Source organism: Hydrogenophaga sp. L76 (assembly GCF_057654755.1).
The window spans coordinates 3,918,508-3,973,239 of the sequence record NZ_CM172807.1 but is presented as its reverse complement, the minus strand read 5'-3'; the positions used below and the strand labels follow the sequence as shown (position 1 = coordinate 3,973,239).

Genomic DNA, 54,732 nt, shown 5'->3' with positions numbered 1-54,732 from the left:
GCAAGCGGCAGGTTTTTGGCTCCCGCCACATGACCGGCGGCGAACTCGTCCGAGCCACACACATCCACCACAGCGGCTTTTTGGCGGTTGATCAGCTGCACCGCTTCGGTGACATTGACCGACCCGGCCCCTGCGCCGCCCGACAAGGCAGGCCACATCAGCAGGGCCCCCGAGGTCAGCGCCACGGCGATCAACATCCAGTTTTCGAGAAAGAAACTCACAGGTACGACCTTTCAGTTAAGCCTGAGATTTTAGAATGTATGGCTGGCCTGCGCTGGCAGACCCTTTTGGCCCGGGGTGTCCCGGGCCGCTATTTGTCCTTTACGCACCCGCCCTCCATGCACAAACTCGTCCTGATTCGCCACGGCGAATCCACCTGGAACCTCGAAAACCGATTCACCGGCTGGACCGACGTCGAGCTCACGCCCACCGGCGTCTCGCAGGCCATGTCGGCCGGCAAGCTGCTCAAGGCCGAAGGTTACGAATTCGACATCGCCTACACCTCGGTGCTCAAGCGCGCGATCCACACCCTGAACTACTGCCTGGACGAGATGGACCGCACCTGGCTACCGGTGGTGAAAGACTGGCGCCTCAATGAGCGCCACTATGGCGGCCTGCAGGGGCTGAACAAGGCCGACATGGCCAAGCAGTTTGGCGACGAGCAGGTCCTCATCTGGCGCCGCAGCTACGACACGCCGCCGCCCGCGCTCGAAGCCAGCGACCCGCGCAGCGAACGCAGCGACCGCCGCTACGCCCACCTCCAGCCGGAGCAGGTACCCCTGACCGAATGCCTCAAGGACACCGTGGCGCGTGTCATGCCGTTCTGGCAACAGGTGCTGGCCCCCACCATCCAGAGCGGAAAACGGGTGGTGATCGCCGCCCACGGCAACAGCATCCGCGCCATGGTCAAGTACCTGGACGGTGTTTCCGACACCGACATCGTCAACCTGAACATCCCCAACGGCATTCCGCTGGTCTATGAGCTGGACGCTGACCTCAAGCCGATCAAGAGCTATTACCTGGGCGACGCCGAAGCCGCCGCGCGGGCTGCCGCGGCCGTTGCGGCACAGGGGAAAGTGTGATCCGGGCCGGTTGCCCGGCGCGCTGAAACCGGTTCGCGCAACACGCACGGAACCGAATCCCGGCATGGCGCTCCAAGGTGTATATTGACCCGCCGGTGGAGTCGGGTGTTCCTGACGCGCTGGCGTCTTTTTTAAGGTGTTTCCATGGGCAAGCAAGTGAGTCACAGGTTGAAGATTGCGGGATGGGTGGCCGTGGGCGCCGTCGCCGGAGCCCTCACGACGGTGCAGTTGCAGGCCGTCGCGCGCAACACGCTGGCCCCGCTGCCTCTGGAAGAGCTGCAGCAGCTCGCCGCGGTGTTCGGCATGGTCAAGACCGACTATGTCGAACCGGTTGACGAAAAGCAGCTGATCTCCGACGCCATCACGGGCATGGTCGCCAGCCTGGACCCGCATTCCCAGTATTTCGACAAGAAGTCGTTCAAGGAATTCCGCGAGGGCACCAGTGGCCGCTTTGTCGGCGTGGGCATCGAGATCACCATGGAAGACGGCCTGGTCAAGGTGGTCACGCCCATTGAAGACTCGCCCGCGTTCCGCGCCGGCCTCAAGTCGGGCGACCTCATCACCAAGATCGACGACACCGCGGTCAAGGGACTGAGCATCAACGATGCCGTCAAGCTCATGCGCGGCGAGCCGCGCACCAAGGTCTTGCTCACGATCTTCCGCAAGGACGAAAACCGCAGCTTCCCCGTGACGATCACGCGCGAGGAAATCAAGACCCAGAGCGTGAAGACCAAGCTCGTCGAGCCGGGTTACGCCTGGGTGCGCGTTTCGCAGTTCCAGGACCGCACGATCGAGGATTTCTCCCGCAAGGTCGAGGCGCTGTACAAGGAAGATCCGAAACTCAAGGGCGTGGTGCTGGACCTGCGCAACGACCCGGGTGGCCTGCTGGATGCGGCGGTGGCACTGTCGGCTGCGTTTTTGCCGGAAAACGTGACCGTGGTGTCCACCAACGGCCAGCTCGCCGACAGCAAATCGATCTACACGGCCGCTCCGCAACATTACCTGCGCCGCGGCGGCACCGACCCGATCAAGCGCCTGACCGAAAACACCAAGGGCGTCCTGAAGACCGTGCCGCTGGTGGTGCTGGTCAACGAAGGCTCTGCCTCGGCCAGCGAGATCGTCGCTGGCGCCCTGCAGGATCACAAGCGGGCCACCATCCTCGGCAGTCAGACCTTTGGCAAAGGCTCGGTGCAGACCGTGCGTCCCCTCGGCCCCGATACCGGCCTGAAGCTCACCACGGCCCGTTACTACACGCCGTCGGGCAAATCGATCCAGGCCACGGGCATCGTGCCGGATGTGATGGTCGACGAAACGCTGGAAGGCAACGTGTTCGCTGCCCTGCGCACGCGCGAAGCCGACTTGCAGAAACACCTCGGCAACGGCAATGGGGCCAAAGCCACCGAACAGCCCATGACCGACGCCGAACGTGCTGCCGAACAGCTGCGCGAGCAGGAGCGCGAGCAGGCCCGCAAGCGGCTGGAAGAAGAGTCCAGGAAGAACCCGGGTCAGCGCCTGGTGCCCGAATTCGGCAGCGAAAAGGACTTTCAGCTCCAGCAGGCGCTCAACCAGCTCAAGGGACGCCCGGTGATGGTGAGCAAGACGCTGACCGAGCGGCCTCCCGAGAAGAAAGAAAACTGAAGCCTGCCTGAACGGCATCCGTCAGCACCGGGAAACCACGCCTTTGGACGACCAGCAGCTCCTGCGCTACTCGCGCCACATCCTGCTCAACGAACTCGGGGTCGAAGGCCAGGAGCAGTTGCTGGCTTCGCACGCACTCGTGATCGGCGCAGGTGGCCTGGGTTCACCCGTGGCGCTGTACCTGGGTAGCGCGGGCGTGGGCCGCATCACCGTGGTGGACCACGATGTGGTGGACGAGACCAACCTGCAGCGCCAGATCGCCCACAACCTGGCCCGCGTGGGGCACCCCAAGGCCGAATCGGTGCGCGCAGCCATCGGCGCCATCAACCCCGACCCCGAAGTGATCACGGTGGTGCAACATGCCGACGCCACCCTGCTCGACGCGCTCGTGCCCACGGCCGACGTGGTGATCGACTGCACCGACAACTTTGTCACCCGCCATGCCATCAACCGCGCCTGCGTGACGCACCGCAAGCCGCTGGTTTCGGGCGCGGCCATCCGCATGGACGGTCAGCTCAGCGTGTACGACGCCAGGAACGATGACTCCCCCTGCTACGCCTGCGTTTTTCCGGAGAGCAGCGATGTGGAAGAAACCCGCTGCGCCACCATGGGTGTGTTCGCACCGCTGGTGGGCATCGTCGGCACCCTGCAGGCCGCCGAGGCGCTCAAGCTGCTCACGGGCCTGGGTTCGCGCCTGACCGGGCGGCTGCTGATGATCGACGGGCGCGACATGGCGTTCACCGAAATCGCCCTGCCCCGCCATGCGCAGTGCGCGGTGTGCGGCACCACGGCAACGACCGCCTGATCACGGCAGCGGGCAAGGCCCGTGACGCCGCCGGAAGTCGCGCGGCACTTCAGCATCCCGTTCGGCGAAAACACCTTTGCGCTGCGCACGGGCCTTGCCTTCCTGACCGGCATAGATCCCTTCGCTGTAGCGCCAGTGGTAAGCCCAGGCATGTCCTCTCAAGACCAGCCAGGCACCCACGTCCTCCCGCCGATGGGTCAGGTGCACCAGCGCACGCCCGTAGTGGTCGTGCTGGCGTTCGTTCACCGTCACCACCTGCCGGAGCACGCGTGCGGCCAGGGCATCGCGCGAGGCTGTTCCACCGGTCTGGCAGATTTCGGGGGCATCCAGACCGTCCAGCCGCAACTTGCGGTATTTGCCGCCTTCCAGGGGTTTGACCCACAGCGTGTCGCCGTCGAACACCCGCGTGACACGTGCCTCATAGACATGGGGCGCCTGCGGACGAACAGTGCCCGGCGGTTCCTTCGAACGCGGTTGTGCAACGGCCGGGGTCTGGAGGAGCAGTCCGAAACAAGACCACAGGACAGGAACAGGCGACAGGCGAAACAAGGAACGCTGGGGGAACGACATGGCCCGAGTCTGCCAGCATCGCGCACGGTTGCCACGCGCCAGACGCGCTGGCGCGTCATACCGCCATGTAACGACCGGGACGGTGGTTGATGGCCAGCGTCATGTTGAGCACGATGGCCCCCACAACCGACCAGATGATCTGCTGCCAGTCCACCACGGCGAACGCGGCCAGCACGATGGCGCAGTCAAACGCCATCTGCACGTGGCCGGCGCGCCACCCAAAGCGCTCCTGCAGGTACAGCACCAGCACGTTGAACCCGCCGAGGCTGGCCCGGTGGCGAAACAGCATCAGCATGCCCGCGCCCATGAGCAGCCCGCCGGCGACAGCGGCAAAGCCGGTGGAAAGTTTGCCGAAGGTGATCCACTCTGGCACCCACTGCGCCAGCAGGGCCAGCAGGGCCACCGCGGCAAAGGTCTTGGCCGTGAACACCCAGCCCATGCGCTTGAAGGCCAGGCCGTAAAACGGCAGATTGATCAGGAAAAAAACCAGGCTGAAGTTCCAGCCGGTGGCGTAGTGCAGCAAGAAGGCCAGGCCGGCCGTGCCGCCGGTCAGCAGGCCGGTGTGGCGGAACATGATCACGCCCAGAGCCACAAACAGCGTGCCCGTGAGCAGGGCCTGCGCGTCTTCGTGCAACTGGTGCTGGGCCGGTGATGCGGCGCCCGATGCACCAGGACCTTCAACCGACTTGACGGCCATGGGTGAGGGGCTGCGGCGCAGCCTGGTCAGGGAAGGGAACACGGCAGGTCTCACAAAGCTGGGGAAACAGCCGCGAAGTATCGGCGCTGGGCAGCACAGCACGCTTGACCCAGGTCAGTGAAAGCCCTGCTCGCGCCGCCGGCCGGGACGAACGGTCTGCCGGCGCACCCGCTCAGGCCGTGACGATCCAGCCTTCCAGGGGATCGAACGCGGGCAAGCCGTAGCGCGGGTGGCCGTTCTCGTGTTGCTGCTGCGCCCAGGCCGCCTGCAACAGGCAGAGCACCGCATCCAGCGCATCGCCGCTGGCGTCGTCGGCCAGTCCGTCGCGCTGGGCATGCGAGAGTTTCAGGCGCAGGCCGGTGGCCTGCAGCAGCGGCGCCTGGCCGCCCTCCAGCGCGTGGATGAGGGTCTTGCGTGCGATCAGGCGCTCGGGCGTCTGCTTCGCCTTCTCGTCGCTCTTGTAACTGGTGGTGCCGAGCACGCTGCGCGCCAGCAGGCCGGGATAAGCCTCCAGGGCCACACGCGCCGGGTCACCGGCCTGCAGACCCGGCAAGGTGACACCGGCAGCGATCAGACGGGGCACACCGGCGTGCAGCATGAACGCCACCGGCGGATTGACCCATTTCATGCTCGGGCTCGATCCGGCCGGCCCGTCTGTGACGCGGTGCGCGAACTTGCCACCCACCGGGCGCGCGGAGCAAAAGTCGGCAAAAATTTCGCGGATGTCGTCGCGGCTGAGGCTGGCGTAGTGGGCCATGCACGCGGCCCAATCGGTCGGCCAGCCCAGCGCCACCACCAGTTCGCGCGGCAGGCCAAAAGGCAGGTCGAAGCCGCCCACCCAGGCGCCAGCGCCCTTCAGGCGATCGCCCCAGGCATCGAGCGTCTCAAAGTGCTCGACGCGGTCGAGCAGCACCCGACCGCGGTCTGTGTGACCAACCGCCAGGGTGATGGGCTTGCGCCGGGACGGCGCACTGGTGAAGTCGCAACCGAGCAGCGTCGGCCGCTGCGGATCAGGCACGACCAATGATGCTGGCCGTGGCCATCAGCTCTTCGAGCAGGGCCAGCGAGACCTTGCCCGAGACGCCGTAGGGATCGAACTCCGGGCGCTCGGAGTACTTGAGCACGATGGAGGTGTTGAGCTTGGACAGGTTGACCTGCCCCATGGTCCAGCCGCCAAAGCGGCGCTCGGAGATTTCTTCGTAGTGCAGCAGCACCACGTCGGTGTGTCGCGCGTCTTCGACAATGTGGTTGTAGAGCTTGTTGACCGCTTCACGACCACCTTCGATCGCCTGCAGGAACACGCCGCCACCGTAGCAGAGCACGCCGGTGATGCCGTTGCCCATGTTGTGCGAGCGCGAGGTTTCAAGCACCGATTCGATGGTCTTGGCGCAATCCTTGTCGATTGCCCGGCTGACATAAAGCAGACGTACCAGCATGGTGTGTTCTTCTGAATCAACGGGGAATGAGGGAGAGGAATTCGCGGCGCAGGTTCGGGTCTTTCAGGAACACCCCGCGCATGACCGAGTTGATCATCTTGCTGTCCATGTCTTTCACACCGCGCCAGGCCATGCAGTAGTGGCTGGCTTCCATGACGATGGCCAGACCGTCGGGCTGGGTCTTTTCCTGGATCAGGTCGGCCAGCTGTACGACCGCCTCCTCCTGGATCTGCGGACGGCCCATGATCCATTCGGCCAGGCGAGCGTACTTGGACAGGCCGATGACGTTGGTGTGTTCGTTGGGCATGACGCCGATCCAGATCTTGCCGATGACCGGGCAGAAGTGGTGGCTGCAGGCGCTGCGCACGGTGATCGGGCCGACGATCATCAGCTCGTTGAGGTGCTCGGCGTTGGGGAATTCGGTGACGCTGGGCCCGTGCACATAACGGCCGTTGAACACCTCCTTGAGGTACATCTTGGCCACCCGGCGCGCGGTGTCGCCGGTGTTGTGATCGCTCTCGGTGTCGATCACCATGCTGTCGAGCACGCCCTGCATCTTGACCGTCACCTCTTCAAGCAACTGCTCCAGTTCGCCGGGTTCGATGAAGCCGGCGATGTTGTCGTTGGAGTGAAAGCGGTGGCGCGCGGCCTGGATGCGTTCGCGGATTTTGACGGACACGGGCACGCCCTGGTCATCGTCGTTGGGGTCGGCGGTGGTCATGTCGGGTTCTGTTTTCATGAGCATGGGTCATGCTAACACCCGCCCCCAAAGCGCCGAATAACAGGCTGAAGTCTGGGGTTTTGCGAGACGGGTCATCAACACGGATGTCGGCGACGCGCCCACCCCGGAACGCGGCGAAACCGGTTTGCCGGGCCGCATCGCGCTGCCCCCTCGAGGGGGTCGCGCGCAGCGCGGCGGGGGTGACCCACTTCAGTACCGGTGGCCCGTGAGGAACAGCGTGGCCCGCATGACGCCAAAGGCCAGCCTGTCCAGCAGGCGCTGGTGCCAGGGGCGCTGCCCGAGCACCTGTACATCGAGTTGCTGGCCCTCCCGCTCGACGACGTCGGCCAGCCAGCGGTGCAGCAGGGCGGAGAAGCGACGGTCCGTGGTCATGACATTGGCCTCACGCGCGAGCAGCAAGGACAGGGGGTCGAGGTTGGTCGACCCCACGGTGGCCCAGCGCTGGTCGATCACCGCCACCTTGGCATGCAGGGCGCTGGTCGCGTACTCGTGGATCTCGATGCCGCCGCCGAGCAGCGTCTGGTAGACCGGGCGGGCGGCGCGGTACTGCATGAAATGTTCGTATTTGCCGTGCAGCAACAGGCGCACCCGCACCCCGCGCTGCGCCGCCATCAGGAGCGCACGCCGCAGCTTGCGGCCTGGAACGAAATAGGCATTGGCGATCATGATGTCCTGCCGGGACTCGCCGATGGCCTTGAGGTACGCACGCTCGATATCGTGCCGGTGACTGATGTTGTCGCGCAGCAGCAGCGCGGCACGTGCGTTGTCCACCCCGAGCGGGCCATCGGACAGGGATGCCGGTTCGCTGTTTTCTGCATCGGCCTTGCTGCGGTCCGACCCATGGCCCCGACCGGCGTCCGTTTCCAGCCGAGCGAGCAGGCGCGAAAAGTCTCCCACCGGCATGGTTTCGCGCAAGGCCTCCCAGGCGGCCCTGAACTCACGCTGTCGTGCCTTGCGCGCAGCCTGCAGCCGCCACCAGAGCTGCTCCATGGTTTCCACCATGTCGGCCACCACCGGGCCGGCCACCCGCAGCGAAAAGTCCAGTCGCGGCGCCATCAGCCGCCCCAAAGCCACGTCATCCTGATCGTCGATGATGTTGATGCCGCCGCAAAAGCCCACCTTGCCGTCCACCACGCAAAGCTTTCGGTGCAGGCGTCGCCAGCGACTCGGGATCAGCAAACCCAGGCGACCCAGCGGCGCGTAGACACACCAGCGAACACCCGCCTGCGCAAAGCGCCTTTTCCACTCGTCGGGGATCCTTGGCGTGCCCACCCCATCGACCACCAGTCGCACCAGCACACCCCGCTGTGCCGCACGCTCCAGCGCCTGCGCCACGCCCAGCGCAGAGCCAGCGAACTCGAAGATATAAGTTTCCAGATGCACCGCCCGGCGCGCGGCGTCCATGGCCTCCACAAGGGCCGGGAACAGCTCGGCGCCACCCGACAGCAACAGCAACTGGTTCCCGCTGTGCACAACCGCCTTGCCCTGCCTTGCCGGGCGCCCCTGGGACTCGGGACGGTCGTCGTTCACAACTCGAACTCGGCAATCAGCGGCAAGTGGTCGGACATGCGTGCCCAGGCCCGCCCATGCGGCACATGGGCCGAGACCGGCAGCAGGCCGCGCACGTACACACGGTCCATGTGCAGCAGCGGCAGGCGGGACGGGTAGGTGGGCAGGCGGATGCCGTCAAAGGTGCGCAGGTTCAGATCGGCCATGGGCCGGTGCAACTGGGATCCCCAGTCGTTGAAGTCCCCCGCCACGATCAGCGGCGCGCTGGCGGGCACCTCGCGCGCCACATACTGGCCCAGGCGCTGGACCTGGCGTTCCCGGCTGGCATGGATCAGCCCGAAATGCACCACCACCACATGCACGTCCTTGCCATCCACCAGCAACTGCACATGCAACAGGCCACGTTGTTCGAAACGGTGGTCGGACACATCGGAGTGCCAGCTTTCCAACACCGGCCAGCGCGACAGCAGCGCATTGCCATGCTCCCCGTGACGGGTGATCGCATTGGTCCGGTAGACCGACTCGTAGCCCTCGGGCGACAGATAACCCGCCTGGTCCAGCTCGGGCCAGCGGGTGAAATGTTTTTCGAGCTTGCGGTTGTGGCGCCGCACCTCCTGCAGGCAGACGATGTCGGCATCGAACTGTTCGACCGCGTGCGCCAGGTTGTGGATTTCCAGCCGGCGCGCCGGCCCGAGGCCCTGCACGCCTTTGTGGATGTTGTAGGTGGCTACCCGCAAGATGCTCATGGGCAAATCATGCCACCAAGCGCATCAGCAGGTCACGGCACAGCGGCCCAGCCGTGGCAGCCAGGAAATGGCCTCGGCATTGGACGGCGAAAAACAGCGGTCCATGGCTTCGGGCCACGGCGACCAGACCTGCGCCCGGTGCTCGCGCGGACTCAGTGTCACGGGCACCGCCGCCGGGATACACAGGCCGAAGACATGCTCGGTGTTGTGGATCACGCCCGGCGCATACCGGTGACGCCACTGCGGGTAGATTTCATAGACGTTTTCCAGCGCCCAGTCCGTCAGCACATGACCGGGAGCACTCGCGTCGAGTCCGGTCTCCTCCCAGACCTCGCGCACCGCCGTGACCTCGAACGGTTCGTCTTCGGCATCCCTCGAACCCGTGACCGACTGCCAGAATCCCGGCGCATCGGCTCGCTCGATCAGCAGCACCTCCAGCGCGGGTGTGTGGATCACCACCAGCACCGATTGGGGAATCTTCGGGCGCATCAGCGCGCGGATCAGAGCAGGCGGGATGCCGCGCTGCCGAGCGAGCGCGCCCGCTGCAACATCCGCCACGCCGACCACGCCTTCAGGGCCAGCCCCAGCGATCGGCGCGGCCGCCACACCGCAACCGTCAGCGCAGCGCCCGCCACCGCCAGCGGATTCGCGCGCAACCAGCGCCAGGCGTCCTGCAGGCGGTCGGCCCACATCCACACGGGCTCCACCACCTGCAATTGTTCAACCACCTGCCCGCGCAATTGCCCGGACCGCTGCACGAGCAACGCGCGCCTGCGGGCCAGCTGTTCGGCTCGACCGGGTTCGTTGGCGCTCATGTGAGCACCTTCGTTCTGCGAGCTGCGGCGCGAGCTTGCTTGGGGCGACCCGGCGCCGTGCTCATGAGCGCAATCCCTCGCGGTCTTTCTTGAGTTCTCCGACGGTGGCCGAAAACAGCTTGGTGCCGCTGCGCACCCGCTCGCGCGCCAGCCAGGCCGCAACGCCGCCGAAGCCGAGAAACAACCCCGCGAAAACCGCCAGTGGCAGCAGGCGATGGGTGTCCCACAGCGCCACCGTGATCAGCATGGCCAGAAAGCCCAGCCCCAGGCTGATGAAGGCCACGGCCACGGCGCCATAGACCATCAAGCCACCGACACGCAGCACTTCCTCCTGCGCTTCCACACTGAGCAATTCCAGCCGCAGCTGGAGCAGTTCCAGCACGGTAGCAGTCAAGCCCTTCAGCGAGGCCGCCAGGCGGGTCGGTGGCGCAGACATGCCACGCCCGTTCAACGCCGGCTGATCAGCAGGCCGATCACCAGGCCGATGCCGGCGGCCGTGCCCACGGCGCGCCAGGGGTGTTCGTGCACGTAGTCGTCGGTGGCGCGCGCCATTTCGCGGGTTTTTTCCTTGATCGCCTCTTCAGCGTCCAGCAGCTTGTGGCGGGCCTGGCGCAGGTTTTCGTTGATGCGCTCGCGCAGCTCCACCACCTTGCCTTCGGTCTGGTGGGCGGTGGCCGCCATCAGTTCTTCTGCGTCGGTAATGACGCGCTGCAGGTCGGCGACCAGCTTCTCTTTGTTGGCCAGGGTGTCTTGGGCGTTCTTGCTCATGGATAGGCTCCTTTCAAAAAGCCATCCTAACAAACCCTTGACCACACGGAACGCAGCGGTACGTTTCGTTGCCACCTGCAACGTGCGGCACCACCGGCAACCCAAATAAAAAGGGCGGTCCGTGCCGCCCTTCTTTCCTGCCGACGCGCCCAGGGATCAGGCGGTTTTGGCCAGATCCACGTTGCGCAGGCGGATGTGCAGCTCGCGCAGTTGCTTCTCGTCCACCAGACTCGGCGCCTGTGTCAGCAGACACTGGGCGCGCTGGGTCTTGGGGAAAGCGATCACGTCGCGGATCGAGTCGGCGCCGGTCATCAGCGTGACGATGCGGTCCAGACCGAAAGCCAGGCCACCGTGCGGCGGCGCGCCGTACTGCAGCGCGTCGAGCAGGAAGCCGAACTTGAGCTGCGCCTCTTCGGGCGTGATCTTCAGCGCATCGAACACCTTCTGCTGCACCGCGGCGGTGTGGATACGCACCGAGCCGCCACCGATTTCCCAGCCGTTCAAAACCATGTCGTAGCCCTTGGCGATGCACTTCTCAGGCGCGGTGACCATCCAGTCTTCGTGGCCGTCTTTCGGCGCGGTGAAGGGGTGGTGGACGGCGGTCCAGCGGTCGGCTTCCTCGTCGTGTTCGAACATCGGGAAGTCCACCACCCACATCGGTGCCCAGCGGGCTTCGAACAGGCCGTTCTTCTTGCCCAGCTCGCTGTGGCCGATCTTCAGGCGCAACGCGCCGATGGCGTCGTTCACCACCTTGGCCTTGTCGGCCCCGAAGAAGATGATGTCGCCGTCCTGCGCGCCGGTGCGCTTGAGGATCTCGGCCACGGCCGCGTCGTGCAGGTTCTTCACGATCGGGCTCTGCAGGCCGTCGCGGCCCTTGGCCACTTCGTTGACCTTGATCCAGGCCAGCCCCTTGGCGCCGTAGATCTTGACGAACTCGGTGTAGGCGTCGATCTCGCTGCGGCTGATCTCGGCACCGCCGCGCACGCACAGGGCGACCACGCGGCCGTTCTTCATGGTGGCGGGCGCGCTGAAGACCTTGAAGTCCACGTCGGCCATCACGTCAGTGAGTTCGGTGAATTCGAGCTTGACGCGCAGGTCGGGCTTGTCGGAGCCGAAGCGGTGCATGGCTTCGCTGTAGGCCATGACCGGGAACTCGCCCAGGTCCACGCCCAGCGTGTTCTGGAACACCGTCTTGATCATGCCCTGGAACATGTCGCGGATGTCTTCTTCGGTCAGGAACGAGGTTTCGATATCGATCTGTGTGAACTCGGGCTGGCGGTCGGCGCGCAGGTCTTCGTCGCGGAAGCACTTGGTGATCTGGTAGTAGCGGTCGAAGCCCGCCACCATGAGCAGCTGCTTGAACAGCTGGGGCGACTGCGGCAGCGCGAAGAAGTGGCCGTCGTGCACGCGGCTGGGCACGAGGTAGTCGCGAGCGCCTTCGGGCGTGCTCTTGGTGAGCATCGGGGTTTCGATGTCGATGAAGCCGTTGGCGTCCAGAAACTTGCGCACTTCCATGGCCACGCGGTAGCGCAGCATCAGGTTGTTCTGCATGTAGGGGCGGCGCAGGTCGAGCACGCGGTGCGTCAGGCGAGTCGTCTCGCTCAGGTTGTCGTCATCGAGCTGGAACGGGGGGGTGACCGAGGCGTTGAGCACCTTGAGTTCGTGGCAGAGGATTTCGATCTTGCCGCTCTTCAGGTTGTCGTTGGTGGTGCCCTCGGGACGTGCGCGCACCAGGCCGGTGACCTGCACGCAGAACTCGTTGCGCACGTCTTCGGCGGTCTTGAACATCTCGGCGCGGTCGGGATCGCAGACCACCTGCACATACCCTTCGCGGTCGCGCAGGTCGATGAAGATCACGCCACCGTGGTCGCGGCGGCGGTTGACCCAGCCGCAGAGTTGCACAGTCTGGCCCAGCAGGGCTTCGGTCACCAGACCGCAATAGTGGGAGCGCATGGCCATTTCGGTTCTTCTTTCAGCAGGTTCGCCGTGATTCACGGCGGGGAGTCATCAGGTCGGGTGGGTGGTCGCGCCGGGCGCTGCCACTTTGGGGAAGGGGTTCTTGGGGGCACCGGGCGCGATCACGCCCATGGAAACGATGTAGGTCAGCGCTTCGTCCACGCTCATCTGCAGCTCCAGGCAATCGCTGCGGCGCACCATCACGAAATAGCCGCCCGTGGGGTTGGGCGTTGTGGGCACAAACACACTCAGGAATTCGTCGTGATCGCCGGTACGGCCCGGCTGGGACTGCAAGTGTGCAAGGACCTCGCCATTGGGCGAACCGGTCTGGAAACCGATGGTCCACATGCCGGCGTGCGGCCACTGAACCAGCACCGCTTTGCGAAATGCATTGCCCTTCTCGGAAAACAGCGTGTCGGAAACCTGCTTCACCCCGGAGTAGATGGAGCGCACCACCGGGATGCGGTGCAGCAGCGCGTGCCACCAGTCCACCAGCTTGTTGCCGATGATGTTGGACGCCAGCGCCCCGATCGACAGCACCACCGCCAGCGCAAAGATCACGCCCAGGCCGGGAATGTGAAAGCCGAACAGCTGGTCGGGCTGCCAGCTCTGCGGCAGGATGTGCAGCGTCTGGTCGAGCGTGCCCACCACCCAGTCCAGCACCCACAGGGTGATGATCAGGGGCACCAGGACCAGCAGGCCAGCGAGCAGCCATTTGCGCAGGGAAGGCATCGGGCGCGAACTCAGGTCGAAGCGGTGGGGGTCGAGCTGGCTGCCGGAGCCGCAGCGGGTGTCGTTGTGGCCGCGGTGCTGGTGGCGGGTGCCGGACTGGCGGCGGCCTCACCCGCCGGTTTGGCAGCCGCGTCCGGTGCGCTGGCACCACTGTCGGCCCCGGCCACGGCAGGGGCGGCCTTGCCGCCGTTGCCACCGCGGAAGTCGGTCACGTACCAGCCCGAGCCCTTGAGCTGAAAACCGGCGGCGGTGACCTGCTTCTGGAAACTGGCCTGGCCACAGGCCGGGCAGACGCTCAACGGGTCGTCGGACATCTTTTGCAACACGTCCTTGGCATGGCCGCAGGACGCGCACTTGTAGGCATAAATCGGCATGGCGGAACCTGTAGGTGACCGGCTGCATGAGAGCCGGGATCGCTTCGGAGGACAAACGGGCAGCGGGTGGGCATCACACCCGGCCCGTCGAGCCCGATCCGAAGGGTAGAAGAACAAAACCCGTCATTATAAATTGGGGGTGGTTCCCGGATGCGCAAGGTCCTGCATAACCGGGTCCGCCACCGGCAGCGTCTACCAGAGTCGCACCCGCGTGAGCACCTGCATCAGCAGCAGGCCGATCAGGAAGCCCACCCCGCCCCAGACGATCCCCTGCAGCAAGCGGTTGGTGCGGCGCTGTTCGGCCAGCAGCTCATCGAGTTCGCGCCGCAGTTCGTGCGGCTTGTGCTGCAGGAAGTCGTGCACCAGGCGCGGCAGCGCAGGCAGCAGCTTGGCGTAGTGCGGCGCCTCGGCCTTGAGCTGCTGCCACAGTTTCTGCGGTCCGATCTGCTCAACCATCCACTTTTCCAGGAACGGCTTGGCGGTGTTCCAGAGATCCAGTTCCGGGTCCAGATCGCGGCCCAGCCCCTCGATATTCAGCAGCGTCTTCTGCAGCAGCACCAGTTGCGGCTGGATTTCCACCTGGAAACGTCGCGAGGTCTGGAAAAGCCGCATCAGCACCATGCCGAGCGATATTTCCTTCAGCGGGCGGTCGAAATACGGTTCACACACCGCGCGGATCGCCGACTCCAGCTCGTCCACCCGGGTGTCGGACGGCACCCAGCCGCTTTCGATGTGCAGCTCGGCGACACGCTTGTAGTCGCGCCGGAAAAAAGCGGTGAAGTTCTGCGCCAGGTATTCCTTGTCGAACTCGGTCAACGTGCCAACGATGCCGAAGTCCAGCGAGATGTAGCGTCCGAACGTGGCCGGATCAACGCTGACCTGGATGTTGCCCGGGTGCATGTCGGCGTGAAAGAAGCCGTCGCGGAACACCTGGGTGAAAAAAATGGTGACGCCGTCGCGCGCCAGCTTCGGGATGTCCACACCCCGGCGGCGCAATTCGTCCACCTTGTTGATCGGCAGGCCATGCATGCGCTCCATCACCATCACTTCGGTGTGGCAATAGTCCCAGAGCATCTCCGGGATCAGCACAAGGTCGAGCCCCTGCATGTTGCGCCGCAGCTGGGCGGCGTTGGCGGCCTCGCGCAGCAGGTCGAGTTCGTCGTGCAGGTACTTGTCGAACTCGGCCACCACCTCGCGCGGCTTGAGTCGTTTGCCGTCGGCCGACAACTTTTCGACCCAGCCCGCCATCGTGCGCATGAGGCTCAGGTCTTTTTCAATCACCGGCCGCATGTTGGGCCGCAGCACCTTCACCGCCACCTCGCGCCCACCATGGCGGCCATCGCGCAAGGTCGCGAAATGCACCTGCGCGATGGAAGCACTGGCCACCGGCACCTGGTCGAAGTGCGTGAACACAGCGTCCAGCGGCTTGCCGAACGCGCGCTCGATCGTGGCCACCGCCACGGCGCTGGGGAACGGCGGCACGCGGTCCTGCAGGCGGGCCAGTTCGTCGGCAATGTCCGGAGGCAACAGGTCGCGCCGGGTCGAGAGCACCTGGCCAAACTTGACGAAGATCGGACCCAGCCGCTCCAGCGCCTCGCGCAACCGCTCGCCGCGAGGGCTGTCCAGATTGCGGCCGATGGAAACGAGACGGGTCAGCAGGCGCAGCGTGGGGTGCCGGAAGCTGGACAGCACGAGCTCATCGAGCCCGTAGCGCAGCACCACCCAGACGATGAAAGCGCCGCGAAAGAGACGCGTCATGCGGCACCACCGCCACCGCCCGGGGTATCCGCGTTCGCTGTCGGCGCGGCCGCTTCGGGCGCGGAGCCGGCAGGCGATGCGAAGGGCGGACGTGGCGGGAAGCCTTCGGGCAGGCGCGCGGCAAACGCCTTCACAGCCTGGGCGCCTGCGCGCGCAAACCGGCTCAGCGTGTGCGCGGTGGCGTCGCCCACCACGCGGGACAGGTCTTCTTCCACGTCCCAGCGCACGTTGTCCACCAGCCAGGCGACTTCGGCGGCGAGCTGCACGTCACCCTGGATGTCCACGCCCGGCTTGTCGCCGGCGATGACACGCTGGGCCAGCGCAAACGGCGAGGTCTGGGTCAGTGAAACGGTGAGCTCGGGCTGGGCACCCGCGACCGGGCGCTCCAGCAGACCGGCGGGCGTGGCTGCGAGCGTGAGGTGGAAGTCGCCCCACTGCACCCGCACCGGTTTGCCCTTCTGACGCTTGAGACGTTCCTGTGCCTGCGGCTCCTGCATCAGCACGTGGTTGAGGAACAGCACCAGGCGGTTCTGTAGCTCGTCCACCACCCAGTCGGGCGGACGGATGCTGCCCAACAGGGACTGCAAAAAGCCCAGGGGCGATCGGCTGCCGCTGTCGGCGCCGGACGAAAAATCGGGGGGTACATTTTTCATGACCCCCCGATTTTGACGGATAACGCGGGACTGTCCCGCCGACCTGATCAGTTGGGGTCAGAGCTGAAGGTCTGACCCGCAAACATTATTGAAGGGCCTGAACCCCGGCCACCAGCCAGCCGCCGGAACCACTCTTGGGCCGGGTGATGTTCCAGACTTCGCGGAACGGATTGGGACCGGCCGAAGCGTCTTCCCGGATCATCCCGGAAAACTCCACGCTCGCCATGTACCCGTCGTCCAGTTCCTCGATGCCCAGCAGTTGGGCTTCGAGCATCACGACGTCGGTCTTGTTGATGCTGCTGCCACTGGTCTGCTCGCGCTCGGCCAGCTGGCTCTTGATCTGCTCCAGCATGCCGTCGGTCATCATGGCCCGCAGGCTGGGAATGTCGGACCGGTCCCAGGCATCCTGCAGGTTCACGAAGTTGGTCTTGGATGCCTTGAGAAAACCCTCGACATCGAAGTCGCTGGGCACGCCCCAGGAGGGTGAGCCCGCCAGCGCCGAACCGATCATGGAGCCACCGGCGCCGGCCGAGGCACCACGTTCCCAGGGACGGGCCGACGCGTCGTTGCCCACGTTCTGCGGGCTGTAACCCCGCGGCGTCGCCGCCTGGTCCGAGGCGCCTGCACCCTGGTAGACCAATCCGGAAGGTTTGGCAGCCGGTGCACCGCGGCGCATCACCACGCGGATCACCGCCACCACCACCACCGCCAGCAAAGCCAGCAGAAGGAACTGGGCAAAGCCCTCACCCAGACCCAGCGAGGAAGCCAGCCAGGCCAGGCCGAGACCAGCGGCCAGGCCACCCAGCATGGCACCCCAGGGACGCTTGGGGGCGGCAGCTGCGGCTGCAGCAGGCGACGGCGCGGCAGGTCGGGCTGCTGCGTTTTGAGCGGGCACCTGCTGCGGGGTGCTTGTGGGTGCGGCGCTGCGCTGCGTCACACTGCCCGACTGCTTGCCAACCGACAAGCCGCCGCCGATGCGTTTGGCCGAGACGTCCTGCGCCCCGATCGCCATCGCGCAGACCAGAAGTACCGACCACAACCTGCTCATTGCCCTGTCCCTCAGTTGATGAAAAAACGTTGAATCAACACTTGATGCCGACGTGCAAGGCCACCACTCCGGCGCTGAGGTTGTGCACGTCCACGTGTCCGAACCCCGCTGCCTTCATCATCTGCCGCAATTCCTCCTGTCCCGGATGCATGCGGATGGACTCGGCGAGGTAGCGGTAGCTGTGCTCGTCGTTGGCCACCAGCTTGCCCAGCTTCGGCAGGATGTTGAACGAGTACCAGTCATAAGCTTTCTCCAGCGGCTTGGCCACCCGGGAAAACTCCAGCACCAGCAATTTGCCACCCGGTTTCAGGGTGCGATGCATCTCGGCCAGCGCAAGTTCCTTGTGGGTCATGTTGCGCAGGCCAAAGGCCACCGACACAAAATCGAACGATTCGTTCGCGAATGGCAGCTTCTCGGCATCGCACACCATGGTGGGTAGCACGACCCCTTTGTCGAGCAGCCGGTTGCGGCCTTCGCGCAACATGGCCTCATTGATATCGGTATGCACCACCCGACCTGTCGGGCCAACCTTGGCCGCAAAAGCCAGCGACAGGTCACCCGTCCCGCCAGCGATGTCCAGCACCTGCTGGCCTGGCTGCGGGTTGGCCACGGTGAGGGTGTAGCGTTTCCAGACGCGGTGCAGACCGGCCGACATGAGATCGTTCATCACGTCGTACTTGGGCGCGACAGAGTCGAACACGCTGCGCACGTGCTGTGCTTTCTCGCGCTCGTCGACGTTCTTGAAGCCGAAATGGGTGGTTGCCATGGCGCGATCCGATCCTAGTGTGAGTGGCTTCCGCAGGCTGAGCCTGCTTTTTCCGGCATGGCGGCATCGCGGTCAACCCCCGCCTGGAGGAGGCGTTGCTGGTAGTCGGCCCACAGCGCGTCTTGCTGGCTGCCCAGGAAATACAGGTAGTCCCAGGAAAAAATGCCGCTGTCGTGACCATCGCTGAACGTGGGCTGCACCGCGTAGTTACCCACAGCCTCCAGCGCCAGAATGCCGACCTCGCGCTTGCCGGTCTGCAGGACTTCCTGGCCCGGGCCGTGGCCCTGGACTTCGGCCGATGGCGAAAACACCCGCATCAGTTCGAACGGGATGCGGAAGTCGCTGCCATCTGAAAAGCTCACCTGCAGCACGCGCGACTGGCTGTGCACTGTGATGTCCTGCGGTGTCGGGGTGTTTTTGTCGAGTCCTGCCATGGCTGTCTCCTGTTGGTTGACTGTGATCAGACCAGCACGCGTTCGATGCCGCCCTGGTTGGCTTGCGCCACGTACTCGGGCAGCCAGTCCTTGCCCAGAATCTGGTTGGCCATCTCGACCACGATGTAGTCGGCTTCGAGCAGACCGTTGTTCAGGTCGTCGCCGTAACGCGTCAGGCCCTGCAGGCAGCTCGGGCACGAGGTCAGCATCTTGATGTTGGCCTGGGCGCCCACGGTGCCGGCGGCGCGCAGCTGCGCCTCGCCCTTCTTGATCTCTTCCTCCTTGCGGAAGCGGATCTGGGTCGAGATGTCAGGCCGCGTCACGCCGAGCGTGCCGCTCTCGCCGCAGCAGCGCTTGCTCTCGACCACGTTGTCGCCCACCAGCGCTTTGACCGTCTTCATCGGGTCCTGCAGCTTCATGGGCGTGTGGCAGGGGTCGTGGTACAGGTAACCGCCCTGCCCGGCCGGCAGCGTGATGCCTTTTTCCAGCAGGTATTCGTGGATGTCGATGATGCGGCAGCCGGGGAAGATCTGGTCGAACTCGTAGCCCTGCAGCTGGTCGTAGCAGGTGCCGCAACTCACCACCACGGTCTTGATGTCCAGGTAGTTCAGCGTGTTGGCCACGCGGTGGAACAGCACCCGGTTGTCGGTGATGATTTTTTCGGCCTTGTCGAACTGGCCCGAGCCGCGCTGCGGGTAACCACAGCACAGATAGCCCGGCGGCAGCACGGTCTGCACGCCCGCGTGCCAGAGCATGGCCTGCGTGGCCAGCCCCACCTGGCTGAACAGGCGCTCCGAGCCGCAGCCAGGGAAATAGAACACCGCCTCGGTCTCAGCCGTCGTGCCCACCGGGTTGCGGATGATCGGCACGTAGTCCTTGTCCTCGATGTCCAGCAGCGCGCGCGCTGTCTTCTTGGGCAGACCGCCAGGCATCTTCTTGTTGATGAAGTGGATCACCTGCTCCTTGATCGGCGCCGGGCCCAGCGTGGCCGGCGGCGCGCTGGTCTGCCTGCGCGCGGCGAGCTTCAGCACCTTGTTGGCCAGACGCTGGGCCTTGAAGCCCACGTCCACCATGGCCGAGCGCATGAACTTGATGGTCTCGGGGTTGGTGGCGTTCAGGAAGAACATGGCCGCGGCGTTGCCCGGGCGGAAGCTCTTCTGCCCCATCTTGCGCAACAGGTTGCGCATGTTCATCGTCACGTCGCCGAAGTCGATCTTGACCGGGCACGGGCTCAGGCACTTGTGGCAGACCGTGCAGTGGTCGGCCACGTCTTCAAATTCTTCCCAGTGTTTGATGCTGATGCCGCGGCGCGTCTGTTCTTCGTACAGGAAAGCCTCGACCAGCAGCGAGGTCGCGAGGATCTTGTTGCGCGGCGAATAGAGCAGGTTGGCGCGCGGCACGTGCGTGGCGCAGACCGGTTTGCACTTGCCGCAGCGCAGGCAGTCCTTGACCGAATCGGCGATGGCGCCGATGTCGCTCTGCTGCATGATCAGCGACTCGTGGCCCATCAGTCCGAAGCTGGGTGTGTAGGCGTTGGAGAGATCGGCGCTGCGCAGGCTGCTGTCAGAGGCGAGGCCTTGTACGCCCGACAGGTCGCGCAGCAGCTTGCCCTTGTTGAAGCGACCCTCCGGGTCCACCTTGGCCTTGTACTCGGCGAAAGGGCGCAGTTCGTCGTCGGTCAGGAATTCCAGCTTGGTGATGCCGATGCCGTGTTCGCCCGAGATCACGCCGTCCAGGCTGCGCGCCAGCACCATGATGCGGCCCACCGCTTCGTGCGCGGTCTGCAACATCTCGTAGTCGTCGCTGTTGACGGGGATGTTGGTGTGCACATTGCCGTCGCCGGCGTGCATGTGCAGCGCCACCCACACGCGGCCTTTCAGCACGCGCTGGTGGATGGCGTTGATTTCGCTCAGGATGGCGCCGAACGCCGCGCCATTGAAGATGCCTTGCAGCGGCGCGCGGATCTGCGCCTTCCAGCTCGCGCGCAGCGAATGGTCCTGCAGCTGCGGGAACAGCGTGTCCACGTCACGCAGCCAGCCGGCCCAGAGCGAGCGCACCTCGCGCACCAGCGCCAGCGCCTGCTGCACGCGGTCTTCCAGCAGCTCGGCGCTGGGGATGTCGTTGGCGTCGTCGGTCTTGCCCAGCGGCAGCTGGCCGCGGGTGAAGAAAGCTTCCAGCGCTTCGCAGAGCTTGAGCTTGTTGCGCAGCGAAAGCTCGATGTTGATGCGCTCGATGCCTTCGGTGTACTCACCCATGCGCGGCAGCGGGATCACCACGTCTTCGTTCACCTTGAAGGCGTTGGTGTGCTTGCTGATGGCCGCGGTGCGCTTGCGATCGAGCCAGAATTTCTTGCGCGCCTCGGCGCTGATGGCCACGAAGCCTTCGCCGCTGCGGCCGTTGGCCAGGCGGATCACCTCGCTGGTGGCGCGGGCCACGGCGTCGGCGTCATCGCCCACGATGTCGCCCACCAGCACCATCTTGGGCAAGGTGCCGCGCTTGCTCTTGGTCGCGTAGCCCACGGCCTTGAGGTAACGGTCGTCCAGGTGCTCCAGGCCCGCGAGGATGGCACCGCCCGGGCGCTTCATCTCGGCGAACATGAAGTCCTTGATGTCCACGATGGACGGCACGCAGTCCTTGGGATTGCCGAAGAACTCCAGGCAAACGGTGCGCACGTGCTCGGGCATGCGGTGCACCAGCCAGCGCGCGCTGGTGATCAGGCCGTCGCAACCTTCTTTCTGGATGCCCGGCAGGCCGGCGAGGAACTTGTCGGTCACGTCCTTGCCCAGGCCTTCCTTGCGGAAGGTCGAGCCCGGGATCACCAGCTGTTCGCTGCGGACGTGCGTCTTGCCATTGGCCTCGAAGTACTTCAATTCGAAGGTTGCCACTTCGGCGTCGTGGATCTTGCCGCGGTTGTGGTCCAGGCGCGTGACTTCCAGCCACTGCGCCTGCGGCGTCACCATGCGCCAGCTCACCAGGTTGTCCAGCGCCGTGCCCCAGAGCACGGCCTTCTTGCCGCCCGCGTTCATGGCGATGTTGCCACCTACGCACGAGGCTTCTGCGGAAGTCGGGTCCACCGCGAACACATGGCCGGCGCGCTCGGCCGCATCGGCCACGCGCTGCGTCACCACGCCGGCCTCGGTCCAGATCGTGGGCAGCGGCTCGGCGTGGCCGGGCACGGCCACGAACTCCACCTCGGTCATGGCTTCGAGCTTCTCGGTGTTGATCACCGCGCTCTTCCAGGTCAGCGGAATCGCGCCGCCGGTGTAGCCGGTGCCGCCGCCGCGCGGCACGATAGTGAGGCCCAGTTCGAAACAGCCACGCACCAGCTCGGCCATCTCGGCCTCGGTGTCGGGCGTGAGCACCACGAACGGGTATTCCACGCGCCAGTCAGTCGCGTCGGTCACGTGGGACACACGCGAGAGGCCGTCGAACTTGATGTTGTCCTTGGCCGTCAGGCGGCGCAGCGCCTTGGTGGCGCGCTGGCGCAGCGCGGCCATCTCTTCAAACGAACGGGCAAATGCATCGACCGCACCCCGGGCCGCGGCCAGCAATTCGGCCACCAGGGCATCGCGCGCGGCATCGTCCTGCGGTGTGCGACGCTTCTGCACCTCGCCCAGACGGTGGTGCAAGGCCTCAACCAGCGCAGCGCGGCGCTTGGGGTTGTCGAGCAGGTCGTCCTGCAGATACGGGTTGCGCTGCACGACCCAGATATCGCCCAGCACCTCGTACAACATGCGGGCCGAACGACCGGTGCGGCGCTCGCCGCGCAGCCCGTCCAGCAGGCTCCAGGCCCGGGCACCGAGCAGGCGCAACACAATTTCACGATCTGAAAAAGATGTGTAGTTGTAGGGGATTTCGCGCAGACGCGGCGCGTCCTCGGTGGCAGTTTCGAGCAGCGAAAGCGGGATGGGAGCGTTCATGGGTATGGAGGCGATCAGCGGGAACCGCCGAACGTGCGATGGTACCGCAGCGCAACATACACACACCTCGGCGGCGGGTACTGGCACACTCGCGCCAACCCTGCTTTTCAACGCGTTGAACACCATGCCAGACACCCCCGAAGCCGGACCCAAGCCCTGGCCCTACCCACGCTGGATTGCCCACCGCGGCGCCGGCACGCTGGCACCGGAAAACACCCTGGCGGCGTTCCGGCTCGGCGCATCACACGGCTACTGCATGTTTGAGTGCGATGCCAAGTTCAGCGCCGACGGCGTGGTGTTTCTGCTGCACGACGACACGCTGGAGCGCACCACCAATGGTCAGGGCCTGGGCGGCGCCCAGCCCTGGGCGGCGCTGAGCCGTCTTGACGCCGGCGGTTGGCACTCGCCAGCCTATGCGGGAGAACCGCTGCCCACGCTGGAAGCCGTGGCGCGTTTCTGCCTCGCCAACGGTTGGCTGCTCAACATCGAGATCAAGCCCACGACAGGTCTGGCGCGAGAGACCGGCCGGGAGGTGGCGCAAGAGGCCGCCCGCCTGTGGGCGCAGCGCCCTGAGGCAAAGCCACCCTTGCTGACCTCGTTTGAACCCGAAGCATTGCAGGGTGCGCGCGAAACCCAGCCCGGGCTGCCGCGCGGCCTGCTGCTGGAAACTTTGTGGAGTGGCTGGCTGGAAACCGCCATCGAGCTCGGTTGCCAGGCGGTGATCTGCGATCAGGACCAGTGGGAGGCCGGCAACGTGGCCCAGGTGCACCAGGCAGGTTTGCGCACCCTCGCCTACACGGTCAACGAAGAAACCTCGGTGCAGCGGCTGCTGGCGCTGGGCATAGACGGCTTGATCACCGACCGGGTGGATGGTTTCCCGCCCGACTGATCAACGACTGCGCATCCACCAGGCCAGCGTGCCCTGGGCCAGCACCAGCGCGGCGTAGGTGAACATCTTGCCGTCGCGGCCGAACAGGATCAGCCCCCCCAGCAGCACGAGCACACCTGCCCCCGCCAGCACACCCACCTCGACCGCCGGCCGCCAGCGCACCGCGCGTTTGCCGCGACCGATGCGCGGCCCGAGCCACAGCAGGGCGGCCATCACCAGGGCCGGCGCGACGAAGTTGGCAAGGTGGCCCAACAGGGCGAAAAATGTCATTCGGGGCGAGCCTGAGTTTCAGAGAGCCGGCAATTTTATAATCGGGCCATGTCTGTCTGGGCCCTCGGCATCAACCACCACACGGCTCCGCTCGATTTGCGGGGCCGGTTTGCCTTCGCGCTCGACCAGATCCAGCCCACGCTGAACGGCTACCGCCAGAGTCTGGCACGCCAGCCCGAGGCCACGCTGCTCTCCACCTGCAACCGCACCGAGCTCTATGGCGCGGGCGATCAGGCCGCCGTGGAGCCCACGCTGGAGTGGCTCGCCCACACCGGCGGCGTGAGCACCCACGTGCTGCGTGACCACGCCTATGTGCTGCGCGAAGACCAGGCCGCGCGCCACGCCTTCCGCGTCGCCAGCGGGCTCGACAGCATGGTGCTGGGCGAGGCCCAGATCCTGGGGCAGATGAAGGACGCGGTGCGCGCCGCCGACGAGGCTGGCGCCCTGGGCACCACGCTGCACCAGCTGTTCCAGCGCTCGTTCGCGGTGGCCAAGCAGGTGCGCACTTCGACCGAGATCGGCGCCCACTCCATCAGCATGACCGCCGCCGCCGTGCGGCTGGCGTCCCAGCTGTTCGAAGACCTGAAAGACATCAAGGTGCTGTTTGTCGGCGCCGGCGAGATGATCGAACTCGCCGCCACGCACTTCGCGGCCAAGACACCCAAGGCCATGGCGATCGCCAACCGCTCGCTGGAGCGCGGTGAAAAGCTCGCCGGCCGTTTCGGTGCCGAGGTGATGCGCCTGGCCGACATTCCGGACCGCCTGCACGAGTTCGACGCCGTGGTCAGCTGCACCGCCAGCACCCTGCCCATCATCGGCCTGGGCGCCGTCGAACGCGCTCTCAAGAAGCGCAAACACCGCCCCATGTTCATGGTCGATCTGGCCGTGCCCCGCGACATCGAGATCGAGGTCAAGGGCCTGAGCGACGTCTACCTCTACACCGTGGACGACCTCGCCAGCGTCGTCCAGACCGGCAAGGACAGCCGGCAGGCCGCGGTGGCGCAGGCCGAAGCCATCATCGACGCCGGCGTGCTCAGCTTCATGCACTGGATGGAGCAGCGCAACCCGGCCAACGGCATGGTGCCGCTGATCCAGCAGATCCACGCCCAGGCTGACGCCTGGCGCAGTGCTGAAATGGCGCGCGCCAAAAAGCTGCTGGCTCGCGGTGAACCGGTCGACGCGGTGCTGGAAGCCATGTCGCGCGGCCTCACGCAAAAGATGCTGCACGGTACCCTGGCCGAGCTGCGCGCGGGCGATGCCGACACGCGCGCAGCCACTGCGCAGACCGTCTCGCGCCTGTTCCTGCGCGACGACCCCGTCAAGCCGCCGCGGAATTCCTAGCGCCCCGGCCTGCCACCGCGCGCCGGTCCGCACCAGCGCGTCAGCAACCCCGCCGCTCCCTCGGCGCCCCCGACCCCCTTTGCCCGCTCCATGAAACCCTTCGTCCGCGACACCCTGATGCGCCAACGCGCCCGGCTCCACGAGCTGGACGCCCTGCTGGCCGCGCCCGACGTGGTGGACAGCATGGACCGCTTTCGCGCACTCAGCCGTGAACACGCCGAAGTGGGCGCCGTGGTCGAAGTGTTCAACCGCTACCTGCAGCGTGAAGCCGATCAAACGTCCGCCACCGAGCTGCTGCAGGACCCGGACATGGCCGAGATGGCCGAAGAAGAAATCAAAAGCGCCCGCGCCGATCTGGAAACGCTCGACGCCGAACTGCAGCAACTGCTGCTGCCCAAAGACCCGGACGACGAACGCAACGCCTTCATGGAAATCCGCGCCGGCACCGGCGGCGACGAGTCAGCCCTGTTCGCCGGCGACCTGGCCCGGCTCTACACGCGCTACGCCGAAGCCCAACGCTGGACGGTCGAGGCGGTGAGCGAGTCGCCCAGCGAACTCGGCGGCTACAAAGAGGTGGTCCTGCGCATCGTGGGCCACGGCGCCTACGGCAAGCTGCGCTTCGAATCGGGTGGCCACCGTGTGCAGCGCGTGCCGGTCACCGAAACGCAGGGCCGCATCCACACCAGCGCCGCCACCGTGGCCGTGATGCCCGAACCCGACGAGACCGAGGCAGTGAAACTCAATCCGAGCGAGCTGCGCATCGACACCTACCGCGCCAGCGGCGCCGGCGGACAACACATCAACAAGACCGATTCGGCCGTGCGCGTGACCCACCTGCCCACCGGCATCACCGCCGAATGCCAGGACGGCCGCAGCCAGCACAGCAACAAGGCCAAGGCCTTGCAGGTGCTGACCGCACGCCTGCAGGAAAAGGACCGCAGCGAACGCGCCGCCAAGGAAGCCGCCACCCGCAAGGGCCTGATCGGCAGCGGCGACCGCAGCGACCGCATCCGCACCTACAACTTCCCGCAGGGCCGCCTGACCGACCACCGCATCAACCTCACGCTCTACAAGCTGCTGCAGGTGATGGAGGGCGACCTGGGCGACGTGATCCACGCCCTGCAGGTGGCACGCGGCACCGAGCTGCTGGCCGAGCTCGAACAGCGGAACAGCCTGTGAACACCGGGCAGAACCTCCGCGAAGCTCTGACGCAAGTCCAGCAACGGGGCCTGGACCGGCTGGACGCCCAGATGTTGCTGCTGCTGGCGCTGGGCCGCGACCTGAATCACCGCGCCTGGCTGCTGGCGCACGACACCGACCCCATGCCCACCGGTGCCGCAACGCGATACGCCGAACTGGTGCACCGCCGCCTGGCCGGCGAGCCAGTGGCCTACCTGGCGGGTGCCAAAGCCTTCTTCGGCCTCAATCTGCAGGTGGACCCGCGCGTGCTCGTGCCCCGACCGGACACCGAAACCCTGGTTCAGTGGGCGCTGGACATGTTGGCGCCACCACCCGCCCATCCCCGCTTCCTGGACCTCGGCACCGGCAGCGGCGCCATCGCCCTGGCGGTGAAATCGCAGCGCCCCGACGTGGCGGTTTCCGCCACCGATGCCAGCGCCGACGCCCTGACCGTGGCGCGCTCCAACGCGGAACGCCTGGGTCTGGCGGTGGACTTCCATGCGGGTTCCTGGCTACAGGCCGTGCCCGGCCAGCGCTTTGACGTGATCGCCAGCAACCCGCCCTATATCGCTGACGGCGACCCGCACCTCGCCGCCCTCGGCCACGAACCCCTCGGCGCGCTCACCTCGGGCCCCGACGGGCTGGACGATATCCGGGAGCTGGTCAAGAGCGCGCCCGCCACACTGGCCCCGGGCGGCTGGCTGCTGCTGGAGCATGGGCACGATCAGGCGGTCGCCGTGCGCGCCCTGCTGGTGCAGCAAGGCTTCGGGCAAGTCAGCAGCCGCTGCGACCTCGCGGGCATTGAACGGTGCAGCGGCGGGATCTGGCCGCAACAGCGATAATTCGGGCTGTTTTCGGGCCGCGTCCGGCCCGCCCAGATCAGGAGTTATTTGCCATGAGCGACGCCCAGACCCAAATCGACCAGTTGGTCAAATCCAACGACATCGTGCTCTTCATGAAGGGCAATGCCAGTTTCCCCATGTGCGGCTTCTCCGGCCGTGCCATCCAGATCCTGAAAGCCTGTGGCGTCGACACCAAGACGGTGAAGACCGTCAACGTGCTGGAAGACGAAGGCATCCGCCAGGGCATCAAGACTTACAGCAGCTGGCCCACCATCCCGCAGCTCTACGTCAAGGGCGAGTTCGTCGGTGGTTCGGACATCATGATGGAGATGTACGAGTCGGGCGAACTGCAGCAGGTCATCAACGGCCAGGCCTGAAGCCCCTTCGCCCCCAGCCAAGCCACCTTCGGGTGGCTTTCTGCTTTCTGGCCTGCGTCTTTTGGCACGCTGACGCCAGAAACCTCGTGAAGCGGTGCTTTGTTCCGGCTTTTCCTGCATTGAGCTCTGGCATGTCTTGTGCTTGAATGAAAGCGTTGCCGAACCCCACAGGAGAACCGCATGAGCTCACGCAGCCTGGTCGCTTCACCCTCCCTCGGACTGCCCATCGCCCGGATGCGCAGCGTGTTCAGCGCCGACGAAGTCGAACGCAAGCTGGCCCACCTGCAGGCCAGCGGCAACGAACGCGAATACGAGGGCCTGCGCAACACCTGGCAACGCATGCTCGAACGCGGCCCGCAGCGCTTCGCGGTCAAACCCTCGGGCGTGCCCGACATGGCACCGCTTTACGACCTGCTGCCCAATTTTGGTGAGGTGCTCGACGACGTGAAGCGCCACGTGGCCCTCAGCCAGGACAGCCGCGACAGCCTGGAGGTGACCCCGATCCTGCTGCTCGGGCCGCCCGGCGTAGGCAAGACCCATTTCGCCAAACAGATCGCCGACCTGCTGGGCACCAGTATGAGCCTGGTCCCGATGAGCTCCATGACGGCCGGCTGGCTGCTGTCGGGGTCCTCGTCGCAGTGGAAGGGCGCCAAGCCCGGCAAGGTGTTTGAGGCGCTGGTGGACGGCCAGTACGCCAACCCGGTGATCGTGGTCGACGAGATCGACAAGGCCAGCGCCGATGCGCAGTACGACCCGCTGGGCGCGCTCTACAGCCTGCTGGAGCACGACACGGCGCAAAACTTCGTGGACGAGTTCGCCGAAGTGCCGATCGACGCCAGCCAGGTGATCTGGATCACCACCGCCAACGACGAGCGCACGATTCCCGAGCCGATCCTCAACCGCATGAACGTGTTCGAAATCGCAGCACCCTCGCCCGAAGCCGCGCGCAAGATCGCCGCCCACCTGTACCGCAGCATCCTGGGCGAACACGACTGGGGCTTGCGGTTTGCCCCCGAACCGTCAGACGATGTGCTGGACCAGCTGGCCTGCCTGGCGCCTCGCGAAATGCGCCGGGCTCTGGTCACCGCCTTTGGCAATGCCCGGCTCGACAACCGCTACAGCGTGGCGGCGGACGACCTGCCCAAAGCAGGCAGCGGCAAGTCGCGGATCGGGTTCCTGCAGTAGGCGCCACCAGCGAACGCAGACCTGCAGGCGCTGAGGTCCTGGCTCAGGCGTCCGGATGAATCCAGTTGCGCGACGCGGCATACACCGCGTTCGGGTACTCCGACCGGCCACGGCTGCCGTTGTAACGGCCCAGCGCCAGGAAGGTGTCGCCGCGCTCGCGGTCCAGGTAATGGCGCAGGATCACGCAGCCGAAACGCAGATTGGTCTGCATGTTGAACAACCGGGACGGGTCACCGTCGCCGATCAGGCGCGACCAGAACGGCATGATCTGCATGTAGCCCCGCGCGCCCACGCGCGAAATGGCGAATTTTCGGAAGGCGCTCTCGACCTGGATCAGCCCCAGCACCATCGTGGTGTCCAGCCCGGCGCGGCGTGTCTCGTACCAGACGGTCTGCAGGAACTCGATGCGCGTCTGGAAATCCGGTTTGCGTTTCTTCAAACGCTCACTCATGACGCCGAGCCAGCGCAGGTGTGACAGCCGCTTTTCGACATCGGTGAACTCCGGCACCGGCGGAGCGCTGTTGGCGATGGCGGCGCTGAGCACCGAACGCACCGAGTCAGCGAGGGGCTCCTCCAGCTGGCGCCCGGCCCAGGCGCTGCCTGGAGCGGCCAGCAGACCGAGGCCGCCCAAGCCCAGTGCCCCGGCGCTGGCCAGCCAGTCGCGACGCCGCAGCGGACAAGCGTCGAACTGCGCCACAGGACCACCCCCAGCCTTCATGCCGCGATCCGCTCCTTCAGAAAGGCCAGCACCTCGGCCGCGGCCACCTTGGTCGCAGCCGCATCACGGCGGTGCTGGTACTCGATCTGGCCCTCCTTGATGCCACGGTCGCCGATCGTCACGCGGTGTGGCACACCAATGAGCTCCCAGTCGGCAAACATGGCGCCAGGGCGTTCGCCGCGATCGTCCAGCAACACGTCCACGCCAGCGGCCACCAGTTGTTCGTGCAACAGCTCGGCAGCAGCTTTCACCTCGGGGCTGCGGTCCATGCCGATGGGACAGATTACCACGGTGAACGGGGCGATCGCATCGGGCCAGATGATGCCGCGCTCGTCGTGGTTCTGCTCGATGGCCGCCGCCGGCAGGCGCGTGATGCCGATGCCGTAACAGCCCATCTCGAAGTGCGCGGGTTTGCCGTCCTCCCCGAGGAAGGTGGCGGCCATTGCCTTGCTGTATTTGGTGCCCAGATAGAACACATGGCCCACCTCGATGCCGCGCTCGATGGCCAGGGCGCCTTGGCCGTCCGGCGAAGCATCGCCCTCCACCACATTGCGCAGGTCGGCCACCAGTTCGGGTTCGGACAGGTCGCGCCCCCAGTTCACACCGGTCATGTGAAAGTCGGGTTGATTGGCACCGCAGATCCAGTCGGCCATCACCGCCACCTCGCGGTCCACCACCAGTTTCACCGGCAGTTTCAGACCGATGGGCCCAAGGTAGCCCGGCTTGCAGCCGAAGTGGGCTTCGATCTCGGACACCGTGGCAAAGCGGAAGCCGGCGCTCAACCCGGGCACCTTGCTCACCTTGACTTCGTTCATGTCGTGGTCGCCACGCAGCAGCAGCAACCACACCTGACTCTTCACGATCTCACCGGCTTCGTTGAGCGTGTCGGTCGCCAGCACCAGCGACTTCACGGTCGTGGCCAGCGGCACCCCCAGCAGTTCGGCCACATCGGCGCAGGTGCTCTTGCCGGGTGTCGGCGTCCTGGCCATGGCGTTGGCGGCCGCCGGCCGAGGACTCAAAGGCGCCAGCGCCTCGGCTTTTTCCATGTTGGCCGCGTAGTCGCTGCCCGGGCAATAGACGATGGCGTCTTCACCCGTGGCGGCGATCACCTGGAACTCTTCGGAAAGGTCGCCACCGATGGCGCCGCTGTCTGCAGCCACCGCGCGGTAACGCAGGCCGAATCGGTCAAAAATGCGGCGGTAGGCCGCGGCCATGACCTGGTAGCTCGCCTTGGCGGCGGCTTCGTCGCGATCAAAGCTGTAGGCGTCCTTCATGATGAACTCGCGACCGCGCATCAAGCCAAAACGCGGCCGTCGTTCATCGCGGAACTTGGTCTGGATCTGGTAGAAATTTTTCGGCAACTGCTTGTAGCTGCGCAGCTCCTGTCGAGCGATATCGGTCACCACCTCTTCACTGGTGGGCTGCACCACAAAGTCGCGGCCGTGGCGGTCCTTGATGCGCAGCAGCTCAGGCCCCATCGCCTCGAAGCGCCCGGTCTCCTGCCAGAGCTCGGCGGGCTGCACCACCGGCATGGTGAGCTCCACCGCGCCGGCGCGGTTCATCTCCTCGCGCACGATGGCCTCCACCTTCTGGATCACCCGCAGACCCATGGGCATGTAGCTGTAGATGCCGGCGCCGAGCTTCTTGATCATGCCGGCGCGGGTCATGAGCTGGTGGCTGACCACCTCCGCATCGGCCGGGGCTTCCTTGAGGGTGGAAATAAAGAACTGGGAGGCTTTCATGGGTGCGGCTGCCGTGCGGCAGTGTGGGTCGTTCAAACGGAGTCGGTGGGCGCCGGATCAGCGTCGACGATGCCCGTCGGGCATCGGGACTTACCCCTCATTGCAGCGCAACAGGTGGGCAATCACTTCGCAAGCCGCAAGGGGCGATGCATAATCCAGACAGTTCAAAAAATTTGAGGTTGATTATGCTTGACAGGGAAGGCTTCAGGCCCAATGTCGGCATCATTCTGCTCAACCAGAGAAACCAGGTGTTCTGGGGCAAAAGGATTCGTTCCCACTCCTGGCAGTTCCCGCAAGGAGGCATCGACCGGGGCGAAACGCCCGAACAGGCGATGTACCGCGAGCTGCACGAAGAAGTGGGTCTCATGCCCGAACACGTGTGCATCGTTGCCCGTACGCGGGACTGGTTGCGCTACGAAGTGCCGGACAGATTCATCCGCCGCGATGCGCGCGGTCACTACAAAGGTCAGAAACAGATCTGGTATCTGCTGCGCCTGGTTGCACAGGACTGGCATCTCAATCTGCGCGCCACCAGCCACCCGGAGTTTGACGCCTGGCGCTGGCACGACTACTGGGTGCCGCTGGACGTGGTGGTGGAGTTCAAGCGCGGCGTCTACGAAATGGCGCTGACCGAACTCGCGCGTTACCTGCCCAGGAACGAACACCGCAACCGCTATCTGCGCGGCGCCGGGCGCCAGAGGGGCTTGGACGACGGACCCCATGCGGCGTACTCAAGCGGTGCGCCACCGTGCATGGAGTTGCCCCCTGGGGCGAGTTTCGACCCCGATCCGCAAGGCGATCTGCGCGCGGGCGATTCGAACAACGCCGACTTACCCCGACCACCGCTGTGAATCGCAGCGACGTCGCGCAAGGTCAGTTGCGCGACAGGACCAGGTTGTCGCGATGGATCATCTCTGATTCCGCCACGTACCCGAGCAAACGCTCAAAGTCGCTCGATGACTTGCGGCACAACAGGCGTGCTTCCGAACTTGCATAGTTGGCCAGGCCGCGCGCAATCTCCTGGCCAGCGCCGTCGCGTACCGCGATCACATCACCGCGAGAGAAGTCGCCTTCAACGGCTGTCATGCCGATCGGCAACAGGCTCTTGCCTTCACCCAGGATCTTTTGCACCGCACCGTCGTCGACCCGCACCGAGCCGCGCAGCTGCAAGTGGTCGGCCATCCAGCGCTTGCGCGCCTGGTTCTTGGGAGTTCCTGCCACCAGGCAGGTGCCGATGGCTTCTCCGGCGCACAGGCGCAGCAGCACCTGCGGTTCACGCCCCCACGCAATGACCGTGGAAGCGCCCGATCCGGCCGCGCGCTTGGCGGCCAGGATCTTGGTGATCATGCCGCCTTTGCCGATGCCGGAACCCGCGCCGCCGGCCATGGTTTCGAGTTCGGGGTCACCAGCCCGGGCCAGATCGACAAACCGCGCGCTCGGGTCGCGCCGAGGGTCGGCCGTGTAGAGCCCCTTCTGGTCGGTGAGGATCACCAGCACATCGGCCTCAACCAGATTGGCGACCAGCGCCCCAAGCGTGTCGTTGTCGCCAAACTTGATTTCGTCGTTCACGACGGTGTCGTTTTCATTGATCACCGGCACCACACCGAGCTGCAGCAATGTCAACAAGGTTGAGCGCGCGTTGAGGTAGCGTTCACGGTCGGCCAGATCGGCGTGCGTCAACAACACCTGGGCACTGCCCACGCCGCAGGCGCTGAGCTTGCTCTCGTACATCTGCACGAGGCCCATCTGGCCCACGGCGGCTGCCGCCTGCAATTCGTTGATCTCTTTCGGGCGCACGCTCCAGCCCAGGCGTTTCATGCCTTCGGCCACAGCGCCGCTGCTGACCATGATCAGCTCAAGGCCTTGCTGCACCAGGGCAGCCAGTTGTTCGCTCCATTGGCCAATGGCCTCTTCGTCCAGGCCCCGGCCTTCGTTGGTAACGAGACTGGAGCCCACCTTGACGACGATGCGCCTGGCGGACTTGAAGACGCCCGCCTGATCCAGGCTGGGGTTCAAACGGGTTTCAACTGCTGCCATGGGCTCGCTTCATCCATTGCGTTGGCGGAGGCGCGGTCTCAAAGACCGCGGGGATCTTCAACAAATCGGGGATCCACGTCCACCGGCGCCTGGTGCGACTGGAACTCCTTGGCCAGGTACTCGTAAACCCCCTGAATCAGGCGCTCACATCCTTCGCGCGTCAGTGCGGAAATTTCGAACACCGGACCCTTGTACTTGAGCCGTTTGACGATGTCCTTGACCAGGGCTTCGCGCTGGTCCATGGGCACCATGTCGAGCTTGTTGAGCACCAGCCAGCGCGGCTTCGCATGCAGCTTGGGATCGAACTTCTTGAGTTCGGCGACGATGGCCTTGGCCTGCACCACGGGGTCCACGCCGGAGTCAAACGGTGCGACATCGAGCATGTGCAGCAACAGGCGTGTGCGCTGCAGGTGACGCAGGAACTGGTGACCAAGGCCCGCACCCTCTGACGCACCTTCGATCAAACCAGGCACGTCGGCGACCACAAAACTCTTCTCAGGCGCCACCCGCACCACCCCCAGGTTGGGATAGAGCGTGGTGAAGGGGTAGTCGGCGATCTTGGGCCGCGCATTCGAGATCGCGGAGATCAGGGTCGACTTGCCGGCATTGGGCATGCCGAGCAGACCCACATCGGCCAGCACCTTGAGTTCCAGCTTGAGGGTGCGCTTTTCCCCCGCCCAACCCGGCGTCTTCTGGCGCGGCGCGCGGTTGGTCGAGCTCTTGTAGTGCATGTTGCCAAAACCACCGTCGCCCCCCTTGGCGATCGTGATCACCTCACCGGGCACCAGCAACTCATGCAGTACCTCGCCGGTTTCGGCGTCGGCAATGATGGTACCCACCGGCATCTTGAGCACAATGTCGTCGCCCTTGACGCCGAACATGTCCGAACCCTTGCCGTGTTCGCCACGCCCTGCTTCAAAACGGCGCGTGTAACGAAAATCGACCAAGGTGTTGAGGCTGGCATCGGCCACCGCCAGCAGGTGACCGCCGCGGCCACCGTCGCCGCCGTCGGGGCCGCCAAATTCTTTGTACTTCTCATGCCGGAACGACGCGCAGCCGTTGCCGCCATCACCGGCGGCGACTTCGATCGTGGCTTCGTCCACAAATTTCATGATCTGTATTCCTGCGAAAAACCAACACAAAAGGCCCGCGTCGGCGGGCCTTTTGCAATCAGGACATCACCCGCGCCTGAAGCACCGCCTGGATTCACAATCCGGCAGCGCCAGGACGCCCCGCCTCAGACGGGCGTGATGCTCACCACGTGACGGTTCAACGCGCCCTTGATGGCGAAGTTGACATGACCGTCGGCTGTGGCAAACAGGGTGTGGTCTTTGCCCACGCCCACGTTCACACCGGGGTGGAACTTGGTACCGCGCTGACGCACGATGATGGAGCCGGAACTGACCAGCTCCCCGCCAAACGCTTTCACGCCGAGCATCTTGGGCTTGGAATCGCGCCCGTTTCGCGTTGAGCCGCCGCCTTTTTTCTGTGCCATGTTGACTTACTCCTCAGGCTGCGATCGACGAAATCTGCAGTTCGGTGAAATTCTGACGGTGACCCTGGCGCTTCTGGTAGTGCTTGCGACGGCGCATCTTGAAGATGTGAACCTTGTCGTGCCTGCCGTGAGCCAGAACCGTGACTGTGACCGTTGCGCCGGAAACCAAGGGAGTGCCCACCTTGATCTCGCTGCCGTTGCCGACAGCCAGAACCTGGTCAAACACGATCTCTTGACCCACATCCGCAGCAATCTGTTCTACTTTAATTTTTTCGCCAGCAGCAACACGATACTGTTTGCCACCGGTTTTTATGACCGCGTACATATGAACCTCTTGAAAAATTTCCACGAATGGAATCTTGGCAGACGAAATTCAGCCAAGCCCAATATTTTAGCATGAATGTTCACCTCATTCAAGCAAAACCCGTCCGTGAGGGCGCGCGGCCTCCATGGCACTCTCTATGACCCAGAACGGCTCCGGTACGGTTTCTATAATCCTTGCCACATCAACCCGCGCCCGGCTCACTGCACGTTCACATCTTGACCCACTCTGAAATCTCCATGAAAAACCCTCTGGACCTTATCCAGGGAGACATGCAACGGGTCGACCAGGTGATTGGCGAACGTCTGACAACCGAAGTTCCTCTGGTCAGAGAGGTCGCCCAGTACATCATTTCAGCCGGTGGAAAGCGCCTGCGTCCAGCGCTCTTGCTGTTGATCAGCGGCGCCCTGGGCAGTCAGAACCCCCATCGCCACACGCTGGCGGCTGTCGTGGAGTTCATCCACACCGCCACCTTGCTGCACGACGATGTGGTGGACGAATCCACGCTGCGACGCGGCCGTCCGACCGCCAACGAACGCTTCGGCAATGCCCCCAGCGTATTGGTGGGCGACTTTCTGTACTCGCGGGCCTTTCAAATGATGGTGGACGTCAACGAGATGCGCGTGATGCAAGTGCTCTCGGATGCCACCAATGTGATTGCAGAAGGCGAGGTGCTGCAATTGGTCAACATGCGTGATGCCTCCCTGGACGAAGCCGCCTACCTGCGCGTCATCCGCTCAAAAACAGCCAAACTCTTCGAAGCCAGTGCCCGGCTCGCGCCCATCCTGGCGGGCTCGGACGTCCGGATCGAGGCGCTGTGCGCCACCTACGGACAAGCGCTGGGTACTGCTTTTCAGGTCATTGACGACGTCCTCGACTACGAAGGCAGCGCAGACCAACTGGGCAAAAACCTCGGCGACGATCTGCGCGAGGGCAAAGTCACGCTGCCCATCATCTGTGCATTGCGCACTGCGACGACCGCCGAGAAAGCGGTACTCCGCAAGGCCATCGAGGAGGGCGACCTCACCCATCTCAGCGATATTCTGAGCATCATTGAGCGAAACGGCGCCCTGGAATCCGCTCGCCAAAGTGCCATGATCGAAGCCCAAAGGGCTATGGACGCGGCGCGCATGCTGCCCGTCAATGACTACAGCGAAGCTTTGCTACAATTGCCCGCTGGCTTGATGGAGCGACGCTCCTGATCCAGGCCAGAGGCGGCACTTCAGCCGCCAGAAGATTGACCTGACAGGTCCATCGGGGTGTAGCTTAGCCAGGTAGAGCGCTACGTTCGGGACGTAGAGGCCGGAGGTTCGAATCCTCTCACCCCGACCAGATTCGGTATCGACACCCAACCGCCGTGGCAAGCTCCTCGGAGGCCGCCACTGGCCGATTCGCAACCTTGATACAACGACCACAGTGCCTGAATCGGAAAATTCAGCACAAGTTGCGTCAATAGTGGCCGGCAAGTCATTGATTTACGATAGATTACAGATCTATGGCGTCTGTTGATACGGTAATCCAGGATTCCTCCACCATGGCTTTGCCCGGCTTGGGGCGTGCTCTCGTGTCTGCGGGAAAACTGGGACAAAAGGCTGCTGAAGACCTTTACAGGAAGACACAAAGCGGTCGAACCACGTTCATTGCGGAACTGATCGGCTCCGGGGCGGTATCTGCCTACGATCTGGCGCACACCATGTCGACCGCGTTTGCGGCACCGCTGCTGGATCTGGATGCCATTGACGTGCAGCGCCTGCCCAAGGATTTGCTGGACGCAAAGATCTGCGCAGACTTTCGTATCGTTGTGCTGAGCAAGCGCAACAACCGTCTCATGGTGGCCACTGCCGATCCAGCGGACCAACAGGCAGCCGAGAAGATCAAGTTCGCCACCCAGATGGGTGTCGACTGGGTGATCGCCGAATTCGACAAGCTCAGCAAGCTGGTGGACGTCCAGTCGACCACGGCCAATGAGTCCATGGACCACATCATTGGCGGTGACTTCGAGTTCGACGAGATGGCGGCCGATGCAGCCGTTGCCGAAACCAGTGACAAAACCCTGACGTCCGAGGTTGACGATGCCCCTGTCGTCAAATTCCTTCACAAGATGCTGCTGGATGCGTTCAACATGCGCGCCTCCGATCTGCATTTTGAGCCCTATGAGCACACCTATCGGGTTCGGTTCCGTATCGACGGTGAGCTCCGGGAAATTGCTTCACCACCGATTGCCATCAAGGACAAGCTGGCCTCGCGCATCAAGGTGATCTCCCGCATGGACATCTCCGAAAAGCGTGTGCCTCAGGACGGTCGGATGAAGCTCAAGGTCGGCCCGGATCGTGTGATCGACTTCCGGGTCAGCTCCTTGCCCACTTTGTTTGGTGAAAAGATCGTGATCCGTATCCTGGATCCCAGCAGCGCCAAAGTGGGCATCGACGCCCTGGGTTACGAGCCAGAAGAAAAAGCGCGCCTGATGGATGCCATCGGGCGCCCCTACGGCATGGTCCTGGTGACCGGACCGACGGGTTCCGGCAAGACCGTTTCGCTCTACACCTGCCTGAACATTCTGAACAAGCCAGGCATCAACATTTCCACCGCGGAAGATCCCTCGGAAATCAACCTGCCCGGCGTCAATCAGGTCAACGTCAACGAAAAAGCCGGCCTGACTTTTGCTGCGGCGCTCAAGGCTTTCCTGCGGCAGGATCCTGACGTGATCATGGTCGGCGAGATCCGGGACCTTGAAACGGCCGACATCTCCATCAAGGCCGCACAAACGGGTCACATGGTGCTGTCTACCCTGCACACCAACGACGCCCCGACCACGCTCACACGCATGATGAACATGGGCATTCCCACGTTCAACATCGCCTCCAGTGTGATCCTGATCACGGCGCAGCGCTTGGCACGCCGGCTCTGTCCAACGTGCAAAGCGCCGCTCGACGTGCCACGCAAAGCGCTGATCGACGCCGGGTTCAAGCCCGAAGACTTGGATGGCAGCTGGACGCCCTACAAACCGGTGGGCTGCTCGGCCTGCAACAACGGCTACAAGGGCCGGGTAGGCATCTACCAGGTCATGCCCATATCTGAAGAAATCCAGCGCATCATCCTCAAGGGTGGCGGTGCACTCGATATCGCGCAGCAGGCAGGCAAAGAAGGTGTGCGGACCCTGCGTGAATCGGGATTGCTCAAGGTAAGGCAAGGCATGACTTCTCTGGAAGAAGTTTTGAGCGTTACCAACGAATAAGTCCGTACAGACCCCAAAACCCGAGGACCACATGGCAACCGCAGCATCCAAAAGCGTCAAGGACTTTGTTTTTGAATGGGAAGGCAAGGACCGCAACGGCAAACAGGTGCGGGGAGAAACCAGAGCCGTTGGCGAAAACCAGGTGCTGGCAGCGCTGCGGCGGCAAGGCATTGTCCCCGGCAAGATCAAAAAGCGGCGAATGAGCTCCGGCAAGCGCATCAAGCCCAAAGACATAGCCATCTTCACCCGGCAACTGGCCACCATGATGAAAGCCGGTGTGCCCTTGCTCCAGTCCTTTGACATCGTGGGCCGGGGCAACCCCAACCCCAGCGTCTCGAAGTTGCTCAATGACATCCGGTCCGACGTCGAAACCGGTACATCGCTGAGCGCGGCATTCCGGAAAAACCCGCTCTATTTCGACAGCCTGTACTGCAACCTGGTTGAAGCGGGTGAAGCCGCCGGTATTCTGGAAGAGTTGCTCGACCGACTGGCGGTCTACATGGAAAAGACCGAGGCCATCAAGTCCAAGATCAAGTCGGCATTGATGTACCCCGTCGCGGTGATCATCGTCGCCTTTGTGGTCGTGGCCGTGATCATGATCTTCGTGATTCCGTCGTTCAAGCAAGTCTTCACCTCCTTCGGTGCCGATCTACCGGGCCCCACGCTGTTCGTCATCGCCATGAGCGAGTTCTTCACCGAATACTGGTGGCTGATTTTTGGTGGCCTGGGCGGAGGCCTTTACTTTTTCATGCAAGCCTGGCGGCGCAACGAAAAGGTCCAGCGTTTCATGGATCGGTTGATGCTCAAGATGCCCATCTTCGGGACCCTGGTTGAAAAATCCGTGATCGCCCGATGGACACGAACCCTTTCGACCATGTTTGCAGCGGGCGTCCCGCTGGTCGAAGCGCTCGATTCTGTCGGTGGTGCATCGGGGAACTCGGTCTATGCCATTGCTACCGACAAGATCCAGCAGGAGGTCTCCACCGGCACCAGCCTGACGAACGCCATGACCAACGCCAACATCTTTCCATCCATGGTCCTGCAGATGTGCGCCATTGGTGAAGAGTCCGGCTCCATCGACCACATGCTGGGCAAGGCAGCCGATTTTTATGAGGCCGAAGTGGACGACATGGTCGCAGGACTGTCCAGTCTGATGGAACCCATCATCATCGTGATTCTGGGCACCATCATCGGCGGCATCGTGGTGTCGATGTATCTGCCGATCTTCAAACTGGGCCAAGTGGTTTGATGCTGATGGTGGAGGCGCTCGACGCCTTGGCGCTGGGCACGCTCGGGCTTCTCGTGGGCAGTTTCTTGAACGTGGTGATCCACCGTCTGCCCAAAATGATGGAGCTGCGATGGGCGGCCGAATGTGCAGAGCTTCAAGGCCATTCATCCGAGGCCCCTCCGACAGCGGAAGCGCCGCCACGCTTCAATCTCATGGTGCCCCGTTCGCGCTGCCCGCATTGTGGCCACCAGATTCGGTGGTTCGAGAACATCCCGGTGTTGAGCTACATCGCCTTGCGCGGTCGATGCGCCAGCTGCGAAGCCCGTATCAGCCCACGGTACCCCCTGATCGAATTGCTCAACGCAGCGCTCTTTGCCTGGTGTGGCTGGCGCTGGGGACTGGGCGCGACCTCGCTGGCCTGGAGTGGTTTTGCTGCGGCCGTCCTGGCGCTGGCATGCATTGACTGGGACACCACGTTGTTGCCAGACGACATCACCCTGCCCCTGCTGTGGGCCGGGCTTTGCGCGGCGGCACTGGGTCTGAGCGGCACCGTCTTGACCGATGCACTCTGGGGGTCGGTGGCTGGCTACCTGTCCCTGTGGATGGTGTATTGGGCCTTCAAACTGGCCACGGGAAAAGAAGGCATGGGTTATGGCGACTTCAAGTTGTTTGCCGCGCTTGGCGCGTGGTTCGGCTGGCAGGCGTTGATCCCCATCATCCTGATGGCTTCGCTCATCGGCGCAGTGATCGGGATCGCCCTCAAAATGTTCAGCCAGTTGCGCGAAGGGGGCTACGTTCCGTTCGGCCCCTTTCTGGCGCTTGCCGGGCTGACGGCCATGATTTCCGGCCCCTCGTCCATTCTCGCCGCCATCGGACTTTGACCATGGCGGCCATGCGACCAGCGCTGCGACTGGGGCTGACGGGCGGTATCGGGAGCGGAAAAAGCACGGTGGCCCAGCTGTTGCAGGAACGCGGCGCCAGCGTGATCGATGCCGATGCCATCTCCAGGGCCTGCACGCAGCGCGGCGGCAGTGCAATGCCCGCCGTGGCGCAATCGTTTGGCCCGGCTTTCATCGCGCAGGACGGTTCACTGGACCGGCAGCGCATGCGCGAACATGTCTTCACGAATCCGGATGCCCGTCGGCTGCTGGAGTCCATCGTGCACCCGCTGGTCGCGCAGGAGATCCAGCGGCAGGCGAAAGCCGCCGCCTCACACTGCCTCGTGTTTGACGTACCGTTGCTCGTGGAATCTGCTCGCTGGCGGCCACAACTGGACCTCGTGCTCGTGGTGGACTGTCACACAGGAACGCAGGTTCGCCGGGTCACCGCCCGCAGTGGGCTGGACTGCTCCGCCATCGATGCCATCATGAAAAGTCAGAGCCCGAGGACGAAGCGGCTCGCGGCAGCAGACCTGGTGATCTTCAATGACGGTAACGAGATCGAACCGTTGCGACAGACAGTCGGGCGGATCGCCGACCAGTTCGGGCTATGATGAAAGTCCTGCAAACCACCGCCTTCTGCAAACCTCCGCCGCCGTGATCCTGTACGAATACCCTTTCAACGAACGCATTCGCACATACCTGCGGCTGGAACACCTGTTCCGGCGACTGGCGGAACTGCTGCCACGCGGCCATCCGCTGGACCACCACTACGCCATCCAGACCATTTTCGAGATCATGGATGTTGCTTCCAGGGCAGACATGAAGTCCGATGTGCTCAAGGACATAGAGCGACACAAACAGCAGCTCAACAGCTACCGCGGCAACCCGGCCATCTCTGAACGGGCGCTGGACGAAGTCATCGCACAGCTCGACACCTGCTTTGCGCAGCTCAACAACCTGCCAGGAAAAACCGGTCTCTCATTGACAGAGAACGACTGGTTGATGAGCATCAGAAGCCGCATCGGCATTCCGGGCGGCACTTGCGAATTTGACCTCCCGGCCTACTTCCACTGGCAACACCGCAGCGTCGAGCAGCGTCAAGCCGATCTGCAGCGCTGGGTCCAGGCGCTCGCTCCCCTGGCAGAAGCGATCGTGCTGCTGTTGAAGATGTTGCGCGATTCGGGTTCACCGCAAAAGGTGGTGGCCCCGGATGGTCAGTTTCAGCAGAACCTGCCTCAAGGTCGAACCTTTCAGTTGCTGCGTCTTGGCATCGATCCCACACTGGGTCTGATTCCAGAAATCAGCGGCAACCGGCTGCTGCTGTCGGTTCGATTGATGTGCCAGGGAGACGATGAACGCCTGCATCCGGCTCAGGAAGATGCGTCATTCGAACTGACCCTCTGTGCCTGAAGCGTCGATGCCGGATTCCGAGTTCCCGGTGAAGACTGTTGTCTGCCCCAGCTGCAACGGGCCCAGCGTCTACGCCCCCAGCAACGTCTACCGACCGTTCTGCTGTGAACGCTGCAAGAACCTGGACCTCGGAGCCTGGGCCAGTGAGCGCTTCACATTGCCGGAACAGATCGTCAACAACGATCCGGATTTTGAGCAGGGTTGACACCGCAGCACCGCACTGACTCAGGCGGCTTGCTCCTCCATCAGCCATTCCAGCACCGGCACCGTGCCGGGCAACACCGGCGAGCAGCGAACGGGCAACTTTTCCCAGCTAAACGCCTGGCGTTCGCGCATGTTCAACTCGCCCGACCAGTCGTGCACCTTGCAAAAGTGCAGCCGAACAAGGGCATGTGGATAGTCCACCAGTTTTTCACGCCAAGGCATTGCGGCGCCGATCATCAACCCGATCTCTTCAATCAACTCGCGGCGCAAGGCCTGCTCGACCGTTTCCCCGACCTCCAGCTTGCCGCCCGGGAACTCCCAATACCCGGCGTACACCTTGCCTTCGGGCCGGCTCGTGAGCAGGAATTCACCGCCCGGGGCAATCAATACCCCGACGGCCACGTCAACGATAGGTCGCGCGGACGACGTGTCACGCGTGCGTTCCGCATCCACCACCAACACCGGATCGTTCATGGATGCATCCCGCTTGGCAATCAGGCGTCGCCCGCAGCGCGGGTGCCCGCGAAGTCCCGCGCGAACTGGTAGGCCACGCGACCACTGCGTGATCCGCGCTCCAGCGCCCAGACCAGTGCGCGCGGCCTGGCCACCTCGATGTCGGCGGCAGAAATGCCGAACGACGCGAGCCACAGGGACACGATGCTCAGGTATTCGTCCTGACTGAACGGGTAGAAGCTCACCCAGAGACCAAAGCGCTCGGACAGGGAAATCTTTTCTTCCACCACCTCGCCCGGATGTACCTCGCCGTCCGCGGTGTGCGTGTAGCTGAGGTTTTCCTTCATGTACTCAGGCAACAGGTGGCGACGGTTGCTGGTGGCATAGATCAAGACGTTCTGCCCGGCGGCAGATACCGAGCCATCCAGAATCGACTTGAGCGCCTTGTAGCCGGGCTCGCCATCTTCGAAGCTGAGGTCATCACAAAACACGATGAAGCGTTCGGGGCAGTCGGCCACCACGTCCACGATATCGGGCAGATCCATCAGATCGGCCTTGTCCACCTCGATCAGGCGCAGACCCTGCCCCCCGTATTCATTGAGGCAGGCCTTGACCAGCGACGACTTGCCGGTACCACGTGCCCCGGTCAGCAACACGTTGTTGGCTGGCAGACCTTTCACGAACTGCAAGGTGTTCCGCTGAACCTTGTCCTTCTGGCCGTCGATTTCCTGCAGGTCGTCCAGACGCATGTGGGCCACATGCCGCACCGGCTCCAGCACGCCGTGACCACTGCTGCGTTTGCGGTAACGGTAGGCCACCGAGGCCGTCCAGTCCGGCGCACCCAGTGGTTGGGGCAGCACCGCTTCGATGCGGGTGATCAGCTGTTCGGCCCGTTCGATCAGGCGTTCAAATTTTTCGTTCATCGCATTGCCTTCAGCGCACAAGGAACCCTTCCAATGACATCGCAAAACCGGCTTTGCCGGGTTGCATATGTCGCCCCCATGAGCGGCTCACGCACAGCGTGGCGGGAGAGGTTCAAGATCTGTAGTCGGCGTTGATCGTCACGTAGTCGTGGCTGAAGTCGCAAGTCCAGACCGTCTCCACCGCCGTCCCGCGGCCGAGACCGATGCGGACCAGGATCTCAGCCTCCTTCATCACACGCTGGCCGTCTTCCTCACGGTAGTCCGGGTGGCGACCGCCCGCCGAGACCACGTGCACGTCGCCGAGATGCAGCTCGATCCGGGTGGCATCCAGGTCGGCAATGCCGGCATACCCGACCGCCGCCAGAATGCGACCGAGGTTTGGATCGCTGGCAAAAAAAGCCGTCTTGACCAGCGGCGAATGGGCCACCGCATAGGCGACCTGCAGACACTCGGCCGACGAGCCTCCGCCTTCAACCCGCACGGTGATGAACTTGGTCGCGCCCTCGCCATCGCGCACGATAGCGTGCGCCAACTGCTGGGCCAGAGGTGTCAATGCGGCCAGCAGGGTTTGCCCGTCCGGGCCGTCCAGATCGGAGACCGCGGTGTTGCCGGCCTGCCCAGTCGCCACGACCACAAAGGAATCGTTGGTCGAGGTGTCGCCATCAACCGTCACCCGGTTGAACGACACATCGGCCAGACGCCGGGCCAGTGCGTTCATCAGCTGCGGAGCCACACAGGCGTCTGTCGCCAAGAAGCCCAGCATGGTGGCCATGTTGGGCCGGATCATGCCGGCACCCTTGGCAATGCCCGAGGCGCTGACGGTGCGCCCTCCGAGTGAGAATTGGCGGCTCGCAGCCTTCGGAACCGTGTCCGTGGTCATGATGCCCTCAGCGGCAAGCAGCCACTGTGCACCTGATGCGCCCGACGCCAGCGCCGCACTCTCCAGCGCCCTCGGAAGGCCAGCCAGCAAGCGATCCAGCGGCAGGGGTTCCATGATCACGCCCGTGGAAAAAGGCAACACCTGCTCGTGACGCAGCCCCAGCGCAAGCGCCGTTGCCACACAGGTCTGACGGGCGTGGGCCAGCCCCGACTCGCCGGTACCTGCGTTGGCATTGCCGGTGTTGATCACCATCGCCCGCACCGCATGACCGGCCGAAAGATGCTCCCGGCAAACCTGCACCGGTGCCGCGGCGTAGCGGTTCTGCGTGAAAACCGCGCCAACCGCTGAACCCTCGTCCAGCAGAAAAACCGTCAGGTCCGTGCGGTTCGCCTTGCGGATGCCCGCCTGTGCGACACCCATGCGCACACCAGGAATCGCCAGCATGTCGCCAGCCACGGGAGGGTCGAGATGAACAGGCATGTGAACTCCGTTGGGTGCCGGTCGGGTGAAAGCGGAAGCTGGAACGGTGTGCCCGCCCAACTCAGGTCAATTGACCGTGACAGTGTTTGTATTTTTTCCCGCTGCCACAGGGGCAGGGTTCGTTGCGCCCCACACGGGGCAGGTCTTGTGCTTTGTCGATCGGGCTGGCAACATTCACGCCACGAATGCTCTCAACCTCGCCGGTTTCGGTGGGGGCGGTGTAGGTCACATTGGCAATCTGCTCGGCCCGTGCCTCCATCAGCTCGGTCTCTTCGGAAATCTGCTCCGCCGATTGCACGCGCACGTTCATGAGAATGCGGCTGACATCGTTCTTCACACTGTCGAGCAACTGACCAAAGAGCACAAAGGCCTCGCGCTTGTATTCCTGCTTGGGCTGTTTCTGCGCGTAGCCGCGCAAATGAATGCCCTGACGCAGGTAGTCGAGCGCCGACAGGTGTTCACGCCATTGGCTGTCGATGGTCTGCAGCAGCACCATGCGCTCAAACTGGGTGAAGTTCTCCTCACCCACCATGCCGACCTTCTGGTCAAACACGCCTTTGGCTGCTACCAGCACACGCTCGACAATTTCTTCAGCATCGATGGACTCTGCATCTGACACCCATGAAGCCACAGGCGCTTCGACCGCCCACTGTTCGCGCAAAATGCGCTCCAGGCCCGGCAGGTCCCACTGCTCTTCCACACTGCCTTCGGGCACGTATTCGCGCACCAGGTCGGTGAAACAGCCATCGCGCAACGAGTCAATCTGGGCGCGCAGACTCTGTGCGTCCAGAATGTCATTGCGCTGCTGGTAGATCACCTTACGCTGGTCGTTCGACACGTCGTCGTATTCGAGCAGCTGCTTGCGGATGTCGAAGTTGCGGGCCTCGACCTTGCGCTGCGCGCTCTCAATGCTTCGTGTGACGATACCGGCTTCGATCGCCTCGCCCTCGGGCATCTTCAGGCGGTCCATGATGGCGCGCACCTTGTCACCGGCGAAGATCCGCATCAGCGAATCGTCCAGGCTCAGGTAAAAGCGCGATGAGCCCGGATCGCCCTGGCGGCCCGATCGGCCACGCAGCTGGTTGTCGATGCGACGGCTTTCGTGGCGCTCGGTGGCAATGATGCGAAGGCCACCCAGCGCCTTGACCTTCTCGTGGTCCAACTGCCACTGCTGGCGCAGGGCTTCGACGCGCGAAGCCTTGGTCGCTTCGTCCAGCGACTCGTCGCCCTCGATGGCTGCTGTCATCTTTTCCAGGTTGCCACCGAGCACGATATCGGTGCCTCGGCCCGCCATGTTGGTGGCGATGGTGATGGCACCAGGACGGCCTGCCTGGACGATGATGTCGGCCTCGCGGGCGTGCTGCTTGGCGTTGAGCACCTCGTGTGGCAGGTTCTCTTTGACCAGCAGCGCGGCGATGATTTCCGAGTTTTCGATCGACGAGGTACCCACCAGCACCGGCTGACCACGCTCGTGGCACTCGCGAATGTCTTCGATGGCGGCGACGTATTTTTCATGCGTCGTCTTGTACACGCGGTCGAGCTGATCGACGCGTTTGCTGATCCGGTTCGGCGGAATCACCACCGTTTCCAGGCCGTAGATTTCCTGGAATTCGTAGGCTTCGGTATCGGCCGTGCCGGTCATGCCCGAGAGCTTGCCGTACAGGCGGAAGTAGTTCTGGAAAGTGATCGATGCCAGCGTCTGATTTTCCGGCTGGATCGCCACGCCCTCCTTCGCCTCCACCGCCTGGTGCAGGCCATCGCTCCAGCGGCGGCCCGACATCAGGCGACCGGTGAACTCGTCCACGATGACAATCTCGCCACCCTGATTCACATAGTGCTGGTCGCGGTGATAGAGGTGGTGCGCCTTGAGCGAGGTCACCAGGTGGTGCATCAGGGCGATGTTGGACGGATCGTAAAGCGAAGCACCTTCGGGCAACAAACCGGCCTGGCCCAGCAGTCGCTCGGCATTCTCGTGGCCTTGCTCGGTCATGTGGATCGAGTGCGCCTTTTCATCCACCGTAAAGTCACCCGGTTTGGTCACACCCTCGCCGGTTCGTGGATCGGCCTCACCTTCCTGGCGGGTCAGGTGCGGAACCAGTTGCTTGATGGCCTGGTACACCTGGGTCTGGTCTTCCGCCTGGCCACTGATGATCAGCGGCGTACGCGCTTCGTCGATCAGGATCGAGTCCACCTCGTCCACGATGGCGTAGTTGAGGCCCCTTTGCACGCGGTCACCGGCCTCGTAGACCATGTTGTCGCGCAGGTAGTCGAACCCGTATTCGTTGTTGGTGCCGTAGGTGATGTCGGCGCCGTAAGCGGCCTGCTTCTCTTCGCGCGGCGCCTGTGGCAGGTTGATGCCCACCGTGAGTCCGAGAAAGGTGTAAAGCTTTCCCATCCACTGAGCATCTCGGCTGGCCAGGTAGTCGTTGACCGTCACCACGTGCACCCCCTTGCCGGTGAGCGCGTTCAGGTACACCGGCAGCGTGGCGGTCAGCGTCTTGCCTTCACCGGTGCGCATTTCGGCCACCTTGCCATGGTGCAATGCCAGGCCACCGACCAGCTGCACGTCGAAGTGACGCATCTTCATCACGCGCTTGCTGGCCTCACGCACCAACGCAAACGCCTCCGGCAACACCGACTCCAACGCCTCACCATCCGCTATGCGGCGCTTGAAGACTTCGGTCTGGGCCTTGATGTCTTCGTCACTGAGTTTTTCGAACTGCGGTTCAAGGCCATTGATCCGCTCCACCGTTTTGCGGTAGGTCTTGAGCAAGCGGTCGTTGCGACTACCAAATATTTTGGTGAGAATGTTTGTGGCCATACATGCGAGCCTGCACCGTCAACGTGTCAACACGTGCCGGACAGGCAAAAGGAAATCGGAGGGCTCTTGCCAGCGAATGCGGCACAAAAGCGGTAAGCCCAGATGTGCCTGCGAATGCTGCTCTTTCAAGAGCAAAGTGGGGATTTTAACTGGCGCACCAAGACGCCTTCAGGGCTTGCGCGGACCTCTCGGCGCCAGCTGTACCGCTGCGAGGTTTTCACCCGCATCCAGGAAGCGCCTGGGATCTTGCACAACCCCCGATACCCAGACCTCAAAGTGCAGATGAGGTCCGGTCGATCGACCCGTAGAGCCAACTTCAGCGATCTTCTGCCCCCGTTTGACGATATCGCCTTTCTTGACGAGCACCCTGGAGGAATGCGCATAACGGGTGATCAGGTCGTTGCCATGATCGATTTCCACCATGTTCCCGTAGGCCGGGTGAACCTCCTGTACCACCACCACCCCACCTGCCGCAGCCAGGATGGGGGTTCCCGTGTCGGCCGGAAAATCCAGCCCCGTGTGCATGGCCGAACGCCCGGTGATGGGATCGATGCGAAAACCGAAGGGGGAACCCACCTGGCCCCGCTTCACCGGCTCTTCGGTGGGCACCATGGTGCGCAGGATCTTCTGATCAAACAGGCGGGATTCCATCACCGTCAGCCAATCGACCCTCGAACCGGTGTTGCGGTCGAGTTGTTCCATGGCCCCCATCAGCTCTTCCACAGTCAATTCACGACTGCCCACCAGTGCTCCCCCAGAGCCCGCGGGAAGCTTGAACTCCTGGGGATTGATGCCCGCAAGGCCAGCCACACGCTCCCCGAGAGATTCAATTTGAACCATGCGGCCTTGCATCTCCCCAAGCTTGCGCGCCATTGCATCCAGGTTCTCGCGCATGTAGATCTCCTTGGAGTCGAGTTCGCCTTGCGACACCAGACGCGCCACAGGACCAAAACCGGGCCAACCCTGGCGAACACCCTCGAGAAAGACCCAATGGTACGCAGCCACTGCGCCCAGCATCATCAAAAGTGACGCGAACGCTCCCATGGCAACCAGCCTGACACCGCTCAGGTGCAGGGCCCGGCTCTTGGCAAGCCAAGCATCCGTGATAATGATGTGCACGTTTCAAACCTTTCTGACGGTAACGGGTCAGTCCCGAGATACCCCATGCCCGACCACCGATTTCAGACCCAGTTCAGCCTGGAACAAGCGGCCAGTGCCGCACCCACGCTGGCTGCGTTGCGCGAACAGATTCGCGAATCCCAGTGGTGCCTGGAACAGATCCAGCACCTGATCCCGGCTGCGCTGCGGCGCCAGGTTCAGGCCGGCCCCATTCATGAAACCGAATGGTGCATGCTGGTCAGCAGCGCGGCTGCCTCTACCAAGCTGCGCCAGTTGCTACCGGCCCTGCAGCAGACGCTCACACATCAAGGCGCACGCATCAGCAACATTCGTATCAAGGTACAGGCACCTCAACGCTGAATCATCCCCACTAAGGGCGCCCTGCCCTGCAACTCCGAAATCCGGACATCCCTTGAATGGTGCCGCTTGTCTGACTCGAACAGACGACCTATCGCTTACAAGGCGAGTGCTCTACCAACTGAGCTAAAGCGGCGGATGTTCAATTCTTAATTTTACTTGACCCGTTTGAGCGTTGGACGCCCACCGCCCTTGTTCGGACCACGGGGAGGCGTTTCATCTGTCGATGCAGACATGCCCTCTGCCGTTGGTTCACTGGGCACCGCACGCAGACTGGCCCGCTCGGGGTCTTCGGATCGAACAGGTGCCAACACCACATCCGACGGGGCAAGGCCGACACGACCACCCGCAACAGGCGCCGGAAACGCCATGCCTTGCCCATTCTCCCGTGCATAGATCGCAACAACGTGATCAATGGGCACCACAATCTCCCGGGCCACACCCCCGAACCGTGCTTTGAACTCGATGAACTCATTGCCCAGCTGCAGCGAACTGGTCGCATCGAAGCTCACATTGAGGACGATCTCGCCATTGTTCACAAAGTCCATAGGCACCTGTACAGACGCGTCCACCTGCACGGCAATGTACGGTGAAAACCCGTTATCGACACACCACTCGTGCAAAGCACGGATAAGGTACGGACGGGTCGAAGGAATGTCCTGATCAGGAAGACTCATGAATGTATGAAGGTCTGTCTCGACAACAGGTCATGGCGAATGCCGCCACAACCCATCACTTGCGCATGACCTTTTCAGAAGGGGTCAGTGCCTCGATGTAGGCCGGACGCGAGAAAATGCGCTCCGAGTACTTGAGCAGCGGCGCTGCGTTCTTGCTCAGTTCAATGCCATAGAAGTCCAGACGCCACAGCAACGGGGCGATGGCTACATCCAGCATCGAGAAGTTGTCACCCAACATGAACTTGTTCTTCAGGAACACCGGTGCGAGCTGGGTCAGGCGGTCGCGGATGTGAGCCCGTGCCTTTTCCAGCGCCTTGTCGTTGCCTTTGGTGCTGCGGTTCTCGAGCACAGACACATGGGCAAACAGCTCTTTTTCGAAGTTCAGCAGGAACAGCCGCACGCGCGCCCGATCCACGGGATCACCGGGCATCAGCTGGGGGTGAGGAAAGCGTTCATCAATGTACTCATTGATGATGTTCGATTCGTACAGAATCAGGTCCCGCTCAACCAGGATGGGCACTTGGCCGTAAGGGTTCATGACGCTGATGTCTTCGGGCTTGTTGTACAGGTCTACATCCCGGATCTCGAAATCCATGCCCTTCTCGAACAGGACAAAGCGGCAGCGGTGGGAATAGGGACAAGTCGTGCCCGAATACAAAACCATCATAGAGGAGTCTCCTTAATGCAAAAACAGTGGTCGACCTGACCGCTCGTGTGCGGCAGCAGGCCAACCACTGTGGATTTTCAGGCCATTCGGATCAAACCGGAAGCCTGAAGCGGTGCGTGAGTTACTTGACGTCTTTCCAGAAAGAGGCATTCAGACGCCATGCCACCACGGTGAACAGCGCCAGAAAGAGCATCACCCAGACGCCCAAGCGCACCCGGGTATTTTGGGCTGGTTCGCCCATCCATTGCAGGTAGGCCACCAGGTCACCCACGTTCTGATCGTATTCAGCTGCGCTCAAGGTGCCAGCTTTGCCCAGCTCCCAGCCCTTGAGGACGTCCACTTCGTGGCCATGGCTGGTCACCTTTTCCATGACGGGCTTGCGCTCGCCCTGGAGCTCCCACAGCGGATGGGGCATGCCGATGTTCGGAAACACCAGGTTGTTCCAGCCAGTGGGCTTGGTTTCGTCGCGGTAATAGCTGCGCAGCAGGGTGTAGAGGTAGTCCGCACCGGAATAACCCGCACCGGAACGCGAGCGCGCGATCACGGTCAGGTCGGGCGGATTGGCACCAAACCACTCTTTCGCCTGGCGGGGATCGATCGACGCCTTCATCGTGTCACCGATCTTGTCGGTGGCAAAGGTCAGGTTCTCCGCGATCTGCTTGTCGGTCAAGCCGATGTCGCGCAGCCGGTTGTAGCGCATGTAGGCTGCCGAATGGCAGCTAAGGCAGTAGTTGACAAAGATCTTGGCGCCGTTTTGCAGGGCCGCCACATCGTTGGTGCGGTTGGGCGCCTTTTCAATCGGAACGCCAAAACCGCCAGCGGCCAGTGCGCTGGCCGAAAGCCCCAGAGCCAGTGCAAAGCCCAGAAGGATTTTTTTCATTTGCTTGATTCTCCGCTTGTGCTGGTGTGTCTCAGTGAGGCTTGAAGTTGATGCGGCTCGGCACCGGCTTGAACTCGCCGAGCCGACTCCACCAGGGCATCAGCAGGAAGAAGCCAAAGTAGAACAGGGTACCGACCTGCGAAACGCGCTCACCCACCGGCGACGGTGGCAGCACACCCAGGTAACCCAGGATCAGGAAGTTGATGACGAACACGGCGTACAACCACTTGTTCCAGCTCGGACGGTAGCGGATCGACTTGACGGGGCTGTTGTCCAGCCAAGGCAGGAAGAACAGGATGATCACTGCGCCACCCATGGCGACCACACCCCAGAACTTGGCGTCAATGGCCATCATCAGCGCCACGAGCACCACGGCACCACCCACCACAGCACCCTTCATGACGAGGCTGAGTTTGGCTTTGGCCACACCCAGCAACGCGCCCAGCAACACGCAGGCAATCAGGGCATACATCATTTCGCTGGTGATCGCACGCAGCATCGAATAGAACGGCGTGAAGTACCAGACCGGCGCAATGTGCAGCGGCGTCACAAGCGGATCGGCCGGGATGAAGTTGTTGAACTCCAGGAAGTAGCCGCCGAACTCGGGCGCAAAGAACACGATCGCCGAGAACACCATCAGGAACAACGACACACCAAAGATGTCGTGCACGCTGTAATAGGGATGGAAGGGAATGCCGTCGACCGGATGGCCATGGGCGTCTCTCGGTGCGCCGGGGCCCTTGATCTCAACGCCATCCGGGTTGTTGGAACCCACTTCGTGCAGCGCAATGATGTGGGCCACCACCAGCCCCAACAGGACCAGAGGCACGGCGATCACGTGGAAGCTGAAGAACCGGTTGAGCGTGGCGTCACCGACCACAAAGTCGCCGCGAATCAGCAAGGCCAAGTCAGGGCCGACGAAGGGAATGGCCGAGAACAGGTTCACGATCACCTGAGCGCCCCAATAGGACATCTGACCCCAAGGCAGCAGGTAACCCATGAAAGCTTCAGCCATGAGCACCAGGAAGATCGCGCAACCGAATACCCAGACCAGTTCACGCGGCTTGCGGTACGAGCCATAGATCAGACCGCGGTACATGTGCAGATAGACCACGATGAAGAACGCCGACGCGCCCGTGGAGTGCATGTAGCGGATCAACCAGCCCCAGGGCACGTCGCGCATGATGTACTCGACCGAGGCGAACGCGAGGTTGGCGTCGGGCTTGTAGTGCATCACCAGAAAGATGCCGGTGACGATCTGGATCACCAGCACCAGCAGCGCCAGCGAGCCGAAGATGTACCACCAGTTGAAGTTTTTTGGTGCGTAGTACTCGGCCATGTGCTCATTGAAGAGCTTGGTCAGAGGGAACCGGTTGTCGATCCAGTTCATCGTTTTCTGGACCAGGGGTGCGTCGGGAGATATTTCTTTGAATTCAGCCATGGGATGCCTCTGTGGTCAGTTGTCTGCTTGCAGGTCGCTGCTTTGCAGCTCAGGCGGTTTTCTCTTCACCCACCAGCAAAGTGGTGTCCGACAGGTAGTAATGCGGCGGCACCTCCAGGTTGTCCGGCGCGGGCTTGTTCTTGAAAACACGTCCCGCCACATCAAATGTGGAACCGTGACACGCACACAGGAAGCCACCCTGCCAGTCGTCTGGCAAAGATGGCTGCGGGCCTGGTGTCAACTTGTCGCCTGGCGAGCAGCCGAGGTGGGTGCAAATGCCCACGGCCACCAGAATTTCGGGCTTGATCGAGCGATGGCGGTTCTTGGCGTATTCGGGCGTCGGATAGGCTTTGCGCTCTGAAGTCGGATCGGCCAGCTGGTCTTCCTGTTTTTCGAGTGCAGCCAGTTGCTCTGGCGTGCGACGCATGATCCACACGGGCTTGCCCCGCCATTCGACCACCCGCTTTTCGCCAGGCAGGAGCGCCGAGATATCCACTTCGATCGCTGCCCCCGCCGCTTTGGCGCGTTCAGAAGGCTGAAATGTGCTCACAAAAGGAACTGCGACGGCCGCTGCTCCCACGCCACCCATGGCGCAGGATGTGATCAGCCAAGTGCGGCGGCTGTTGTCCACAGTCGCATCAACGGTTGCTTCACTCATGGGGATCTTTCAATGACGGTTCTTGACGGAGATACTGGGGGCAACCCTGCATTGTACCGGAGCGCAACAGGGTCATTTTTGACTGCCGAGGTTACTGCGCGGGGTATTGTGATGTGGTGACAGCGACTGGCAGTTGACCTGAATCAGGGGTTGGGACTGAAAGGCGGCATTCACGAACGCCATGATAGAATGCCTTTGACAGGAGCAGGAAACGGCCAGACGGTTTGATCAACCACCTTCAGAGGTACAGGCATGGGCATGATGCAGGAATTCAAGGAGTTTGCCGTCAAGGGCAATGTGATCGACTTGGCGGTTGGTGTGATCATTGGTGGCGCGTTTGGCAAGATCGTCGGCTCGCTGGTGGAAGACGTGATCATGCCGGTCGTGGGATCCGTCTTCGGCAACCTCGATTTCACCAACCTCTACATCGCCCTGGGCACGGTGCCTGAAGGTACTGCGCCCACGCTGGCAGCACTCAAGGAAGCGGGCGTGCCCACCCTGGCCTATGGCAACTTCATCACCGTCGCCATCAATTTTTTCATTCTGGCGTTCATCATTTTCATGATGGTCAAACAAATCAACCGAATGAAGCGCGATGAGTCTGGCGCTCCAGCAGCGCCCGCACCCACGCCGGAAGACGTGGTGTTGCTGCGCGAGATCCGCGACAGCCTGCGCAAATAGACGTCCGCCTGAATACTCACAGGGAGGGGACCGTGTCGACACGGCTCCCTCCCTTTTTCATGTGCGGGTTGAAGCGGTCATTTGCAGAGCGGCATCGATCGCGGCCAACAGGCTGGCAGCACACGCACGCCCGGTTCCAGCCAGATCAAATGCGGTACCGTGGTCAGGGCTTGTGCGTACAAAGGGCAAGCCCAGTGTGGTGTTCACACCGTGCTCCAGCCCCAGCAGCTTCACCGGAATGAGCCCCTGGTCGTGGTACATGGCCACCACCACATCAAAATGACCTTGCCGGGCTCGCATGAACACCGTGTCGGGCGCATGCGGCCCACTGACCTGCATACCTTCTCGCACCGCCTGTTGCACGGCCGGCGCAATGGTGTCCAGCTCCTCCCGCCCAAACAGCCCGCCTTCGCCGGCGTGCGGGTTCAGTCCCGCCACGGCGATGCGCACCAGCGGCAGGCCACACCGGCGGAAATGCGCGTCCGTGATCCGCAGTGTCTGCAAGATGCGCTCAACCGTCACCAAATCCAGCGCCTGCCGCAGCGAAACATGAATGCTCACGAGCACCGTGCGCAAACCGGGACAGCTCAGCATCATGCGCACCGGCAAGTTGTCGATGGACACGCCCAGGTGCGCAGCGGCCAGCGCCTGCAGGAACTCTGTGTGGCCAGGATGTGCCACCCCGGTCGCAGCCAGCGCCTCCTTGTGGATGGGCGCGGTCACCACCGCCCTGGCATCCCCTTTGAGCGCCGCTTCGGCAGCAAACCGGATGCAATCGGCCGCGGCCCTTCCCGCCAGGGCGTCAATCTGCCCCAAGGCCACAGGCCGCTTCAACTCGCAGGTCTGGATGATGGCCACATGGTCAGCAGGAACCCCGCCCCAGTGCCCGAG

General features: G+C 63.4%; 58 protein-coding genes and 2 tRNA genes (2 of these 60 cut by a window edge). 20 read left to right on the top strand and 40 right to left on the bottom strand.

Translation table 11 applies throughout. The annotated features are described in order from the left end of the window. Positions 1–221, bottom strand: the 5' portion of a protein-coding gene (locus AC23D4_RS19350) for a rhodanese-like domain-containing protein (RefSeq protein ID WP_177138914.1). The gene continues 187 nt to the left of window position 1, outside the view; only the first 221 of its 408 coding nucleotides appear in the window; its start codon is at positions 219–221; the stop codon falls past the left edge of the window. A gap of 117 nt (positions 222–338) precedes the next feature. Here AC23D4_RS19350 and gpmA point away from each other — a divergent pair, with 117 nt between their 5' ends. The 3 genes from gpmA (at position 339) to AC23D4_RS19335 (ending at position 3,525) form a co-directional block, all read left to right on the top strand. Continuing rightward, positions 339–1,082: a 2,3-diphosphoglycerate-dependent phosphoglycerate mutase gene (gpmA, locus tag AC23D4_RS19345; protein ID WP_472889205.1), complete on the top strand. Its 744-nt coding sequence runs from the start codon at positions 339–341 to the stop codon at positions 1,080–1,082. Positions 1,083–1,238: 156 nt separating this feature from the next. Then, positions 1,239–2,720, top strand: a complete 1,482-nt coding sequence (locus AC23D4_RS19340; protein WP_472889234.1) for a S41 family peptidase — start codon at positions 1,239–1,241, stop codon at positions 2,718–2,720. Positions 2,721–2,763: 43 nt separating this feature from the next. Continuing rightward, a complete protein-coding gene (locus AC23D4_RS19335) occupies positions 2,764–3,525 on the top strand; it encodes a HesA/MoeB/ThiF family protein (protein WP_472889204.1) in 762 nt (253 codons plus the stop codon). On the opposite strand, the gene AC23D4_RS19330 is transcribed toward AC23D4_RS19335, so the two are convergent. The 20 genes from AC23D4_RS19330 to AC23D4_RS19235 form a co-directional block, all read right to left on the bottom strand. After that, entirely contained in the window at positions 3,526–3,927 is a 402-nt protein-coding gene (locus AC23D4_RS19330) for a thermonuclease family protein (protein ID WP_487623648.1), read from the bottom strand. It lies immediately after the preceding gene. Between the two features lie 223 nt (positions 3,928–4,150). After that, positions 4,151–4,792, bottom strand: a complete 642-nt coding sequence (locus AC23D4_RS19325; RefSeq protein WP_472889233.1) for a YitT family protein — start codon at positions 4,790–4,792, stop codon at positions 4,151–4,153. A 172-nt stretch (positions 4,793–4,964) separates the two neighbouring features. After that, positions 4,965–5,810, bottom strand: a complete 846-nt coding sequence (locus AC23D4_RS19320; protein ID WP_472889202.1) for a DUF429 domain-containing protein — start codon at positions 5,808–5,810, stop codon at positions 4,965–4,967. Further along, on the bottom strand, positions 5,803–6,228 hold the full coding sequence (locus AC23D4_RS19315) for a BLUF domain-containing protein (RefSeq protein ID WP_177138950.1): 426 nt from the start codon (positions 6,226–6,228) through the stop codon (positions 5,803–5,805). The genes AC23D4_RS19320 and AC23D4_RS19315 overlap by 8 nt, the downstream gene beginning before the upstream one ends. Before the next feature lie 16 nt (positions 6,229–6,244). After that, entirely contained in the window at positions 6,245–6,973 is a 729-nt protein-coding gene (gene folE, locus AC23D4_RS19310) for a GTP cyclohydrolase I (RefSeq protein ID WP_472889201.1), read from the bottom strand. 186 nt (positions 6,974–7,159) lie between these two features. Next, positions 7,160–8,443: a cardiolipin synthase ClsB gene (gene clsB / locus AC23D4_RS19305; RefSeq protein WP_472889232.1), complete on the bottom strand. Its 1,284-nt coding sequence runs from the start codon at positions 8,441–8,443 to the stop codon at positions 7,160–7,162. Positions 8,444–8,496: 53 nt separating this feature from the next. After that, on the bottom strand, positions 8,497–9,225 hold the full coding sequence (locus AC23D4_RS19300; RefSeq protein ID WP_472889200.1) for an endonuclease/exonuclease/phosphatase family protein: 729 nt from the start codon (positions 9,223–9,225) through the stop codon (positions 8,497–8,499). Positions 9,226–9,249: 24 nt separating this feature from the next. Then, entirely contained in the window at positions 9,250–9,714 is a 465-nt protein-coding gene (nudB, locus tag AC23D4_RS19295) for a dihydroneopterin triphosphate diphosphatase (protein ID WP_472889231.1), read from the bottom strand. A gap of 11 nt (positions 9,715–9,725) precedes the next feature. Then, positions 9,726–10,040, bottom strand: coding sequence for a YqjK family protein (locus tag AC23D4_RS19290; RefSeq protein ID WP_472889199.1), 315 nt, complete (start codon positions 10,038–10,040; stop codon positions 9,726–9,728). Positions 10,041–10,101: 61 nt separating this feature from the next. Further along, positions 10,102–10,476 (bottom strand): phage holin family protein, encoded by a 375-nt coding sequence (locus AC23D4_RS19285; RefSeq protein ID WP_472889198.1) that lies wholly within the window; start codon positions 10,474–10,476, stop codon positions 10,102–10,104. Positions 10,477–10,487: 11 nt separating this feature from the next. Beyond that, positions 10,488–10,808: an ElaB/YgaM/YqjD family protein gene (locus AC23D4_RS19280; protein ID WP_472889197.1), complete on the bottom strand. Its 321-nt coding sequence runs from the start codon at positions 10,806–10,808 to the stop codon at positions 10,488–10,490. A gap of 156 nt (positions 10,809–10,964) precedes the next feature. After that, the gene (gene aspS / locus AC23D4_RS19275) at positions 10,965–12,767 is read right to left on the bottom strand and encodes an aspartate--tRNA ligase (RefSeq protein WP_472889196.1); all 1,803 of its coding nucleotides are present in this window, start codon (positions 12,765–12,767) and stop codon (positions 10,965–10,967) included. A 48-nt stretch (positions 12,768–12,815) separates the two neighbouring features. Beyond that, a complete protein-coding gene (locus AC23D4_RS19270) occupies positions 12,816–13,496 on the bottom strand; it encodes a DUF502 domain-containing protein (protein WP_472889195.1) in 681 nt (226 codons plus the stop codon). Between the two features lie 11 nt (positions 13,497–13,507). After that, positions 13,508–13,870 (bottom strand): FmdB family zinc ribbon protein, encoded by a 363-nt coding sequence (locus AC23D4_RS19265; protein ID WP_472889194.1) that lies wholly within the window; start codon positions 13,868–13,870, stop codon positions 13,508–13,510. Positions 13,871–14,062: 192 nt separating this feature from the next. Further along, the gene (gene ubiB, locus AC23D4_RS19260) at positions 14,063–15,628 is read right to left on the bottom strand and encodes a ubiquinone biosynthesis regulatory protein kinase UbiB (protein ID WP_472889193.1); all 1,566 of its coding nucleotides are present in this window, start codon (positions 15,626–15,628) and stop codon (positions 14,063–14,065) included. Further along, on the bottom strand, positions 15,625–16,281 hold the full coding sequence (locus AC23D4_RS19255) for a ubiquinone biosynthesis accessory factor UbiJ (RefSeq protein WP_472889192.1): 657 nt from the start codon (positions 16,279–16,281) through the stop codon (positions 15,625–15,627). Before AC23D4_RS19255 ends, ubiB begins: the two co-directional genes overlap by 4 nt. Before the next feature lie 85 nt (positions 16,282–16,366). Further along, the gene (locus tag AC23D4_RS19250; protein ID WP_472889191.1) at positions 16,367–17,329 is read right to left on the bottom strand and encodes a Tim44 domain-containing protein; all 963 of its coding nucleotides are present in this window, start codon (positions 17,327–17,329) and stop codon (positions 16,367–16,369) included. 34 nt (positions 17,330–17,363) lie between these two features. Further along, positions 17,364–18,095, bottom strand: coding sequence for a bifunctional demethylmenaquinone methyltransferase/2-methoxy-6-polyprenyl-1,4-benzoquinol methylase UbiE (ubiE, locus tag AC23D4_RS19245; protein ID WP_472889190.1), 732 nt, complete (start codon positions 18,093–18,095; stop codon positions 17,364–17,366). A 14-nt stretch (positions 18,096–18,109) separates the two neighbouring features. Continuing rightward, complete coding sequence (locus AC23D4_RS19240) at positions 18,110–18,529, bottom strand: gamma-butyrobetaine hydroxylase family protein (protein WP_472889189.1); 420 nt, start codon at positions 18,527–18,529, stop codon at positions 18,110–18,112. A 26-nt stretch (positions 18,530–18,555) separates the two neighbouring features. Next, positions 18,556–22,449 carry a DUF3683 domain-containing protein gene (locus AC23D4_RS19235; protein WP_472889188.1) on the bottom strand — a complete coding sequence of 1,298 codons (3,894 nt, stop codon included), beginning with the start codon at positions 22,447–22,449 and terminating at the stop codon, positions 18,556–18,558. A 124-nt stretch (positions 22,450–22,573) separates the two neighbouring features. Between AC23D4_RS19235 and ugpQ the strand changes: the two genes are divergently transcribed. After that, entirely contained in the window at positions 22,574–23,338 is a 765-nt protein-coding gene (ugpQ, locus tag AC23D4_RS19230) for a glycerophosphodiester phosphodiesterase (protein ID WP_472889187.1), read from the top strand. Here ugpQ and AC23D4_RS19225 read toward each other — a convergent pair whose 3' ends face one another. Next, entirely contained in the window at positions 23,339–23,608 is a 270-nt protein-coding gene (locus AC23D4_RS19225; protein WP_472889186.1) for a hypothetical protein, read from the bottom strand. Between the two features lie 48 nt (positions 23,609–23,656). Between AC23D4_RS19225 and hemA the strand changes: the two genes are divergently transcribed. The 5 genes from hemA to AC23D4_RS19200 all read left to right on the top strand — a co-directional run bounded on the left by hemA (position 23,657) and on the right by AC23D4_RS19200 (position 28,532). Beyond that, positions 23,657–24,949 (top strand): glutamyl-tRNA reductase, encoded by a 1,293-nt coding sequence (hemA, locus tag AC23D4_RS19220; RefSeq protein WP_472889185.1) that lies wholly within the window; start codon positions 23,657–23,659, stop codon positions 24,947–24,949. A 90-nt stretch (positions 24,950–25,039) separates the two neighbouring features. After that, on the top strand, positions 25,040–26,128 hold the full coding sequence (gene prfA / locus AC23D4_RS19215) for a peptide chain release factor 1 (RefSeq protein WP_472889184.1): 1,089 nt from the start codon (positions 25,040–25,042) through the stop codon (positions 26,126–26,128). Further along, positions 26,125–26,970, top strand: coding sequence for a peptide chain release factor N(5)-glutamine methyltransferase (gene prmC, locus AC23D4_RS19210; protein WP_472889183.1), 846 nt, complete (start codon positions 26,125–26,127; stop codon positions 26,968–26,970). The genes prfA and prmC overlap by 4 nt, the downstream gene beginning before the upstream one ends. Before the next feature lie 53 nt (positions 26,971–27,023). Then, positions 27,024–27,347, top strand: a complete 324-nt coding sequence (gene grxD / locus AC23D4_RS19205) for a Grx4 family monothiol glutaredoxin (RefSeq protein WP_472889182.1) — start codon at positions 27,024–27,026, stop codon at positions 27,345–27,347. A 180-nt stretch (positions 27,348–27,527) separates the two neighbouring features. Then, positions 27,528–28,532: an AAA family ATPase gene (locus tag AC23D4_RS19200; protein WP_472889181.1), complete on the top strand. Its 1,005-nt coding sequence runs from the start codon at positions 27,528–27,530 to the stop codon at positions 28,530–28,532. Positions 28,533–28,575: 43 nt separating this feature from the next. Here the strand turns inward: AC23D4_RS19200 and AC23D4_RS19195 are convergent, their stop codons facing one another. Together AC23D4_RS19195 and AC23D4_RS19190 are read right to left on the bottom strand one after the other, a co-directional pair. After that, a complete protein-coding gene (locus tag AC23D4_RS19195) occupies positions 28,576–29,250 on the bottom strand; it encodes a lytic transglycosylase domain-containing protein (RefSeq protein ID WP_472889180.1) in 675 nt (224 codons plus the stop codon). Next, on the bottom strand, positions 29,247–30,992 hold the full coding sequence (locus AC23D4_RS19190) for a proline--tRNA ligase (protein WP_472889179.1): 1,746 nt from the start codon (positions 30,990–30,992) through the stop codon (positions 29,247–29,249). The genes AC23D4_RS19195 and AC23D4_RS19190 overlap by 4 nt, the downstream gene beginning before the upstream one ends. A 185-nt stretch (positions 30,993–31,177) precedes the next feature. On the opposite strand from AC23D4_RS19190, the gene AC23D4_RS19185 reads away from it, so the two are divergent. Then, complete coding sequence (locus AC23D4_RS19185) at positions 31,178–31,843, top strand: RNA pyrophosphohydrolase (RefSeq protein WP_472889178.1); 666 nt, start codon at positions 31,178–31,180, stop codon at positions 31,841–31,843. 22 nt (positions 31,844–31,865) lie between these two features. On the opposite strand, the gene proB is transcribed toward AC23D4_RS19185, so the two are convergent. The 4 genes from proB to rplU all read right to left on the bottom strand — a co-directional run bounded on the left by proB (position 31,866) and on the right by rplU (position 34,849). Further along, a complete protein-coding gene (gene proB / locus AC23D4_RS19180; protein WP_472889177.1) occupies positions 31,866–33,029 on the bottom strand; it encodes a glutamate 5-kinase in 1,164 nt (387 codons plus the stop codon). A 38-nt stretch (positions 33,030–33,067) separates the two neighbouring features. Continuing rightward, on the bottom strand, positions 33,068–34,141 hold the full coding sequence (gene cgtA / locus AC23D4_RS19175; RefSeq protein WP_472889176.1) for an Obg family GTPase CgtA: 1,074 nt from the start codon (positions 34,139–34,141) through the stop codon (positions 33,068–33,070). 125 nt (positions 34,142–34,266) lie between these two features. Beyond that, positions 34,267–34,524, bottom strand: a complete 258-nt coding sequence (rpmA, locus tag AC23D4_RS19170) for a 50S ribosomal protein L27 (RefSeq protein ID WP_472889175.1) — start codon at positions 34,522–34,524, stop codon at positions 34,267–34,269. 13 nt (positions 34,525–34,537) lie between these two features. Then, positions 34,538–34,849: a 50S ribosomal protein L21 gene (gene rplU / locus AC23D4_RS19165; RefSeq protein WP_177133160.1), complete on the bottom strand. Its 312-nt coding sequence runs from the start codon at positions 34,847–34,849 to the stop codon at positions 34,538–34,540. 236 nt (positions 34,850–35,085) lie between these two features. Here rplU and AC23D4_RS19160 point away from each other — a divergent pair, with 236 nt between their 5' ends. The 8 genes from AC23D4_RS19160 to AC23D4_RS19125 all read left to right on the top strand — a co-directional run bounded on the left by AC23D4_RS19160 (position 35,086) and on the right by AC23D4_RS19125 (position 41,805). Further along, on the top strand, positions 35,086–36,048 hold the full coding sequence (locus AC23D4_RS19160) for a polyprenyl synthetase family protein (protein WP_472889174.1): 963 nt from the start codon (positions 35,086–35,088) through the stop codon (positions 36,046–36,048). Between the two features lie 53 nt (positions 36,049–36,101). Beyond that, a tRNA-Pro gene (locus tag AC23D4_RS19155) sits at positions 36,102–36,178 on the top strand. A 163-nt stretch (positions 36,179–36,341) separates the two neighbouring features. Then, a complete protein-coding gene (pilB, locus tag AC23D4_RS19150; protein WP_472889173.1) occupies positions 36,342–38,081 on the top strand; it encodes a type IV-A pilus assembly ATPase PilB in 1,740 nt (579 codons plus the stop codon). Positions 38,082–38,112: 31 nt separating this feature from the next. Further along, entirely contained in the window at positions 38,113–39,330 is a 1,218-nt protein-coding gene (locus AC23D4_RS19145; RefSeq protein ID WP_472889172.1) for a type II secretion system F family protein, read from the top strand. Then, the gene (locus tag AC23D4_RS19140) at positions 39,330–40,190 is read left to right on the top strand and encodes a prepilin peptidase (protein ID WP_472889171.1); all 861 of its coding nucleotides are present in this window, start codon (positions 39,330–39,332) and stop codon (positions 40,188–40,190) included. Before AC23D4_RS19145 ends, AC23D4_RS19140 begins: the two co-directional genes overlap by 1 nt. A gap of 2 nt (positions 40,191–40,192) precedes the next feature. After that, complete coding sequence (gene coaE, locus AC23D4_RS19135) at positions 40,193–40,801, top strand: dephospho-CoA kinase (protein ID WP_472889170.1); 609 nt, start codon at positions 40,193–40,195, stop codon at positions 40,799–40,801. A 43-nt stretch (positions 40,802–40,844) separates the two neighbouring features. Next, positions 40,845–41,600 carry a cell division protein ZapD gene (gene zapD / locus AC23D4_RS19130; protein ID WP_472889169.1) on the top strand — a complete coding sequence of 252 codons (756 nt, stop codon included), beginning with the start codon at positions 40,845–40,847 and terminating at the stop codon, positions 41,598–41,600. A gap of 7 nt (positions 41,601–41,607) precedes the next feature. Next, on the top strand, positions 41,608–41,805 hold the full coding sequence (locus tag AC23D4_RS19125) for a DNA gyrase inhibitor YacG (RefSeq protein ID WP_472889168.1): 198 nt from the start codon (positions 41,608–41,610) through the stop codon (positions 41,803–41,805). 20 nt (positions 41,806–41,825) lie between these two features. Here the strand turns inward: AC23D4_RS19125 and AC23D4_RS19120 are convergent, their stop codons facing one another. The 5 genes from AC23D4_RS19120 to AC23D4_RS19100 all read right to left on the bottom strand — a co-directional run bounded on the left by AC23D4_RS19120 (position 41,826) and on the right by AC23D4_RS19100 (position 48,480). Then, complete coding sequence (locus AC23D4_RS19120) at positions 41,826–42,278, bottom strand: NUDIX domain-containing protein (RefSeq protein ID WP_472889167.1); 453 nt, start codon at positions 42,276–42,278, stop codon at positions 41,826–41,828. Between the two features lie 20 nt (positions 42,279–42,298). Beyond that, positions 42,299–43,180 carry an ATP-binding protein gene (locus AC23D4_RS19115; RefSeq protein WP_472889166.1) on the bottom strand — a complete coding sequence of 294 codons (882 nt, stop codon included), beginning with the start codon at positions 43,178–43,180 and terminating at the stop codon, positions 42,299–42,301. Between the two features lie 112 nt (positions 43,181–43,292). After that, positions 43,293–44,540: a bifunctional glutamate N-acetyltransferase/amino-acid acetyltransferase ArgJ gene (argJ, locus tag AC23D4_RS19110; protein WP_472889165.1), complete on the bottom strand. Its 1,248-nt coding sequence runs from the start codon at positions 44,538–44,540 to the stop codon at positions 43,293–43,295. A gap of 61 nt (positions 44,541–44,601) precedes the next feature. Beyond that, on the bottom strand, positions 44,602–47,361 hold the full coding sequence (gene secA / locus AC23D4_RS19105; RefSeq protein ID WP_472889164.1) for a preprotein translocase subunit SecA: 2,760 nt from the start codon (positions 47,359–47,361) through the stop codon (positions 44,602–44,604). Positions 47,362–47,529: 168 nt separating this feature from the next. Continuing rightward, positions 47,530–48,480 carry a M23 family metallopeptidase gene (locus AC23D4_RS19100; RefSeq protein WP_472889163.1) on the bottom strand — a complete coding sequence of 317 codons (951 nt, stop codon included), beginning with the start codon at positions 48,478–48,480 and terminating at the stop codon, positions 47,530–47,532. A 45-nt stretch (positions 48,481–48,525) separates the two neighbouring features. On the opposite strand from AC23D4_RS19100, the gene AC23D4_RS19095 reads away from it, so the two are divergent. Then, complete coding sequence (locus AC23D4_RS19095) at positions 48,526–48,840, top strand: hypothetical protein (protein WP_472889162.1); 315 nt, start codon at positions 48,526–48,528, stop codon at positions 48,838–48,840. Between the two features lie 57 nt (positions 48,841–48,897). Here the strand turns inward: AC23D4_RS19095 and AC23D4_RS19090 are convergent. The 6 genes from AC23D4_RS19090 to petA form a co-directional block, all read right to left on the bottom strand. Beyond that, positions 48,898–48,973 (bottom strand) — tRNA-Thr (locus AC23D4_RS19090). A 19-nt stretch (positions 48,974–48,992) separates the two neighbouring features. Continuing rightward, positions 48,993–49,514, bottom strand: coding sequence for a ClpXP protease specificity-enhancing factor (locus AC23D4_RS19085; RefSeq protein ID WP_472889161.1), 522 nt, complete (start codon positions 49,512–49,514; stop codon positions 48,993–48,995). A gap of 55 nt (positions 49,515–49,569) precedes the next feature. Continuing rightward, complete coding sequence (locus AC23D4_RS19080) at positions 49,570–50,181, bottom strand: glutathione S-transferase N-terminal domain-containing protein (protein ID WP_305360226.1); 612 nt, start codon at positions 50,179–50,181, stop codon at positions 49,570–49,572. A gap of 121 nt (positions 50,182–50,302) precedes the next feature. After that, complete coding sequence (locus AC23D4_RS19075) at positions 50,303–51,061, bottom strand: cytochrome c1 (RefSeq protein WP_472889160.1); 759 nt, start codon at positions 51,059–51,061, stop codon at positions 50,303–50,305. 31 nt (positions 51,062–51,092) lie between these two features. Beyond that, entirely contained in the window at positions 51,093–52,502 is a 1,410-nt protein-coding gene (locus AC23D4_RS19070; RefSeq protein WP_472889159.1) for a cytochrome b, read from the bottom strand. 49 nt (positions 52,503–52,551) lie between these two features. Beyond that, positions 52,552–53,160 carry a ubiquinol-cytochrome c reductase iron-sulfur subunit gene (gene petA, locus AC23D4_RS19065; RefSeq protein ID WP_472889158.1) on the bottom strand — a complete coding sequence of 203 codons (609 nt, stop codon included), beginning with the start codon at positions 53,158–53,160 and terminating at the stop codon, positions 52,552–52,554. Between the two features lie 252 nt (positions 53,161–53,412). On the opposite strand from petA, the gene mscL reads away from it, so the two are divergent. Beyond that, on the top strand, positions 53,413–53,841 hold the full coding sequence (gene mscL, locus AC23D4_RS19060; protein WP_472889157.1) for a large conductance mechanosensitive channel protein MscL: 429 nt from the start codon (positions 53,413–53,415) through the stop codon (positions 53,839–53,841). A 57-nt stretch (positions 53,842–53,898) separates the two neighbouring features. Here mscL and pdxA read toward each other — a convergent pair whose 3' ends face one another. Continuing rightward, positions 53,899–54,732: the 3' portion of a 4-hydroxythreonine-4-phosphate dehydrogenase PdxA gene (pdxA, locus tag AC23D4_RS19055; protein ID WP_472889156.1), read on the bottom strand. The gene runs 174 nt beyond the window's last position; 834 of the gene's 1,008 nt are visible here — the last part of the coding sequence; its start codon lies off the right edge, out of view — the gene reads right to left on this strand; the stop codon is at positions 53,899–53,901.

What these genes read in the sequence shown, in the direction of transcription:
- AC23D4_RS19145 (WP_472889172.1), top strand. Translation starts at nt 38,113, where the DNA reads ATGGCAACCGCAGCATCCAAAAGCGTCAAGGACTTTGTTTTTGAATGG.
- AC23D4_RS19300 (WP_472889200.1), bottom strand. Translation starts at nt 9,225, where the DNA reads ATGAGCATCTTGCGGGTAGCCACCTACAACATCCACAAAGGCGTGCAG.
- aspS (WP_472889196.1), bottom strand. Translation starts at nt 12,767, where the DNA reads ATGGCCATGCGCTCCCACTATTGCGGTCTGGTGACCGAAGCCCTGCTG.
- AC23D4_RS19115 (WP_472889166.1), bottom strand. Translation starts at nt 43,180, where the DNA reads ATGAACGAAAAATTTGAACGCCTGATCGAACGGGCCGAACAGCTGATC.
- AC23D4_RS19225 (WP_472889186.1), bottom strand. Translation starts at nt 23,608, where the DNA reads ATGACATTTTTCGCCCTGTTGGGCCACCTTGCCAACTTCGTCGCGCCG.
- AC23D4_RS19325 (WP_472889233.1), bottom strand. Translation starts at nt 4,792, where the DNA reads ATGGCCGTCAAGTCGGTTGAAGGTCCTGGTGCATCGGGCGCCGCATCA.
- AC23D4_RS19125 (WP_472889168.1), top strand. Translation starts at nt 41,608, where the DNA reads ATGCCGGATTCCGAGTTCCCGGTGAAGACTGTTGTCTGCCCCAGCTGC.
- AC23D4_RS19195 (WP_472889180.1), bottom strand. Translation starts at nt 29,250, where the DNA reads ATGAAGGCTGGGGGTGGTCCTGTGGCGCAGTTCGACGCTTGTCCGCTG.
- ubiE (WP_472889190.1), bottom strand. Translation starts at nt 18,095, where the DNA reads ATGGCAACCACCCATTTCGGCTTCAAGAACGTCGACGAGCGCGAGAAA.
- grxD (WP_472889182.1), top strand. Translation starts at nt 27,024, where the DNA reads ATGAGCGACGCCCAGACCCAAATCGACCAGTTGGTCAAATCCAACGAC.
- AC23D4_RS19290 (WP_472889199.1), bottom strand. Translation starts at nt 10,040, where the DNA reads ATGAGCGCCAACGAACCCGGTCGAGCCGAACAGCTGGCCCGCAGGCGC.
- AC23D4_RS19085 (WP_472889161.1), bottom strand. Translation starts at nt 49,514, where the DNA reads ATGAGTCTTCCTGATCAGGACATTCCTTCGACCCGTCCGTACCTTATC.
- ugpQ (WP_472889187.1), top strand. Translation starts at nt 22,574, where the DNA reads ATGCCAGACACCCCCGAAGCCGGACCCAAGCCCTGGCCCTACCCACGC.
- AC23D4_RS19240 (WP_472889189.1), bottom strand. Translation starts at nt 18,529, where the DNA reads ATGGCAGGACTCGACAAAAACACCCCGACACCGCAGGACATCACAGTG.
- AC23D4_RS19280 (WP_472889197.1), bottom strand. Translation starts at nt 10,808, where the DNA reads ATGAGCAAGAACGCCCAAGACACCCTGGCCAACAAAGAGAAGCTGGTC.
- prfA (WP_472889184.1), top strand. Translation starts at nt 25,040, where the DNA reads ATGAAACCCTTCGTCCGCGACACCCTGATGCGCCAACGCGCCCGGCTC.
- gpmA (WP_472889205.1), top strand. Translation starts at nt 339, where the DNA reads ATGCACAAACTCGTCCTGATTCGCCACGGCGAATCCACCTGGAACCTC.
- AC23D4_RS19095 (WP_472889162.1), top strand. Translation starts at nt 48,526, where the DNA reads ATGCCCGACCACCGATTTCAGACCCAGTTCAGCCTGGAACAAGCGGCC.
- AC23D4_RS19190 (WP_472889179.1), bottom strand. Translation starts at nt 30,992, where the DNA reads ATGAAAGCCTCCCAGTTCTTTATTTCCACCCTCAAGGAAGCCCCGGCC.
- AC23D4_RS19120 (WP_472889167.1), bottom strand. Translation starts at nt 42,278, where the DNA reads ATGAACGATCCGGTGTTGGTGGTGGATGCGGAACGCACGCGTGACACG.
- AC23D4_RS19255 (WP_472889192.1), bottom strand. Translation starts at nt 16,281, where the DNA reads ATGAAAAATGTACCCCCCGATTTTTCGTCCGGCGCCGACAGCGGCAGC.
- AC23D4_RS19080 (WP_305360226.1), bottom strand. Translation starts at nt 50,181, where the DNA reads ATGATGGTTTTGTATTCGGGCACGACTTGTCCCTATTCCCACCGCTGC.
- rpmA (WP_472889175.1), bottom strand. Translation starts at nt 34,524, where the DNA reads ATGGCACAGAAAAAAGGCGGCGGCTCAACGCGAAACGGGCGCGATTCC.
- AC23D4_RS19270 (WP_472889195.1), bottom strand. Translation starts at nt 13,496, where the DNA reads ATGCCTTCCCTGCGCAAATGGCTGCTCGCTGGCCTGCTGGTCCTGGTG.
- petA (WP_472889158.1), bottom strand. Translation starts at nt 53,160, where the DNA reads ATGAGTGAAGCAACCGTTGATGCGACTGTGGACAACAGCCGCCGCACT.
- AC23D4_RS19140 (WP_472889171.1), top strand. Translation starts at nt 39,330, where the DNA reads ATGCTGATGGTGGAGGCGCTCGACGCCTTGGCGCTGGGCACGCTCGGG.
- AC23D4_RS19075 (WP_472889160.1), bottom strand. Translation starts at nt 51,061, where the DNA reads ATGAAAAAAATCCTTCTGGGCTTTGCACTGGCTCTGGGGCTTTCGGCC.
- AC23D4_RS19285 (WP_472889198.1), bottom strand. Translation starts at nt 10,476, where the DNA reads ATGTCTGCGCCACCGACCCGCCTGGCGGCCTCGCTGAAGGGCTTGACT.
- AC23D4_RS19200 (WP_472889181.1), top strand. Translation starts at nt 27,528, where the DNA reads ATGAGCTCACGCAGCCTGGTCGCTTCACCCTCCCTCGGACTGCCCATC.
- cgtA (WP_472889176.1), bottom strand. Translation starts at nt 34,141, where the DNA reads ATGAAATTTGTGGACGAAGCCACGATCGAAGTCGCCGCCGGTGATGGC.
- AC23D4_RS19315 (WP_177138950.1), bottom strand. Translation starts at nt 6,228, where the DNA reads ATGCTGGTACGTCTGCTTTATGTCAGCCGGGCAATCGACAAGGATTGC.
- ubiB (WP_472889193.1), bottom strand. Translation starts at nt 15,628, where the DNA reads ATGACGCGTCTCTTTCGCGGCGCTTTCATCGTCTGGGTGGTGCTGCGC.
- nudB (WP_472889231.1), bottom strand. Translation starts at nt 9,714, where the DNA reads ATGCGCCCGAAGATTCCCCAATCGGTGCTGGTGGTGATCCACACACCC.
- AC23D4_RS19265 (WP_472889194.1), bottom strand. Translation starts at nt 13,870, where the DNA reads ATGCCGATTTATGCCTACAAGTGCGCGTCCTGCGGCCATGCCAAGGAC.
- argJ (WP_472889165.1), bottom strand. Translation starts at nt 44,540, where the DNA reads ATGCCTGTTCATCTCGACCCTCCCGTGGCTGGCGACATGCTGGCGATT.
- folE (WP_472889201.1), bottom strand. Translation starts at nt 6,973, where the DNA reads ATGCTCATGAAAACAGAACCCGACATGACCACCGCCGACCCCAACGAC.
- mscL (WP_472889157.1), top strand. Translation starts at nt 53,413, where the DNA reads ATGGGCATGATGCAGGAATTCAAGGAGTTTGCCGTCAAGGGCAATGTG.
- pilB (WP_472889173.1), top strand. Translation starts at nt 36,342, where the DNA reads ATGGCGTCTGTTGATACGGTAATCCAGGATTCCTCCACCATGGCTTTG.
- secA (WP_472889164.1), bottom strand. Translation starts at nt 47,361, where the DNA reads ATGGCCACAAACATTCTCACCAAAATATTTGGTAGTCGCAACGACCGC.
- AC23D4_RS19070 (WP_472889159.1), bottom strand. Translation starts at nt 52,502, where the DNA reads ATGGCTGAATTCAAAGAAATATCTCCCGACGCACCCCTGGTCCAGAAA.
- AC23D4_RS19160 (WP_472889174.1), top strand. Translation starts at nt 35,086, where the DNA reads ATGAAAAACCCTCTGGACCTTATCCAGGGAGACATGCAACGGGTCGAC.
- AC23D4_RS19235 (WP_472889188.1), bottom strand. Translation starts at nt 22,449, where the DNA reads ATGAACGCTCCCATCCCGCTTTCGCTGCTCGAAACTGCCACCGAGGAC.
- hemA (WP_472889185.1), top strand. Translation starts at nt 23,657, where the DNA reads ATGTCTGTCTGGGCCCTCGGCATCAACCACCACACGGCTCCGCTCGAT.
- proB (WP_472889177.1), bottom strand. Translation starts at nt 33,029, where the DNA reads ATGGCAGCAGTTGAAACCCGTTTGAACCCCAGCCTGGATCAGGCGGGC.
- coaE (WP_472889170.1), top strand. Translation starts at nt 40,193, where the DNA reads ATGGCGGCCATGCGACCAGCGCTGCGACTGGGGCTGACGGGCGGTATC.
- AC23D4_RS19250 (WP_472889191.1), bottom strand. Translation starts at nt 17,329, where the DNA reads ATGAGCAGGTTGTGGTCGGTACTTCTGGTCTGCGCGATGGCGATCGGG.
- AC23D4_RS19185 (WP_472889178.1), top strand. Translation starts at nt 31,178, where the DNA reads ATGCTTGACAGGGAAGGCTTCAGGCCCAATGTCGGCATCATTCTGCTC.
- rplU (WP_177133160.1), bottom strand. Translation starts at nt 34,849, where the DNA reads ATGTACGCGGTCATAAAAACCGGTGGCAAACAGTATCGTGTTGCTGCT.